The organism is Paenibacillus sp. NPDC055715 (assembly GCF_053617595.1).
Genome location: NZ_JBSHGA010000011.1, coordinates 1 through 57,671, shown reverse-complemented (window position 1 = coordinate 57,671; position 57,671 = coordinate 1). Strand labels below are relative to the sequence as shown.

Here is a 57,671-nt window from a genome sequence, read left to right as displayed (position 1 = left end):
TACCTTAATCCGTTCCGCCACTTCACGGCGTTTGACAGACTTCAAGTTCTCAAGCTCATCTTCGAGCTTTCTAAGGCCTTCCTGTGTTAGAATGACTTCTTTATCGCTCATCTTAACCGATTCTCCTGTCATGGGAAAAGTTTAAAAGTGCATCGGAATGCACGCTTTCAAAACATAATATGCCACTCTGAGGGAATGAGAACATTTCCTGCTGTTGTCTTGAGAGCTGCATACAATTTGTAGCATACATCAAGATTTTATACTGGACGATTATAGGGCAAGTAATTGGAAAAGTCAATCGCATGCAAAGGCAGGAACAGCATCCTTATTGTGCAACGGCGGCAGGAGAAACAGCCCCCGTGGAATGCTCATCATTTTCTACCGTGTGTAGTCCGGATACAAAGCCATCCAAAATACGTACCATATCATCGCGTTTCGTTTCTTCCATAACTACGTCCTTAATGCGTGCAGAGCCTCTAAGTCCTTTGAGGTACCAGGCTAGATGCTTACGCATTTCGCGAACAGCCACAGCTTCGCCCTTCAATGCCACCAGACGGTCCATATGCAGAATGGCAATGCGAATTTTTTCTTCCGGTGAAGGATCAGGCAAAAGCTCACCTGTCTGCAAATACTCAATCGTACGGTACAGCATCCAAGGGTTACCCAGAGCGCCGCGTCCGATCATAACACCGTCACAGTTGGTCAAATCCAGCATCCGGCGGGCATCTTCCGGTGATACCACGTCTCCGTTTCCAATGACAGGAATGGAAACTGCTTCTTTAACTTCTTTTATAATATCCCAGTTGGCATGTCCCGTATACAATTGCTCCCGTGTACGGCCATGTACGCTGACAGCCTGACCTCCGGCACGTTCCACGGCGCGGGCGTTCTCTACGGCATAAATATGCTCGCTGTCCCAACCAATACGCATTTTAACGGTAACAGGCTTGCTAACGGATTCCACTACAGCAGATACCATTTCATAAATTTTATTTGGATCGAGTAACCAACGGGCGCCTGCATCACATTTGGTTACCTTGGGAACCGGGCAGCCCATATTGATGTCAATAATATCTGCGTTCGTCTCCTGATCCACAACCTTGGCCGCTTCTACCAAAGATTCACGGTCTCCCCCGAAAATTTGCAGACTAAGCGGCTTCTCACGCTCATCTACGAACAGCATCTCACGGGTGCGCTTGTTGCCGTGAATGATCGCCTTATCACTAACCATTTCTGCGCATACCAAGCCTGCGCCAAACTCTTTGGCAATCAGGCGGAAAGCAGGGTTGCACACGCCAGCCATCGGAGCCAGCACAACCTGGTTTTTCATTTCAATACCGCCGATTTTCAACATTCTCTGTTCACTCCTTTATTTATACTTGTATATGGTGTAGTTATCGTCATTCCGTCAGTTCCCGGACTTGTATTTCTAGGGTTTGGGCAATAATGTTCAGCATGTCAGGCTCTATTGTTCGGTTGCCCCGTTCCACAGCACCCAGTACGGTCAACGATATGCCGGCTCGCTCAGCCAACTCCTGCTGCGTGAATCCTTTTAGCTTCCGAAAGGCGCGAAGCCGTTGCGCCAGCTGCATTTTTTCCAAAACGGTATGCCGTCCTTTCCATCCAATGATTTCAATGCGGTATGCACGATACTATACAGGCCGGATGGATCTTGGTTCGGAACGATATCAGCCAATGGGACAAGCACAAAAGCACGCTCCAGCATGCGGGGATGAGGAAGCTCCAACTCCGGTGTAGTGAGCTGCACCGCTTCCATCCATAACAAATCCAGATCAATGGTGCGCGGACCGTTAGGAATATGCCTTACTCTACCCAGACGACTCTCTACCTTCAGCATGAAGGCCAGAAGCTCCTCTGAAGCAAGCGTTGTGGATACGGCTGCTGCCATGTTTAGAAAAGAAGGCTGATCCAGATAACCGACAGGCTCTGTTTCGTACAGGCTGGAGCAACGCAGCACCCGTATACCCGGATGTTCGTCCAGCGCCGTGATGGCTTCATACAGGGTATGCTCACGATCCCCCAAATTAGCCCCTAAAGCAATATAAGCCTCTGATGCCTCAGAGGTCGAATGTGCGTTCATGTACCGTTCCTACTTTCTTGCGCGATAAAGCTCAACCGTCACGCCCTCAAAATGAATATCGAACGGCGGATGCGGCTTCGTGACTTTGACAGTCAGTGCATTGACACTAGTATAAGTGTCCAGTAAGGAAGATGCAATACGTTCGCCCAAAGCTTCAATCAATTGGTAAGATTCCTTTTCTACAATATCTTTAACGGTGTAATGCACCTCAGCGTAATTAACCGTTTTGTCCAATGCATCTTGCTCGCCTGCCTCACGCAGATCAAGCTCCAGTTCCAAATCAATGTAGAAACGCTGTCCCAGCTTACGTTCTTCGGGAAAAACGCCATGATATCCATAATACTCCATACGGTGCAAAACCATTTTATCCATCGTGGGTAGTCCCCCTGTTTTTTGATTTCAATTTTTTTCTCTATAAGCCGAACTAAAGATGTACACGAGGTGCCACTACGCAGTCGGATTCTATTCTTTAGTTCATCTTGCATAATAAATTCCTCTAAAAATACGGGGACTTTATGCTGGTAGTAGCGTAATGAAGGATTTGAATCCGAAGAAGCGTAGCGTCTTCTAACCATCATAACTCAGTGCATTTTTAGACCCGTACACCATCGCATCACACATGCGTACCGTGCGCTTGATGTGCGCCACATCGTGTACTCGCACAATCTGGCACCCTTGAGCAATGCCAAAGGCAACCGTAGCCGCTGTACCCTCTACCACATCATCCACAGGCAAATCCAGTGCTGTACGGATAAATCTTTTGCGCGACGTAGCCAACAACAGCGGGTAGCCCAACTGACTTAGCGTATCCAGAGAAGTCATAGCATGAATATTTTCGTCGTAATCTTTGGCAAACCCGATGCCAGGATCTAAAATGATCTGTTCCGCACGTACACCCGCATCCAGCGCCAATCGGATACTTTCTTTTAAATCATCAATCATATCAGGTACCAAATCGCTATAATTACGGTCATGACGATTATGCATTAAAATGACTGGACAATCGAATTGTGAAGCTACGCGTGCCATATCAGGATCTGCCTTAAATCCCCACACATCATTGATGATATGCGCACCCGCTTCAAGGGCCTGCCGGGCTACTTCAGCTTTGTAAGTATCCACGGACAATGGAATGTGCGGAGCAACACGGTGAATAGCCTGTATTACCGGAATGACACGGGCCAGCTCTTCCTCCACGCCTACCGGATCATGCCCCGGTCGGGTAGACTCTCCGCCAATATCAATAATATCGGCTCCATCCTCCACCAGCTTCAAGGCATGTAAAACAGCAATCTCCACACTATTGTGCAATCCGCCATCGGAAAATGAATCCGGGGTCACATTTAGTATACCCATCACCTGTGTGGAATCTCCGAGCGTAAGCTCGGCATCGCCCATCTGATAGCTTCGTCGGTAAATGGTCGGTATATTCAATTCATCCCTGCTTTCTCTCTGTAATCGTGTAACAGCAGAGCTGTTATGGAACCGGCTTGTGTCCAAGCATTGGATAACCGGTGCGTCGTTCCATCTGGCTCCAACAGTAGGTTCACAGGCCTTATTTCCTGTATGGAATTCGTCATAAATATTTCATCAGCCAGTCGCAGCTCGTCCCAACGGTATAGACCCTGCTCACAGTGGATGCCTCTCGCTTGCGCCAGCTCCAGAATAAGTCCACGAGTAATACCTGGCAGGATACCTGTGGACAGGTCTGGGGTGTACAGCCTATCGTTTCGGACAAAAAACAGGTTGCTGACCATTCCTTCTGCCAGAAAACCGTCTGCCGTAAGCATCATCCCTTCGGCCTTATGCTGGATGGCAGCGGCGTACTGCTGAAGCTCTCGCTTGGCGAGAATGTTATTCATATAATGAAGCGACTTTAAACGAATCTCGCCCTCAGGCGTGTTTCTCGGGGTTCGCAACAACTGAAGCGCCGATATAGAAGTCGTTCCCACAGCTTCTATATGCGTAGCGGGTAACGGCTTGGCGAACAAAATATGGTTAGGGCGCGTATAGTCACCAGACGGCAAGCCGAGTATCTCTTCGCCCGCAGACACGGTGTAGCGGATATAGGCTTCGTTCAGACCATTCGCGGCCATCAGACTGTAGATATGCCCGGTAAGCTGGTTCTTGTCCGGTTGAAAAGGAATGCCCAGCATCCGGCAGCCCTCTACCAGTCTGTGCAAATGGCGATCGAGCAGGAACGGAACTCCCTTGTAGGTACGGAAGGTTTCAAAGAGGCCCATTCCGTACAAAAAGCCGTGATCACTTACGTGAATCACGGCATCTGCGGCTTCCGTGAGGACGCCATTGACTCCGATGTATTTCATGAATCAGACGCCTACCTTGCGTTTTAGGAAATTGCGTAATAGTTGATGTCCGTAATCCGTAATGATGGACTCAGGATGGAACTGGACTCCTTCCACAGCAAACTCTTTATGCCGCAAGCCCATAATTTCACCTTCCGCAGTTTCAGCGGTAATTTCCAGACATTCAGGCAGGCTCTCGCGCTCCACCAGCAAAGAATGATACCGGGTCGCTGTGAACGGGGAAGGCAAGCCTTCAAATACCGATGTATTATGGTGGAGAATCGGTGATGTTTTGCCGTGCATGAGTCGTTCAGCCCGGATGACATTACCGCCAAATGCCTGTCCGATGGCCTGGTGACCAAGACAAACGCCGAAGATCGGAATCCGCCCTTTAAAGTGGCTAATCACGTCCAGCGATATTCCCGCCTCATTCGGCGTGCATGGACCTGGCGAAATCAGAATATGCTCTGGCGCCAACTCTTCTATGCCTTTCAGATCAATCTCATCGTTCCGTCTTACGGTTACTTCCTCGCCAAGCTCACCCAAATACTGAACAAGATTGTACGTAAACGAATCATAGTTATCAATCACCAAAATCATACGACTCACCCTCCTGTGATACCGCTTTTGCTCAAAGCGGCTTCTTCTTCACCATATTGTACTGCCTTCATGACGGCTCTTGCCTTATTTCGGCACTCGCGATATTCCCTGTACGGGTCTGAGTCAATGACAATGCCTGCACCTGCCTGTAAATAGGCCGTGCTGCCTCTGACAGCTAGTGTTCTTATTATAATATTTAATTCCATATTTCCGTTATAGTCAATCCATCCCATGGACCCTGTATAAGGACCACGCCGGACAGGCTCTAATTCTTCAATGATTTCCATGGTGCGCACCTTGGGCGCTCCGGTAATAGTTCCCCCCGGAAAGGTAGCAGCGATCACATCTAAAGCGGTACGACCCGCGGCCAGCTTACCCTCTACTTGAGAAACGAGATGCATCACGTGCGAATAATACTCGACAGTCAGCAGCTCCGGCACATGCACCGTTCCGTATTCAGCAATCCGTCCGATATCATTGCGTTCCAGATCGACGAGCATAATATGCTCGGCACGCTCTTTTTCGCTCGATAGCAGCTCGGCGGCCATGACAGCATCCTCTTCCGGTGTCAGTCCTCGCCTTCTCGTACCTGCAATGGGACGCGCGCTGACGCGTCCATCCTCCAGCTTAACCAGCAATTCCGGCGAACCGCTGACGATTCGTAAATCCGGCATGCGGAGCAAGCCCATATAAGGGGAAGGGTTCAGCAGGCGAAGCCACTCATAGATATCCTCAGGTTGGGCTGCCAGCGTACGTTGCTGACGAATCGACAGGTTCACCTGAAACACGTCACCTTGTGCAATGTATTCCTGCACGCGCTTTACGGCGTGTTCAAAGTCCTCTTGGTTGAATGCTGCTTTCCAACCTTCTGCTTCGTGGTGAGCTACGAACGGCTCTTCTTCGGCAAGCCTTGTGCAACGGTGAATATAAGCAGGGTCAGATGCTCCGGCTTGTATGATGTTTTCCCACTGGGTCAGCATACGTTCTGCACGCTGGACAGCTTCTGCGTAATATTCGGAAAGTATGGCTTTCTGCTGATCCAAAGCGACATCATCGACATTGGCGGTGTTACTACTGACGGTATCCAAGTGAGTAGGTGCGGGCGTATGAACAGCGCAATAAATACGGTCTTCCTCATGATCATAGATCCATAGCTCGTTCACTTGCATCCATACATAGTCCGGTATGCCTGTATCGTCTGCTGCCTGTATCGATAAGCGCTCCAGTGAGCGAGCTACATCGTAGCCAAAATAACCGGCAAAGCCTCCAGTGAAAAAAGAAATACCCGGTACGCGCGGCGCACGGTAGGGAGCGATCCAGTCATTCATGGCGCTCAGCGGCTGACCGTGTATGAGATCACGCTTACCGCTTTTTAGATCGGTCCAAATTGCCTGCTCTCCCTTACCTTCCAATATAGCAACCGGATTTAAGCCCAGATAGGTATATCTCCCGCCTTTAGCACTCTCCAGTAAAATGGCATAGGGTGACGAATCCTCCCATGCCTTCTGCCATGATAACGGTAAACCGTCCGCAGGTAATTGATACTCAGCAATATATGGGAGTATACTCCATCCTTCCTTTTGCCAGGCCTGCCACTGTGCCTCCGTTACTCTAGCTGTCGATTTCATGCGTGTGTGCTTCCCCTTCCCTTACTTTGCGCAAATTCTATATGCTACTTTTTTAAAAAGAATCCCCCACCCCCTGGCAACAGGGAAATGAGGGACTCTCCTTACATATAGTATACACAATTACGACGTAATTACAGCTCGAAATTATACAGTGGCGTACTCAGATAACGTTCACCATTACTTGGAACGATGACAACAATACGCTTGCCTTTGCCCAATTGCTTAGCCAGCTTCAAAGCCGCATGAACAGCCGCACCGGAGGAAATACCCGACAAGATGCCTTCTTCCTTGGCTACTGTACGCGCTACTTCGAAAGCTTCATCATTTTCTACATGGATAATTTCGTCATAGATATCACGGTTCAAAATTTCAGGAATAAAGTTGGCACCCAGTCCCTGAATTTTGTGAGGCCCTGGCTTACCACCAGCTAATAGTGGAGAAGAAGCCGGCTCTACAGCGACAATTTTAATTTCAGGGAATTCCTTCTTAAGCACTTCCCCTGCACCAGAAATAGTACCGCCTGTACCAATCCCGGCTACAAAACCGTCCAGGCTACCACCAATGGAGCGAATGGCTTCCACGATCTCGGGACCTGTCGTTTCACGATGAATCTTGACGTTGGCTTTGTTATTGAACTGCTCGGCAGCAAAATACTCCGGATTCTCACTCAGCAGCTCTTCCATTTTCTTAACAGATCCGTTCATGCCTTCCGATCCGGGTGTTAGCACAAGATCTGCTCCGTAAGCGCGCAGCAAGTTGCGACGCTCCAAGCTCATTGTTTCTGGCATAACGATTACTGCCTTGTAGCCCTTCGCAGCTGCAACCATAGCCAAGCCGATTCCTGTATTACCGCTGGTAGCTTCAATAATCGTACCGCCTGGTTTGAGCAGTCCTTCACGTTCGGCCTCTTCCACCATACTAATCGCGATGCGGTCTTTTACACTGGACCCCGGGTTCTGGTATTCCAGTTTCAAATAAATTTCTGCGCTATCTTCCGGTACGATCCGGTTAAGACGGACAAGAGGGGTCTCCCCGATAAGTTCGGTAACGTTATTGACGACTTTAGCCATGATAAGTTCCTCCCTGACATTGAATGTTATATTAAATTTTTGCCAAATCATATTGTTACTCAATCTCGGTTTTAATTCCCGATAAAAAAGGTTGGTTTTTAACGATAATCATAACAATCTTCAAATCCATTGTCAATACGACCCCTAAAAAACACGGCACCTCCAGCTCTGATTTTCAGCATCGCGCTTCCTTCAAACCAAAAACCGCTCACTCTGTTTATGGAGAAATGGAGGGCATATCTTTTCCAGAGGGGCAGCTTAAGCGAGTGCAAGCGAGCGGCGAATTTGCTGTCGAACCTGTTGTTCTTTATTAGCCCGCGAAGCATGATAAAACCACCCAAGGCGGCGACACTGACGGTCAGGATAATGACAGCAGTCCATAATCCTTTCTCCCGTGTAGTCATCGCTCGCACCGCCCATCCGGTTAGGCTTTGGCTTGATCTAACAGATTTTGCAATTCGTCTTTATTAAACTGATAAGCCTCATTACAGAAGTGGCACACGACCTCAGCCTGTCCCTCTTCCTCAATCAACTGCTCCAATTCGCTTTCTCCCATGCTGATTAATGTTTTTTCCACACGCTCTCCCGAGCATTCACATTGAAAATGAATATCCATTTCGTCGAGAATACGAACGTCTGGCAGCATCCAGCGCAGCATTTCATCAAGCTCTAAACCCTGATCCAACAGAGCTGTAACTGGCGGAATGGAGCCGACTGCATTTTCGATGGCCGTAATCTCATCATCATTCAAGCCCGGAAGCAATTGAATAATAAACCCGCCTGCTACGATAACTGAACCATCGGTATCCACCAGCACGCCCAAGCCCACCGCCGAAGGCGTCTGCTCCGATTTGGCAAAATAGTAAGTAAAATCTTCACCCAGCTCGCCAGAAATAATCGGGGTACTTCCCCGATATGGCTCTTTTAAACCCAAATCCTTGATGATATGAATAAAGCCCTCTGTTCCGACAGCACCTGCTACATCCAGTTTGCCCATACTGTTGCTCGGCAAATGTACATGCGGCTCGGACACATAGCCCCGCACCTCACCTACAGCGTTGGCATCAACGACGATCTGTCCGATTGGACCGTCACCTTTAACTTGAATGGTCAGTCGCTCTTTACCTTTTAGCATAGAACCCATAATGGCACCCGCTGTAAGCGTTCGTCCCAAAGCAGCGGTGGCGGTAGGATACGTATCATGTCTTCTCCGTAGTTCCTCCACCAGTTCAGTTGTCCGCACCGCAAAGGCTCTGACCCTTCCATCCAGAGCTGTACCACGAATAAGTCGATCCTGTTTCTTTTCCATATTAAGTTCCTCCCCTATTCTCAGAGCAGCTATATGCTGTGATTTTCGTTAGTGTATGTTTCCGCATAACTAAAGCATGATTTCCTGCTATATAAACAACCTGCATCGACAGATCACGCGAATCCTTCAAAAACGTAACATATTTCAGTATAGACGAAAAACGCCGCCAATCCAAACCGGTTTCATCTCCGGCTGGCCTCGGCGGCAGTTTATATCCATATTTTATTCAGCGTTACGTTGGTAAATGATACGTAATCCTTCCAGCGTTAACATCGGCAACACTTTCTGAATGCTCCGTGTCTCCGAGGCAATTAACTCGGCAAGACCCCCGGTAGCAATAACCGTGGGCTCTGCCTGCATCTCCTCCTTGATGCGCTCCACAATACCGTCCACTTGCCCTGCATAACCGAAAATGATCCCCGCCTGCATTGCATGAACCGTATTGCGACCGATGACCTTCTTGGGTTTCTCCAGCTCAATGCGAGGCAGCTTAGAAGCCCGTTGATACAGCGCCTCCGTCGATATCCCGATACCCGGCACAATGACTCCACCCAAGTAGTTTCCCTTGCCATCAATACAATCAAACGTCGTCGCCGTTCCGAAATCCACCACAACCAGAGGACCGCCATACCGCTCGACAGCAGCAACGGCGTTCACGATCCGGTCAGCCCCTACTTCACGCGGATTTTCATAACGCAGATTAAGACCGGTCTTAATTCCCGGTCCGACGATTAGGGGCGTTCTACCTATGTATTTGTTGCACATTTCCTCCAACACATGAACCAGCGGCGGAACGACTGAGGAGATAATGACCCCTTTTATATCATCCTTAAATACACCGCCCATACTAAAAAGATTATGTATGAGCACGCCGTATTCATCTGCGGTTGACTGTCTGGAGGTGCTGATCCGGTAATGATGCAGCAACTCGCGCCCCTGATACATCCCTAGCACAATATTGGTATTGCCCACATCCACTACAAGAATCAATCGGTGTCACCCATCTTTCTTTGCGTTAAGGTCAAGGCTGATATCCAGGTTATGAAAAGAGTACGTCAGCCTGCCTACAGAAATCACATCTACGCCGCTCTCAGCCATCGCACGCACCGTATCCAGCGATACATTGCCTGAAGCTTCCGTTTTGACATGTGGAGCTTGCTCCCGAATGAAACGAACGGCTTCCTTCATATCCTGAGCGGACATGTTATCCAGCATAATAATATCCGCTCCGGCATTCAGCGCTTCCTGAACCTGTTCCATGTTTTCCGTCTCTACTTCAATCGTCATCGTGTGCGGAATATGGGTACGTGCCCGGGTCACTGCCTGCATGATCCCACCCGCACCCTTGATATGATTATCCTTAATCATAACGGCATCGTACAAGCCAAACCGATGATTAGAACCGCCGCCCACACGAACAGCGTATTTTTCAAGCAACCGATGTCCCGGTGTTGTTTTTCGTGTATCCACCAAGCGGGTCGAAAGTCCATGAAGCTGGTCGACAAAAGATTTGGTTCGCGTCGCAATGCCGGACATCCGCTGAATCAAGTTTAGAGCCAAACGTTCTCCCGTCAGAATCGCATGGGTACTCCCTGTCACTTCTGCCAGAACGGTCCCCTGCTCAATCCATTGCCCATCGGTCACCAGTGAAGTGAAGGACAGTGAGGGGTCTACGACCCGAAACACGAGTTCTGCCACGGGCAAGCCCGCAACAACACCAGACTCCTTGGCATGGATTACCGCCTTGGATTGGTGATTCGACTCGATGGTCCAGCGTGTGGTCACATCGCCCGATCCTGTATCTTCTCGCAGCCAGCTGCGAATTTGTGCTGTCAGTTCTTCCTGATACCCGCTAAATTCTCCATAATGCTCGCTGTTAGATGTCATAAACGTACTCCTCTGTTATCCCTTGCTCACGTAGCTGCTGGACATGCTTGCGCCATACACCATCGTCTGCTATAGGGAAATCGTCACGGTAATGTGCTCCCCTGCTTTCCTCACGCATCAATGCCCCATCCGCGACCAGCAAACCACAGGTGAGCAAATTAGCAAACTCAATCTCTTCCTGGCTGGTCAGGACAACGCTGAAAACGGACATCTGCCTACGTAGCTGATCCAGTGCTGCTTGCAGCCCCTCCCCATTCCGACGCACTCCGACATAATGAACCATTGTTTCTTGCAGCTCAAGCTGCTGCTCTATGATAGACGAAGCCAGAGAGTCCACGCGGTTATCATTATAGGATATCAGCGTATGACCGGTCAGCGGCGGTAAAGAATGTAACCGCTCGACAATCCTGCTGCCGAATACGACCGCCTCAGATAAAGAATTACTCGCCAAACGATTAGCCCCGTGTACACCAGTGGAAGACACCTCACCACAAGCGAACAGACGTGCAAGGGTACTTTCTCCATGTAAATTGGTCTGGACACCGCCCATCATATAATGCGCAGCGGGCGCTATAGGGATCCAGTCCGCCGTTATATTAAGACCAAAGGACAGACATGTCCGATAAATGGTTGGAAACCGTTGCTTGATCCGTTCAGACGGTTCATGTGTAATATCAAGGTATACAAACGCAGCCTGCGTACGTTCCATTTCATGAACGATGGCACGAGCTACAATATCCCTTGGTGCGAGTTCCTGTCGGGAATCATACTGCTCCATGAAACGCTCTCCATGAATATTGCGCAGCACAGCCCCTTCACCCCGCACGGCTTCGGAAATCAGAAATCTTGGAGCACCCGGATGGCACAACGCTGTCGGATGAAACTGTATAAATTCCATATCCTGCACAGCTGCCCCGGCGCGATATGCCATAGCAACCCCGTCCCCGGTCGCGATATCAGGATTGGTCGTATATCGAAATAATTGTCCGCCGCCCCCGGAGCATAAAATCGTTGCATTCGCAGTGACATATAATCGTTCGCCATTCGGCTTTTGAACCAGAGCGCCGATGCACTCGCCATGCTCGGTCAGCAGGTCGATCACCATATGCTCGTTCCACACCTCGATAGCGGGATGATTAGCGACCTTCTCTGACAATGCACGAACAATTTCATAGCCCGTGGCATCCCCATTTGCATGCAAGATGCGCCGATGGCTATGTGCGCCTTCCTGTGTTAGCGCAAGCTCGCCATTCTCCCGGTCAAAGGCCGTCCCTAAACGTATTAATTCCTGTACACCGCCTGGACCCTCATGAACAAGAGCCTTGACCGCTTCCAGTTCACACAGACCTGCACCTGCAATCAGGGTATCTTGAATATGATAATCTGGTGCATCTTCATCCGAAGTGACAGCGGCGATGCCGCCTTGCGCATACCGGGTGTTGCTTTCCAACAATGCCTTCTTAGTAATTAGCAACACCCGCCGATTCTGCGCAGCCTTAATGGCCGTATATAAGCCCGCAATGCCGGAGCCGATAATCATCACGTCGGCTTCGAATGTGGACAATTCCGCTACGTCAAAATCAACTAGATATCTTGGAATCATGCCTTCACCTGTTTCACAGAGAATAGCGCACACCATAGGTTGTACAGTATGCGTTCACGGTATATGTTCAAATGAATTGAAAGTCGATTACAGCGTCGGCCCACTTTTATAGTCAAGCACACAAACAGCCGTTTATTTATCAATAAATGTACACAACGTTCCTCCGTCTGTCAAATCACCTTAGCTATATCTCCAGTATTTTAAAAAGCTCCGGAAAACCAATAGTTACTGGTTCCCCGGAGCTTTCATATACGCTTATTCAACGGTCAACTTGATAATCAAGTTGTTGTCGGTGGAGTGCCACCAGAGTTGCCCGAATTATTACCGTCCTCTGGCTTTTGCAGATTAGGAATATCATTCGGTTGATCCGTTGTATTCTTTGGCTCGTCATCCTTGCCTTGAATACGTACACGAACGTCTCCGATATTGTCGATCACAGGCTCACCATGTTCCGGTGTTCCTTCTCCCTCATTCGTGCTGCCGTCCAAAGAACCTGTCTCGATCAAACGTTTAATTTGCTCAAGCTCCAGGGTTTCTTCTACCAGCAAGGTTTGGGCAATCAAATGAACCTCTTTGGAATACTTGGTCAGGAGTTCTCTGGCACGCTCATAAGATTCGGTGATGAAACGGTTCATCTCCTGGTCAATCTGATAAGCGATCTGATCACTGTAGTTCTGCTCATGACCGATATCCCGTCCAAGGAATACCTGGCCTTGCGAAGTGCCGAACTGCATTGGACCGAGTCTCTCACTCATACCATATTCCACGATCATGCTGCGTGCAATGCTTGTTGCTTGTTGGAAGTCACTGTAGGCACCTGTTCCGATTTCACCAATAAACAGTTCCTCAGATACGCGTCCACCCAGCAAACCAGTAATTTTGTCCAGCAGTTCCTGCTTGGTCGTCAGCATGCGATCTTCCTTCGGAAGCATGATGACATATCCGCCTGCGCGTCCACGTGGAATAATCGTTACCTTGTGAACCATGTCGGCATTTTCCAAGAAGAAGCCTATAATCGTATGGCCTGCTTCGTGATAAGCTACAATCCGTTTCTCGCGGTCACTGATTACGCGGCTGCGTTTTTCTGTACCTACGATAACACGGTCGATCGCTTCATCCACTTCTTGCATCGAAATATCTTTACGGTTACGACGGGCTGCCAACAGCGCAGCTTCGTTCAACAGGTTTTCCAGATCAGCGCCTGTAAAGCCTGTTGTACGCTTCGCGATAACATCCATTTTAACATCTTTAGTTAATGGCTTGTTGCGTGCATGTACAAACAATACAGCTTCGCGGCCTTTAACGTCTGGGCGATCAACTGTAATTTGACGGTCAAAACGTCCCGGACGAAGCAATGCCGGATCCAGAATATCCGGACGGTTCGTTGCGGCCACGATGATAATACCTTCGTTCGCTCCGAATCCATCCATCTCAACGAGCAACTGGTTGAGCGTCTGCTCACGTTCATCATGTCCGCCACCCAATCCAGCGCCACGTTGACGTCCGACGGCATCAATTTCATCAATAAAAATGATGCATGGTGCGTTCTTTTTCGCGTTTTCGAACAAATCCCGCACACGGGAAGCGCCGACACCGACGAACATTTCTACAAAATCAGAACCTGAAATGCTGAAGAACGGTACTCCAGCTTCGCCTGCAACAGCTCTCGCCAAGAGTGTTTTACCAGTACCCGGAGGGCCCACTAACAGGACACCTTTTGGAATACGGGCGCCCACAGCTGCGAACTTACGCGGGTCCTTCAAGAATTCTACGACTTCAACAAGCTCTTGCTTCTCTTCGTCGGCTCCTGCCACGTCTTCGAAGGTAACTTTCTTCTTCTCTTCGTTATAAAGACGGGCTTTGCTCTTGCCGAAGTTCATAACTTTGCCGCCACCGCCCTGCGCCTGATTGAACAGGAAGAAGAACAACAGGAACATGATCACCAAAGGAACAATAGAAGTCAAGAACGTCAGCCAAATGCTTTCGCCTTCCATTTTCTTCTGTACGTATTCAAATCCGTTCGTTTCACTAGCATTAACCAATTCGGTTAAAGCAGAGTCCGTTGGCGGAACATACACAGAAAAATTGGTGGATTTGGCTGTAGACGGCTGCTTCTTATATGCACCGGTTACAAGATAGGCGTAACCGTCAAATTGGACCGTTACTTTAGAGATATTATTAGCTTTAATCTCTTGCCGTAATTGGTCATATCTAGGGAGATCGGAGGCTTCGCTACTATTGTTGACAAACTGAACGATACCCACCACAACTAAAAAAAGAATCAAATAAAAACCAGAATTCCGGATGAACCGATTCATCCCCTACCTCCTCTCGAAACACTTAAGTTATTTTACCATAGCCTACAAGCCCTTCTCAACAAAGGACCCCGTCCTAGGACTGGAGGCTGAGATTAGCTGGTGTAGATTTCCGGCTTCAAAATCCCTATGTATGGGAGGTTCCGGTAGTGCTCGGCATAATCCAGACCATAACCGACGACAAACGCATCCGGAAGAGTAAAGCCGGTATAATCAGCTTCAAGATTAACCGTCCGGCGGGCAGGTTTGTCAAACAAGGTCACGACACATACCGAATTGGCATTACGGTTCTTAAGCAGTTCAATCAAATGAGTCAACGTCAGGCCACTGTCGATAATATCTTCGACGATCAGAACGTCGCGTCCTTCAACCGAAGCGTCCAAATCCTTAATAATTTTAACGACGCCCGATGATTTGGTGGACACACCGTAACTGGATACAGCCATGAAATCAAGCTCCAGTGGTACTGTAATAGCTTTAACCAAATCCGCCATAAAGATAAACGCACCCTTCAGCACGCAGATCACCAACGGATTCTTTCCTTCGTATTGAACGCTGAGTTGTGCACCCAATTCCTTGATTTTACTCTGAATTTCTTCTACGCTGATCAATACTTCTTGAATATCATTCTGCAACGGTGTAAACCTCCTAAGTTTATACTATGAAAGCCGTTCCTGCGCAATTACCGATGCCCTGGACTCTCCTGTCTTTGCCATGACATATATATAACCGAAGACGTGTGCTTTTGCACCGCGGCATGTACAGAACGTCGCACGCCCGGAATCCAGAGAATAGCTCCGGAACGGTCGCAGACGACGGGAATAACGGGACGCAGCGAAGAAGGTATTTTTTCATCAATGAAAATTTCTTTAACCTTTTTCCTACCGTTTAATCCCATTACATACATGATATCTCCAGGTAATCGCGAGCGTATTGTCAATGGCAGGGCCAATTCATCCGCGTCGAAGCACGCTTCCTCCTCATTCAGCGGATTTGGCCCAGCTGAATAGGAAGTTCTTCGCCACCGAAGTATACCACCCGCCTCAGGCAATTCAAGCTCACCGGAAATAGGCAATACGTCCAGTCCATAGCACCATTCGCCCATAACACCTTGCGTACGATCAAACAAAACCGCTTGGTCATACTCGCGGACTCCAACCGCACCGCCGCCCAAGTCCAGACTCCACGTGGACGGCCGTTCCCGGAGAAGCCTCAGTCGAACGGTCTCAATTTTACGAAAATCTAAATTTTCACTGTCCGAAGGCAGATAATTCAATATTAGTTTAATCAACCTCCGTTGTAAAGCAACGGATAACTTGCGATAGGAAGCAATGGAGAACATATGCCTGCCATTAACCAAGTGTACTAATTCCTCGTATACCGCCAGCGTGGATGCCTCCATAAAATCATTTTCCTCAGCCATCGTTTCGGCCAGTCGGTTCAGGGACGGCGTCAATTGTTCATTATATTGCCCCAAAAAAGGAAGCACATCCATACGGATGGCGTTACGGCGGTATTTCGATAATAAATTGGTGCTATCTGTTACATAGGAAAGGTCATGAAACTTGCAGAACTCGATCAGGTCAGCCTTGTACATACGAAGCAACGGGCGAATGAGTTGCACATTTTTTTCCTTGCGTGTCAGCCGCATACCCGCCAGACCCGCCGGGCCGCTACCGCGCAGCAAGTGCAGAAGAACGGTTTCGGCCTGATCGTCCCCATGATGAGCCATCGCAATATGCTGTGCGGCCCACTTTGCAGCCATATCATGCAAAAAGGCATAGCGCAGCTCGCGAGCCGCTTCCTGCGGGCCCTTGCCGCTCTCCTTCATATAAGCGGGCACATCAACCCGAATCATTTCAAACGGAACCCCAAGTTTCTGGGCCATGTGGCGTACTTCCTCAGCCTCCGCATCCGATTCCTCCGGCCTGAAGCCATGATGGACGTGAGCACAGATGAGCTGCAAGGGCATATGTACGATGGATATCTCATGTAAAATGTGCAAAAGGGCCACCGAATCCGGCCCTCCGGATACAGCAACCACGATGCGGTTTCCGGGGCTCCACAGGGAATGATCACGCGCGAGGGCGAGCACTTCCTGTACAACACCGGTCGGTTTTGTTGTTCTCATTCACGACCCTCTTTTCTGCCGACCGTAAAAATCATGATCATCTGTTATGTTATGTAAGTCCTGCCGCTACCTTAGCGCAAACCAGAGCGCTCCAGCAAGCAGCAAAAGCGAGAGAGTGAAAGCATATCCTAGCCAGCGCGGATTTCCTCTTTTTACAGACGATTGCCTGACATACGCAGAAGCCAGACGCGACCAGGAACGAGCGGCCACACGAGTATCGGGATATTCTCCACGCACTGCACCCACCAGCCATTCGGCATAGGGTCGTAATACACGGCTACGACGAATGATGATGGTCAATTCCGCCGTATTACGCAGCTGTGGTAGCCTGTCTGCCGCTAATTTTAACGATTTGCCCTCCAATATATGAATAGTTAGGAGGGCAAAGGCAAACAGATCATACTGGGAATCGGCATTTCGACTGCCCGCATTCCAGAATCCCCTGTCATACCATTCTGTAAATTGCTTGACGCTCCGTCCTGCAAGGGACACCCCGCCATAATCAATCAACTCGGCTTCTCCATAGGCGTTGAGCAAAATATTCTGAGGCTTCAAATCGCCAAATACCCATCCTGCCTGATGCAAATCAGCCAAACGATTCAATATGCCGGTTCCAGCCACACCATACCATTCCGCTCCCTTGAGCGCCACAAAACGATGGAGCGGATCCCCCTTGACGTATCGCATGACATAAAAGGGTATTTCCCCACCGCTACGCAAGGATACATCGTCCACTTCGAATAAAAAGGGTGGATGTCCGTTTTGCTGGAGAGCGGATTGGGTTCCCTGCGACTGCAATGTGGTCAGCACGTTAATCTCCGATTGCAGATCAAGCGTGTTCTTCCCCATTTTCAGAGCAAATTGTCGATCTGCCTGTGCTTCTTTTACCAAATATACAGTTCCGTTCGCCCCCCGGCCCAGCAGACGCTGAATGACATAGCTGCTCCGCTTCCACTTGCCCTTGATGACCGTTCCGGGTGCAAGAACGGGATCAGACGACGTAGTCACCGAGCATCCCTTCTCCTTTGCCATAGGATTCTTCCATATCTTTCTGCTCCCCTAGTGTAACATATCGGTAATAATCAATCACTTGTAAAATGGCTGGACCCGTTGGCGTCGCTCCCTTCATCCGCAAACGGCCGAATATCGACTTGACCTGGCTAAGTTCAGAGGTCCAACCGATATCCATTACCGCATCTTCACCCATTCGTCCCCCAGGAAAATGAAAGACAGAAATACGACTAGGCCCGCTTCTGGACTGTAAACTGAGCAGCAAATCCCGAATGCTGTCTTCTACAGCAGGCAGCTTGGGCTTCATGCTCGCACTGGCATCAATGAGCAAAGCAATTTCCAAAGCGCTTGTTTCTGTCAGTTCATCCATCACCTCAACCACCTGTGCCCGTTTTGCCGGCGGCAGTTCACCGATATGTCGGGCGCCCCCCTCACCCAAAATATGCGTTAACTCTCTATTAACCGCCTGCTGAATCGTTTGAACCACCGTTTTGCGCGTCATCATCTGCATGGTCTGCGCCAACTGCTTCGTGCCTACGATTTGACTAAAACCTCCCCCCGCTCTAGCGATTTCCTGAATCTCCGTACTTCCAAGCTCGCCAATCGTCCCGTAATCTATGACTCCGGCTACGTTCACCGTAATGCCTTCCTGTAAAGCCTGAGCCGCCGCCATGACTGGACTGACACCCACATTAGAGCACCCGTCTGTAATGATCAAAATCTGCTTCATCGCTTTTTGACCTCCCGCTTCCTCGTAATCTATTCCGATAGATTCTATCTTTGCCGAATCTGGAACGATTCAAACGAAGAACGCGGATTTTTAAAAAGGAAGCCGAATTTCCCGGGCAATGTCTATTCAGCTAACCGTACGCGGGCGTTCCATCCAGCTCATACCCGGTATATGAAGCGTAGCCCATTCTGGGCGGAAATGATCTATTTTGCTAACAACTACCGTCATGTCATCATAGATTTGATTTTGCTGGTAACGAATAACTCGTTCCAATAGGCAATCGGCCAACTGCTGCGGGTCATCGCTTTCAATTTCCTGAATCATGCGCTTCATCCATATTTCCTTGTTTACTGCATAACCCGGCGAGTCGTATATGCCATCTGTGATCATGATCAAAATATCACCCGGCTGTAATTGAAGCGATACCAGATCAATTTCAATATCCTGTATAATGCCAATCGGCAAATTACTAGCAGATACGGGAATGACATCTTCCCCTCTTTTAATAAAGCTCGGCGTTGACCCAATCTTCATGAATGTCGTCCGCGCCGTATACTGATCAATCAGCGCCATATCGACCGTAGCATACATCTCCTCGGGTGATCTCAGCATCAGGACAGAGTTGACCGACTTGATCGCCAGTTTCTCATCCATGCCGGATTGCAGTAATTCCTCCAAAATATTAAGCGCCGCGCTGCTCTCTTGCTGCGCCCGCTCTCCATTGCCCATACCATCGCTCAAAGAGACCGCAAAGGTTCCGTTCCCCAGCTCCATCATGCTGTAGCTGTCTCCGGAGAAGAAATCCCCTCCTTTGGCAGCGCTCGCTACTCCCGTGGCAATTTCATATGTTTTGGCGGAGCCAAACATGACCGTAGCCAATCCCTGGCGGCGATCTGCCGCCGTTTCGCGCATCACAGCAATATGCTCGTCCAATATGTCCGACAGCAGTGGAGCAATGATTTTCCTGCATTCGTCAAATCCCCTTGTATAAGCATGGACAATCTCAATTTCTACTTGGCCCGCATCCAGATTAATAATCTCAATAGATTGTATGGATAAGCCCAGCCGATCAAGCGCCTCTCGTATTTGTTCTTCCTGCCGATGCATGGTTTGTCCTTCCCGCTGAATTTCCCGCGCCAAGTCCTCCATAATCTGCGATACGCCAGATAGCTGATCAGCAACAAGCTGACGACTGTCGTATACTTGGCGTTTCCACTGCATATTATGCTGATAGAGGCTATACTGCTGCTTCATCACTTGCAGTACCGCGCCCGTCTTGGTGCACGCCTTGCTCCACTGCGGCGGCATCTGCTCTGGCTCCAAATCCGGATTCCCCTCAATAGCGCTCATCATTTCCGTCATATACTGATGGGTTTGCATAAACTTGCCGTCCCAGCACTGCTCGCACTTGAAGCAGGAGGCACACGTCCCCTCCGCGACAGCGTTCATAAAATGCTCGATTTCATCATCTGACTTCGCACTCTCACTCGCAGATATCTGGTGAAAGCTGCGGGATAGCTGACTGAATACGCGGGAAAATTTCGTCACCCGCTCGGCAGTGAGATCACGGACTCTTTTGGCATACTCATGCTGGGATTTGGCATGGTCCTGCGTACCAGGGACAAAGGTAGAAACCGCCTTAAAGAAGCTTTTGGGGGTCATTAAGAATAATAGAATCGCCGCGCAGCTCTCCCAGGTTGATGTCAGCACGTCCCCGGTCCCGTCCAAATAGATCGTCAGAATGGAGGAACCTAGCAACATCCCTAGCGCCACTGCCCCTTTTCGCCCTTCACGCAGCATCCCTGCCAGCAAACCGGCAAATGCGAGCAAACTCATCTGCACAATCGCAGACATATTGGCCAAGCTTAAAATTAAACCGGTAATCACACCGACTGAAGCACCCAGCGAAGCGCCCCCCACCAAAGCGAACACCAAGACCAAATAGCGAGATAGCACATGATCGACAGACAGTGAGTAAATCGTCCACCCTACCGCTCCCGTCATCACAGAGGCCAGTAAAATGATCAGACACAAAATTTCCTCATTTTTGAGCTGGCTTGTCTTTTTGCGATACGTAAACAATGGAATGGCCTGCGTAAAAACGAGTGTTAGCATAAAGCTGAGAACCGCATCCGTCCCCACGATGACAAGGTCATACCATGTGAAGGACGGGGCCATCACGGCGTAAAATAAATTGACCATAAACACAGACAGGAAAACCATAAGCGGGGCATAAGATAATTCCAGCCGATCAAAGGTCCGTAGCCCGCGATACAGGAGATAGAATACAAGCAGCTCGCCACCAATCATGAACGACGATGGATAAGGGGCAAGCAGACTGCCCAACACGACCGATACAGCTACAGGCAGCATCAGATCACGCCGCAGGAACATGATGACTGCAAAATAAGCGAGGGCAAAAGGGGATAGCTCGTCCAAAATGGTGGCGCGTCCCAGTAAAAATCCCATAGCAGACAATAGCAGCATCCATCTTTGCGCCGTTACCCATTGCACTGCTTTATGTGAACCCAGCCGCTTCTTGAGTCTGAAAGACCAACCTTCCGTACGTTCTTTAGATTTGCACTTTCTGGATTTCAACCCTGGAAAATGTACCACGTTCCATTTCTCCATCATGCGTCAGGCACCCCATTCATCAATTTGATGTTCCCATCTTAAACCGGAACGATTGAGAAAGTTTGTCAGAACCTCACGTCTTATTCCAAGAAATTTCCGACAAAAAAACGTTCTGCGCGAAAGCACAGAGCATCGCCCCCAATGCCAAGCTACGCCCGCTTGGAAGCGTATGGAAATTGCGAGTGCCCTCTCCTTACAAGTTCTCTTCCTGTCGCCCACACTTTCGCTTAGACTAGCGATTAGTCCAGAAGATAGACGGAAAACCGTTGGAGTTTGTCGGACGATTATGTCCACACGACAAAAAAAACGTCCACTTTTTAGCTTGATCGCTTTGCTTTTTCTTCAACAAATCATGAATATCATAAAACGCATGCAAGATTACCGCCCGATTGATCTCCCACGCTCCCATAGCCCTACACGTATTTCAACTATTGTCGGCAGAACGCAAAAAAACCGTAGCAGTCTTTCGACTGTACGGTTTTCCGTGTATGGTTGATACGATTGTCAAAGTGAATTAAACACGCTTCGCGCCGCGTCCTCCGCGTTTACCTTCGGTGTTCTTTTTCAGCGACGAAATGCGTTCCTCACTATCTTTCAGGAAGCGTGACATTTTATCCTCAAATGAAGGTTTACCCGGTGCAGGCTTGAACGAACGGCCTCCACGATCGCGGTTGAAACCACCGCCTCCGCTACCACCACGTCCTTGACTTGGACCTGAACCTCCACCGCCGAAACGGTCGCCTCCGCCTGGTCCTCCTGTGCGCTCCGGTCTTGGAGCTCTTGGCGGACGGGCTTCACTTGCCGGCTTGTCAATCGTTTGCTTAATGGAAAGTCCGATTTTGCCGTCTTTGTCAACATTAATGACTTTCACCATCACGACATCATTAATCTTCAGGTGATCGTTAACATCCTTAACGTAGTTATCGGCGATTTCCGAGATGTGAACGAGACCCGTGACACCTCCAGACAAATCCACAAATGCTCCAAAATGCGTGATGCCTGTCACTTTGCCTTCTAACTTGGTGCCCACTTCAATTGCCATAGAATAAAATGATCCTCCCTTAAAATATACAACCGATTTTTTTGCAAAAAAATCCCGCTGTGGTGATTTGATTATACAAAATGGCGGAACCAAGGTCAACTAAGCATTGGCCCGATGACGCGCCTATTTCTACTCTCCAATGATTGGCGTCTCTTCCGGTTTGTAAAGACCGTACTTGCTTCTGGCAATTTCTCCGATATACTCGGGGTCCTTGAGACGACTCACTTCCGTTTGGAGCTGTTGTTCCGTTTGTGTAGCAGCTTGCTTCTGTTTCTCCTTCTGGGTGAGCTGTTCACTTCGATCGGCCATAATCATACCTTGAGAAAAAAAGGTAAAGATAACCCAACTACCAAAGGCGGCAAGCGATAGCAACCAAATCATGATTCGCCTGCGCCCGCCCGCGTTGGACTTGGACGTAGGAGATGAATGGCGATCTACAGACGAATTACGCATGATACTACCTCCTTCCAAACCATCTTTTTACTGTGTTTTTCAGTCTGATGCCGAGCTTCACAAGCAATTCTGGAGTCCTCCAGCGCGCTTTAAGCGGACCGATCAGCCAAACGAGCGGCTTCCAAACCGGCATCAGGATGTATATCAGCATCCTTCCCAGGAACACAATAAGTGCCCATGTCCATCCGACCAGCTTGCGTACCAGCCGATACAGCGCCAACACCGGATGAACAATCAGGATGCGCAGTATGCTGTTCACGATCAACGTCAGTCTGCGGACTATCTTTAATAACATTACCACAAAAAGTTGGGTTGTAACACTAAAGGCCCAAAAATAGAGCCAAACCCCCAAAAGTAGTCCTAAAAAGACATAAAACCGCAGCTCACCGCGATTACTCGCGTACAGCACACGGAAAATAAACAGGGCCGAGGCCACCCAATACAGCACGTCCAACATATGAATGCTCCAACGGGCAAAATGAAAGCGGATGGACAGCACCCGGTAGCTGTCGAACACCACTCCCATGGCTATGCCCGACAGCAGCATCCACGTCAGCGTTAGCCATTGTGTGTGAGGGTTCATTTGAAGAGCTTGCCGAATAGGCTTTTTCTATTTTTGCCCGGGGCCCCGGGCTCCAGGTAGACGAGGGAATGAATCAGACCTTCAATGGACAACAGCCCCTCTTCCAGACTGAGGTTTTTGATATGTAAATGTTGTCCGCGAATGGTGAGATGGCCCAGCTCGGTCTGAAGCAGAAACTCTTCACTGTCAAAGCTCTCCACATTGCTGACGCCTGAAATATCGAGCTGCTTGCGGCTTTGCATGCGCAAATCATGGTGCTTGGGCTTCCCTTGTTCAATCATGGCATGTACCCCTCCTTCTGTTCTTAGCTTATGAAGGGGACAACAGGATTTAGAACTGCACGAATGAAACTGCATAAGAAAAAGCATCCCTTCGTGAGAATATGAAGGGATGCTTTAATGTACAGCATATTAGAAGTTAGATTCCAGTTACCAGTTCAAACCATTGTCTCTGGCAATGGGCTCTTCCTTCACTAGAGTATACATACTTGCAGCCTCGTCCTTGCGTGTAGTGTCGGCGAGCCGTTCCACTCGCACAGTCACCAACTTCTGACCAAACTGGACGGTGATTTCATCGCCCACTTTGACCGCACTGCTCGGCTTGGCTTCGCGTCCGTTCACCACGACTCTCCCCTGTTCGGAGACGTCCTTGGCTACCGTACGCCGCTTAATCAGCCGCGAGACTTTCAAGAATTTATCAAGACGCATTAGTTAACGGCTTCTTTAAGCTTATTACCGGCTTTAAAAGCAGGAACGGTCGATTCTGGAATTTCAATCGTGTTGCCGGTTTGCGGATTGCGGCCTGTACGGCTGGAACGCTTGCGCGTTTCGAAAGTACCAAAGCCGATCAGTTGCACTTTGTCGCCGCTGGCGAGTGCATCTGTAATTTCACCAAGAACACCATTCAATACAGCTTCAACGTCACGTTTGCTCAAACCGCTTTTGCTGGAAATATTGTTGATCAGATCAGTCTTGTTCATAAGTTAAAGCCTCCCAAATGTCAAAAAATAATTATCACGCTGTATGTCCATGAAATGGGACAGACGTGAGGTCAAACTGCGGCCGAAACCACTCTGAATACAGCTGGAATACGGTTGCCCGTAGACTACAGTTGTTTTGATAATTACTACAATTTATTCTGGCTTGGCCTGAAAAAATCCTGCAATGGCAGTCGTTTTTTAATTCGACCCCCAGTTAAGCCAACATCCTACTACAAAAGCCTCCCCATTAGCAAGTCTTCTCAAACCGACACGCTCCACACGGGCATTCTTCGCTTTTAGGACCTAAGGTCTGCCAAGAGCCTCTTTCGCTTCCTGCCAGTACATCTCCATCTCATCTACGCTACTGTCCTCGGGGCGTCGTCCCTGCTCGCGTAATCTTTCCTCAATATACTGGAATCGTTCGATAAATTTGCGGTTGGTGGCAGACAGCGCCTCTTCCGGATCAACCCCCATAAAACGGGCTGCGTTCACGGCAACGAATAGCACGTCGCCCAACTCCAGCAACTGCGCGCCCACGGAATGTCCCTCGCGAACCGCTTCCTTCAACTCAACCACTTCTTCGTCCAATTTGTCGAATACGCCTTCAATGTCATCCCAGTTAAAGCCTACTTTTGCCGCCTTTTTCTGGAGCTTGTACGACTTCATGAGAGCAGGCAAATCACGCGGGACACCATCCAGTACAGATGGCTGTGCTGACGCTGTGCCTTTCATCCGTTTTTCCTCAGCTTTCATCTGTTCCCAGTTTTGCAGCGCCTCTTCCGCATCATTCGCCTGATGGTCTCCAAACACGTGCGGATGACGGAATATCAGCTTCTCATTCAGCCCTTGAATCACATCATACACATTGAATGTTCCAACTTCTTCCTCCATCTGGGCATGCAGCAAAATTTGCAGCAGCAGATCGCCCAGCTCTTCCTTCATGTGATCAGGGTCGTCCTCATCTATCGTTTCGATGACTTCATAGGTTTCCTCGATCAGATTTTTGCGGATCGACTGATGCGTCTGTTCCCGGTCCCATGGACAACCTTCCGGACTGCGTAAAATATCAACAATTTCATGCAGACGGTCAAAAGAACGCCGTTTCAGCGCATCATCCTCACTGCGCGGTATGTACACCAGAGACAGGTTTCCGTAGCCCTCCACCCGATCCAACTCGTACAGTGGCACTTTATGCACCGCTTCCTCGCCCTCCACGCCAAGCGCATGACCTACATAGACCTCATAGTCGTCAGGATAGCGCTCCATTAAACACAGCTTCACATCCGAAGCCGTAAACGTGTCATATACCTGTCCGATCAGCGTGTGCAACTGAGGTTGAAGCCAGCTCGCATCCAGCTTACCTGCGTCCAACAACTGGAAACCTTCAATCGGGTCAAAACCGAGACGTACAAAAGCTTCATCCAGAAAACTTTCGCCGCCAAGGATATTCAGTTTAATGTCCTGCGCAGGGCAACGCTCTTTGAGCAACTGTACTGCCGCTTCCGCTACCATTGGGTGACCCGGAACCGCATAGACGATTTCGCTTCCGTCCACTGCTTTAGCTGCGGCTGCTATCAACTGACTGGTAATTTCCTCGTATACCTCTGGAAAAGATTCCTTTGTCTCATACACGGTATCAAACGACTCGAAGGCCACTTCAAACTCATCCAGCACTTGAACCGCCGGATGCTCCTTCGTCCGCAGGTACAGCGCCGAGGCGCCCCGCATTTTGTTCAATATCCCTATCGTAAGCTGATCCGGGTCTCCCGAGCCTAACCCTACGACTGTTAGTATTGCGCTCATGTCCAATCCTCCGTTCCGCAGAAGCACGGCACACGCTCCATAAATGCACGCGTTGCCTGCTTCCGCTTCCTTTGCTTTGGCACTACTATACCACAAAGTATATACAGGCTCATAAAATGGCTGTGACTGCCCCACCGCGCAACCGCAAGTGGCATAGCCACAAGGCTTACGCCAGCACGCGCAGTCTGCGCAGCGCGGCGGCCAGCGGGCGTCCGAGCTTGGGCACCGCCGCAAGCTCCGCCTCCGTGATCAGCCTCAAGCGTGCGAGGCCGATCACGAACACCATGGCACCTGCGGCTACGCCCAGCAGGCTTTCCGCCGCCGCCGTGGCACGGCCTCCGGCGGCCCACCCCAAGGCACCCAGCGCGGCGCTGGTGCCCCACATCGCCGTCGCGGCTGCGCAAGCCAAGGCGGCAAGCAGTGCCGCCGGCTTGAGCACGCTGGCGGACCAACTCCAGCGCAGCCCCGCCAGGCGGGCGAGCATCGCGATGTTGATCGCCGCCGCCAGCAGATAGGCGGCGGCTCCCGCGATGGCTGCGCCAGCCGTGCCCAACTGCGGCACGAGCAGCCAGTTCAGCAGCGCTTTAGCGGCGGCGGCGGCGAGCATTGCCAAGGCTGGAGCGCGAACTGCGCCCAGCCCTTGTAGCAGCGCCGCCGAGATGATGCTGAGCGTGCCGCCTACGGCGGTCAGCGCCATCCAGCGCATGACTCCGCTGCCGGTGTCATCCGCGTACAGCATCACATTGACGGGCACCGCCAGTACAATTAAGCCTGTCGCGGCGGCTAGTCCCAACAGCCAGAACCAACGCAGCGATTGCTCACACTGGCGGCGCGCCAGCTCCGTGCCGCCCGTTACGCGTGCTTCCGCCAGCGACGGAATGAACAATGCCGACAGCGTAGTGGCAAACATCATCACCAGCTGTACAAGCGGCAGACCGCGGTTATAGACACCGAAGGCCACCATAACCCCTGTGTCGTCCAAACCCTCCTGCTTTAACAAGCGAGGCACAGTAAACGTGTCCACCAAACTAATCAGCGGGATCGCCAGCGCTCCCAAGCAAACAGGCAGGGCATAACGAAGCAATGCCTTTAGCAAAGCACCGTAGCTCTCCGCCCGGTGGGCTTCCCCAGCCTGTCCCTGCACTGTCCCGGCTACACTCTCTAGCACACCCGATACAACAGCACGACTGCCGCTCACCAAATCATTCGACGTTCCCTCTATGACGCCAGAACATCCGGACGCAGTCTCCTGTATGCCCATCTGCTCTGTCTTCCCGACAGGTAGCGAAGCCTGCTCAGATAGCCTCTCTTGCCTTCTGAGCTTCTTCCTGTGGTTACGCCAGAACAGCAGCATGACGACCAGACCCGCTGCCCCACCAGTTGCAGAACCCAAAACAGCACCGGCAGCAATCATATCGGGTCCGGCTCCTTGCGACAGCATGAGCAGCAACAGCATGATCATCACACCCACCCGTACCGTCTGCTCCGTCACTTGGGAAACAGCGGTCGGGATCATATTTTGCAAGCCCTGAAAATATCCCCTTAGCCCTGCCATAATCGGCACGAACAAAAAGGCAAAAGCCGCCGCCCTCACCGAGGGAATGACATGAGCATTGTCGATCCACTGACCGATCAGCGGCGCGCACGTATACATCAGCACGCCCAGAATCACACCAAACATGCCCAACACAAGCGAGGACAACCGGGCTACACGTTGCCCTGCGGCCCGGTTTCCCACCGCCTCATACTCAGCTACAAATTTTGATATCGCTGCCGGAAATCCAGCAGCCGCAATGGTAATCAGCAGCGTATAAAAAGGATAAACCGTATTATAAATACCGAACACGCCGTCACCACCGATATTTTGCAGCGGGATTTTTTGCAATGTGCCGATCAGCTTGCTCGCTACCGCCGCCAGTGTCAAAATGACAGCACCCCGTAGCAGCCGCGAAGCGGCGCGATTTTCGTGCATCGTTCGTTCCCCACTCCTACCTGAAGTATGCAACTTTCACGAGTCCTATTATACCGCCTCTTTCTCTAGAAAGAAAAAAAGCCCTGCAAGACGACAGACGGCTTTCGCCATTCAGTACGTCTTACAGGGCCGGAACGGGGGATTACTATTCCATTTGTTTGCCGAGGAAACCAGCGGCTGTTTCAGCCATTTTAATCTCCATTTCGGACATCTTCACGTTTTCATCCTTGTTCAGCAACACAACGGAACCAATAGGATCACCACCCGAAACAATAGGAGCCGCCACAAAGGACGAGAGTGTCTCTTCGTGGTCTCGGGTCAGCTCATAGGAGCCGCTGGCTGTTTCCAGTATCGTTTTACGATTATCCATACTACCTTCGATAATGCTGCCGACCGGCTTGTCCAGAAGCTCTTTTTTAGAGCCGCCAGCCACCGTAATAATGGTATCGCGGTCGGTGATCATCGTAATATGGCCTGTGCTTTCAAACAGGGACTCAGCGTATTCTTTGGCAAAATCACCAAGTTCACCGATAGGTGAATACTTTTTCAAAATGACTTCTCCGTCACGATCCACAAAAATTTCAAGCGGATCTCCTTCACGAATTCTCAAGGTGCGGCGTATTTCCTTAGGAATAACTACCCTCCCCAGATCATCAATACGGCGAACTATCCCAGTAGCTTTCATTTCACATGTTGCCCCACTTTCCCAAGAAGAATTTAGTTAACTACTGACGATATCGAAAGACGCTTCCGCTCCCCCGGAAGCGGTCACGAAGAACGTCACGGTCATGGTGTTTATGGTGATATCTGACCATAGTATTCATCTGTTCCCAATTCATTATGCATGTTCGGTTATTTACCTTCGGTTGTAGCTCCATCCTTGGTTGTTCCTGCTTTGGTATCACTGGTGCCACTTGTTGTACCTCCAGGCGCAGTTGTGTTGCCAGTGCCCGATGTGGTGCCACTTTTCTCTTGCGTAGCAGGTACTTTCGGCAGGTTGATTTTCAAATCAAGCTTCGCCAAATCCTTTTCGGTAAAGTTTTGAATACTTTCTCCGGCTAGCTTGTTTTTCAGAGCAGTCTTTTCGCTGTCCTTCAATTTATCAAACGTAGGCTCATTGCGGGATTCCACCTTGATGATGTGGTATCCGTATTCTGTTTCTACCGGATCACCGATTTTATTGATCGGCTGCTTCTCTGCTGCTTCTTTGAAAGCAGGTACCCATTGGGCTACGGATGCATTCTCATACAAACCTCCATTGGAAGCCGAACCCGGATCTTCTGAGTATTTCTTGGCAATCGTTGCAAAATCAGCCCCACCATCCAGCTTCGCCTTCACTTCTTTGGCCAGCTTGAGGGCATCTTCTTTCTTGCGTTGTTTCTTCGTTTTTGGATCTTCAAAATTAATCAGTACATGACGTACCGTTGCTGTTGTGAACTGATCTTTGTTTTTATCAAATTCCTGTTTCAGCTGATCGTCCGTCACTTTGTTCGTCTCACTGTTGATCACCGTCATCACACGGGTAAAGTAATCCTTCACGCCCTGCTCAGTCAGCTTTTGATCACTTAAAAATGTCTTGAATTTAGCATCTCCGACCGACTTTTTATACTGCTCCAGTTGCTCGGTCCCTTCTTTGGCACCCTGTTCCTTGGCCTTATCGTCCGCTTTGTCGGCCAGAAGCTTGTACACCACTTCCTGCTTGGCAATTTGCTCCCGCACCTGATCCGAAGCAAGCATCGCTCCATATTCCGGATAGAGGAATTTCATCATACTGATTTCTTGGTTGAACTCATTTTCAGTAATAGTCCCGCCCTTATAGGTTACAACAATCTTGCTGTTGTCCTTCGGCTCGTCCTTGACCTTACTCTCCTCGGCTTGCTTCGTACATGCCGCCAGCACCGATAAAGCCAGTAGTGCTGCAATTGCCAAGGATAGCATTCTCCAAGGTTTTTTATTTGGTTGTGACATTTTGCAATTCCTCCTTCGATGTGAATGCTTCTTTCAATGCACTCAAAAATTGCTCCAGCAGCTCTAACATCTGTGGATCATCCAGACCTTTACCCTTGATGCGTGCGCTCATAGGAGTACCCTGTTCAAATTGTACACGTCTTTCAAAGCGATTGCCAATCTCGCCAAGTTTGGCGGTCTGTACCGCTTGCTGACGCCCTTCATGGAACTTCAACACTACATTGTCATCCCGCTGGACAATCGATTCAATACCATACATGCGTCCGTATACCTTGAGACGGGCCACAGCCAGCAAATGACGCACAGCGTCCGGCAAGTCGCCAAAGCGGTCAACCAGTTCATCTTCCAGCTCAGCAGCTTCGTCGAACGTGCTGACTGCCGCAACCTTTTTATAAATCTCAATCTTCTGAATACTGTCGTAAATATAATCTCCTGGCAGGTAAGCATCCACGCCTAATTCAATGGACGTACTCCAATTTCGATTCGACAAATCCTCTTCTCCAAGTACGCTAACCTTACGTTTATTAATTTCCTCAGCCAGCATTTGCGAGTAAAGGTCAAAACCGACGGATGCAATGAATCCGTGCTGCTCTGCACCAAGCAAATTCCCCGCTCCGCGAATAGACAAATCGCGCATCGCGATCTTGAACCCGGAGCCCAGCTCCGTAAACTCCTTGATCGACTGAAGGCGCTTCTCTGCCACTTCCGTCAGCACCTTATCCCGCTGGTACGTAAAATACGCATAGGCAATCCGGTTGGAACGACCTACACGTCCACGCAGCTGATAAAGCTGGGACAGCCCCATTTTATCGGCATCGTGCACGATGAGCGTATTCACATTCGGAATATCTACCCCGGTCTCAATAATGCTGGTGCTGACCAGTACATCATATTCACCGTCCAGGAAGTCCAAAATGGTCTTCTCCAGCTCGGATTCGGACATCTGACCGTGACCCACGCCCACCTTGGCATCCGGCACAAGCGCATGGATCTCGGCAGCCATTTCCTGAATACCCTGTACGCGATTATACAGATAGTACACCTGTCCTCCACGTGCCATCTCGCGTTCAATCGCCTCACGCACCAACGTTTGGCTGTGCTCAACAACATAAGTCTGCACCGGAAAACGGTTTTCCGGCGGTGTCTCAATGACCGACAAATCGCGAACCCCAAGCATAGACATATGCAGCGTACGCGGAATAGGCGTAGCCGTTAACGTCAACACGTCCACATTCGTTTTCAGCTTTTTCAGCTTTTCCTTGTGTGTCACGCCAAACCGTTGTTCCTCATCGACAATGAGCATGCCCAGATCCTTAAACACCAGATCCTGCGACAGCAAGCGATGGGTGCCAATGACAATATCGACCGTCCCCTGACGAACCCCTTTAGTCGTCTCATTCTGCTCTTTGCGCGAACGGAAACGGCTCAACACCTGAATGTTGAACGGATACCCGGAAAAGCGCTCACGGAACGTCTCATAATGCTGCTGTGCCAAAATCGTCGTCGGTACTAACACTGCCACCTGCTTGCCCTCAATGGCCGACTTAAACGCAGCACGAATGGCAACCTCTGTTTTGCCGTAGCCCACATCACCACATAGCAAACGATCCATCGGACGGCTCTGCTCCATGTCTTTCTTGATCTCTTCAATCGCCCGAATCTGGTCACGGGTCTCTTCATATGGGAACATATCCTCAAATTCCTGCTGCTCCGGTGAATCCTTTTCAAAAGCAAAACCCGGCGCTGACTGCCGTTCTGCATACAACTTAATCAAGTCGTCAGCAATGTCCTCAACCGAGCTGCGAACCTTGCTCTTCACGCGTGTCCATTCATTACCGCCCAGCTTGTAAATCTTAGGTTCCTTGTCCTCTGAGCCAACGTACTTCTGGATCAGGTCAATCTGCTCAATCGGTACAGACAGCTTATCGCCGCCCGCATAGAGAATGTGCATGTAATCCTTATGGATACCGCCAACTTCCAGCGTACCGATTCCCATGTACTTTCCGATCCCGTGATTCTGGTGTACGACATAGTCGCCCACCTTCAGCTCGCTATAGCTCTTAATCCGTTCTGCGTTGTCCACATGGCGGCCCTGCTTGCGCGCTTTGCGCTGCTTTTGCGAGAACATTTCGCCCTCGGTAATCACCGCCAAATGAATAGATGGCATCTCAAAACCGCTTTGCAAATTGCCGATAGCCATCGTTGGCTCATCAATACCGTAATCCTGAAGCACTCGGCGCATCCGATCCAGCCGTTCGTCTCCACTCGCCAGCATCATAACCTGCGTGCCCGCCTTGCGCCAGCGATCCATTTCCGCCTTGAGCACATTCATTTGACCGTGAAAATCCTGCATGCCCCGGCAGATGAAATTCAAAATATTTTGCGGCTGCGTATGCGGAACCTGACGGAGAAAGATCGACAGGAACAACGTCTGGAATCTCCGGTTATACAGCAGATTGTCCGAGTTATCCGACAGCTCTAGCTGTGATAACGTTTTACCGTTTTGAAGCAAATGCAGATTCCATTCGGACTCATCCCGTTCGAGCTGCTTGGCTGTTTCCAGCATTCGCGTCGGTTCGTCAATGATCAGAATGGTATCTTCCGGCATGTAATCGGCCAAGGTTTTGCGTTCGGGGTACAACAGCGAGATATATTTATAGATTTCGTCAAAATACACATGCTCCCGCAGCAGCTCAATCTCGCGGTGAATCTCTTCTTTCAGGTGCAGCTTGGCCTGACGGTCTGTCATTTTGCCGAGCTGCTCCTCCAACAGAATCGCAGCGGCATCTGCCGCCTGATCCATACGAGCGCTATCCGCGATGACTTCCTTACACGGCGTTACGATAACTTCCTGCACCTTTTCCACAGAACGCTGATCTTGCGGATCGAACATACGAATGGAGTCAATCTCGTCATCAAATAGCTCCACGCGGTAGCCCCAACGGGTTGTCATTGGATAAAAATCGATAATCCCGCCACGGACACTCATCTCTCCACGTGATTCTACACGCTCCACCCGCTGGTACCCCATCTCGACCATATGCAGCAAAAATGGCTCCAACTGGATCGTTTCGCCTTCTTTCAGCTCGATTCGGGCTTCACGCCACGTCTCCGGAAGCGGCAGCAAACGCCTTACACCAGAAAACGGCACGACAACAATCCCACGAAAACCCTGGGCGCATCGTATCAATACCTCAATTCGTTGGGATAGCGTCTCCGGGCTGGATATGGCCGCTTCAGCAGCCACCAACTCATTCGAGGGGTACAACAAAACCCGTTCAGGAGGAAGCGCTTCCTGCAAATCATCTGCTATTTTTTGAGCGGCAAACATGTTGTGCGTCATGACCATGATCGGTCGTCCACTATCTTCGGTAAGCGCGGCCATTAGTACCTGTCGGGAAGAGCCGGACAGACCAGATATGAGCTGTTCCTTCATGCCTGATGATATACCTGCTGCAATGGATGCATAATCAGCATCCTTGGTAAAAGCCTGAATAAGTGCTTGTAACAAAAAAAGGCACCCCTTTATGCTTATAAATAGTTGCATGGAAATTTATTTACAATAACGGCATGGAACTGAACAACAACAGGTATTCCACGCTTAATTTGGAGAAAGCAGCAAACCGAAAAAGAAGCCTCAGCATGCTGCCAAGGCTCCATAAGCGGGATTACCGCCTCACCTCTCAAGCTGGTACATGAGACCAGTTGAATACCTGTTACTGAAGCGGATTTACGAGCAGGCTCAGCTCCGGATTATTTTCCAGCGCCTGGCTGCAATGCTCGCAAATGACTTTGACGATCACTTCACCGCCCGAATTATACGCTATTATATCTCTACGTTCGGCAGGGGTCAAGGATTGGAAGCCCAACCTTTCTTCGGTTATTGCTGCAGAATCAATCCGTCCCAAGAAAGTTCGACAATGTCTGCATACATAATTCACAATCATGTAATGTATATGCCTCCTGAAAGTTTTCTATACCTTCCAGTATGTCCAACAAACTTCCATTTAAGCCCATCCTGCCTGTTCCAGATCTTACTTATTGAATTCAGCCATGGTCCGTTCAAAAGGATGGTCCAAGCTGTATTCCAAAGCATCACACGTGTCCTCTATCATTCCAGCCAGCAATTCCTTCTCCTTCTTAGGAAAGGTTCCCAGAACATAGTCCACAATGGCGTATCCAGGCTCAGGGCGGGAAATGCCCATACGAACCCGATTAAAGGATTGTGTGCCCGTATGCTGGATCATTGACTTGATCCCGTTATGACCGCCTGCACTGCCTTGATACCGGAGTCTTATTTTTCCGACCTCTGTATCCAGATCATCATAAACTACGACCAAATCATCTATATCCGCTTTGTAATAGTCCATATAAGCACGCAGAGACTCGCCCGAGAGATTCATATAGGTCATTGGCTTGATCAGCACGGTTTTTACTCCGCCAATATGTCCTTCTCCAATCAATGCCTTACATTTGCTTTGGTTAATCTGGATGTTATGACGGGCGGCCAGAGCATCCAGCGCCATAAATCCAACATTATGTCTCGTTTTTTCGTATTGGGGACCGGGGTTGCCCAATCCAACAATCCACTTCATAAACCGTGACACCCTCTTTCGAAGTCTAGATTTTTTGGTAAAATAGTTATACTGAACAGGAAGGTGCGTGCTGGTATGCTCAATCAGGGTGATATCCTCTTATATGACAGCCATTTTCTATATCATTTAAAACATTCAGTTCCTGTCCAAGTCTATGACGGGAATGTACATATCCAGATTGGCATTATTGCGCGTTTTAACGAGCATTTTGTCGAAATGGAAGACACGCTATACAATCGTCAGCGCTTCACATTTATATCCAGAACGGGCTTTTAGCCTGACATGCTGATAGGGGTTACCTTTTCCAGTTGGAAGAGGCAACCCCTTTTTTTAATGAGCCAGCGCTTATTCGATTTCAAACAGTTTGCTGATTGACAATTCCTCATGCACACGGATAATGGCTTCTCCCATTAATGGGGCCACAGACAGTACCTTCAACTTGCTTGTCGGATTGGGGTGAATGATCGGAATGGTATCCGTCACGACCACCTCTTTTAACGGTGAATTCTCCAGTCTTTCCATAGCAGGCCCGGAGAGCACGGCATGCGTACAACAAGCATACACCTCCGTTACGCCGCCTTCCTTGAGCGCATTCGCGCCCAGCACGATGGTTCCCGCCGTATCAATAATATCATCAATCAGAATAGCGGTTTTACCCTCAATATTCCCGATGATGTTCATGACTTCACTAACGTTCGGCTCAGGACGACGTTTGTCGATTATAGCCAGCGGAGCATTCAGAAAATCCGCTAACTTCCGCGCACGCACAACACCGCCGTGGTCAGGGGAAACGATAACCGGATTTTCAATCTGCTTCGAACGAAAATACTGAGCCAGAATTGGCGCGCCGAACATGTGATCCACCGGAATATCAAAGAATCCCTGAATTTGCATGGCATGCAAATCCATACTGATTACGCGGTGAGCACCTGCTTTTTCAATCAGGTTAGCGACAAGCTTCGCCGTGATCGGATCACGCGAACGTGCTTTCCGATCCTGACGGGCATAGCCGTAATATGGCATAACGACATTAATGCTTTTGGCGGAAGCCCGCTTGAGTGCATCAATCATAACCAGTAACTCCATCAAGTTGTCGTTAACTGGCAGACAAGTCGACTGCACAATATATACGTGGCAACCGCGAACACTTTCAGACAGCTTGATTTGGATTTCACCGTCACTAAAAGATGTGGTATGGGATTCCCCCATTGGAATTCCGATATAGTCCGCAATCTGGTGGGCCAACTTCGGATTGGAGTTACAAGTAAATATTTTGAGTTTGGAATCGCAATAAGTCATTTATAGAAACCCTCCGTGCTGATTCATTCATTACAGATCCAAAAGCTTGCTGATTAAGGCTATTCCGATCTTTTCTTCTTCGCTTTGGCACGCGCGCGAATTTTATCCGCATATCCGGCTTTGTTCTCTTGACGCGGTCTGGCAATGGCCAGATCGTTATCAGGGACAGCATGTGTTACGGTGGAGCCTGCTACGACATAAGCACCTTTTCCGATCCTAATTGGGGCGATCAGGTTCACATTGCTGCCAATAAAGGCATCGTCTTCAATTTCTGTAATAGATTTATTATATCCATCATAATTAATCGTTATTGCCCCGCAACCGATATTAACGTTTGTCCCCACCTTGGCATCACCGACATAGCTCAAATGAGACACCTTGGAATGATCACCAATGGTCGCATTTTTCACCTCAACAAAATCACCAATCTTCACATGCTCGCCCAGCTTCGCACCCGGACGCAGATAGGCAAACGGGCCCACAGATGTGCTGCTGCCCACTTCAGCTTCGTTCAACACCGAATGTTTCACCGTAACGCCCGAATGGATAATGGTGTCCTGAATTTCAGTCTGCGGACCAATCGCACAATCTTCGCCGATTTGCGTTTGACCGCGCAGCCACGTGTTCGGGTACAACACTGTATCGGAACCAATGACAACCTCACTCTCGATGTAGGTAGAGGATGGATCAATGACGGTCACACCGTTCAGCATATGCTTGCGCACAATGCGTTCTCGCATGTATCCCTCAGCCACTGATAAAGCGACCTTGTCGTTCACACCGATGGATTCCGACACATCATCTGTTAAATATGCCTCAACCTTCTCGCCTTCGCCATGCAAAATACCAATGACATCTGTCAGGTAGTATTCCTGCTGTGCATTGGTGTTGGTTACTTTGTCCAACGCTGCGAACAGCTTGGCATTATCAAAGCAGTACGTTCCCGTGTTGATTTCCCGAACAGCATCTTCCTCAGGTGAGCAATCCTTCTGTTCCACGATCTTGAGCACTGCTCCCGCAGTATCACGGATGACCCGGCCGTATCCCTTAGGGTCGTCCAGCTCAGCGGTCAGAATCGTTGCGGCCGCTCCCCGACCCTCATGTAGCTGCACCAAGCCCTCCAGCGTTTCCGCTGTAATCAAGGGGGTGTCTCCACAAATGACGATGGTCGTACCTTTCTCCTGACCGAGCAAGTCTTTGGCCTGCTTGACAGCATGCCCCGTTCCCAACTGCTCTGCTTGAAGCGCATATTCTCCCGACGGTCCCAAATAGGACTGTACCGCTTCCGCACCGTGACCCACGATCACCACACTGCGGGACACCCCGATTTCTCGAACCGTGTCGAGTACATGACCGACCATCGGTTTCCCGCATACCGGATGCAGAACTTTATATAATTTGGATTTCATACGTTTTCCCTGCCCTGCGGCAAGAATGACTGCCAACCTTTCCAACAAGTCCAACCTCCTATCCTGAAAATAACAATCTCCCTTTGGCTAAAACGTTAATTTCCAGATCAGATTTTTGCTTAACTTTTCACAATCCTCCTGAAAAATAACGGCGAACCTTTAGTTAATGGCTATTTTTTCAGGCCAGCTTGTGCTGGACATCCATCCCCGGGATGCATTACTGCTTAATCCCTGTCTTATGAAAAAGTCGCTTCGGCAGCCCGGATGGCTCCAAGTTGCCTTAAAACTGACTGTTAACTCATTAAAGAATATATCTCATTCCAGGCAAAAAGAAAAGAGAGCCACAGTTTGTGGCCCTCTTTTTCTTTTGAACCCTAATCTTGCTTTAGGCGAATTAAGCGCCTTCTTCGATAGCTACTTCTTCATCCACCGCCGCGCGTTCATACTCAGTCAGTACAGCAGCCTGAATCTTCTCCCGGGTTCCTGAAGATATCGGATGAGCGATATCGCGAAACTCTCCGTCCGGGGTGCGTTTGCTAGGCATAGCCACAAACATCCCGTTATTACCGTCGATAACCCGAATGTCATGAACAACGAACTCGTTATCAATTGTAATGGATGCAATCGCCTTCATTCTTCCTTCTGAGTTCACTCGGCGGAGTCTAACATCCGTAATCTGCATGTGTGTTTCACCACCTTTTTCCAAATAGGACTTGGTGTATACATTCCACACAGCATTTCGAATTCCTTCTTTTTTTGGACAAATGGTATCCTAAATTCAGGTAATTTTTTTGAAAAGATTTCTTTTCGACATATTTAGGGATATTTTGATGAATTGTGACATTTCACTGACTTGTAGACTCATCAAAATAATTCCCCAGCTTGACTGTAATTTGCTTGCTTCGGGAATCGACCGCGGTCAGATTCGCCAGTGAAATATAATCGTGCAGCAAGCGCTCTTCGTTCTCCACCTCGCCCGATTCCACCAGCACACCTACTCCGGCTACCTCAGCATCAAATTCAGCCAGCAAGTCGACCATCCCCTGAATCGTACCACCTGCCTTCATAAAATCATCCACGATGAGTACACGCGATTTCTCGCGCATCGCACGTCTGGACAATGACATCGTATGCAGGCTCTTTTGTGATCCTGAAACGTAATTAATACTCACTGCCGAGCCCTCCGTCACCTGATGATCACGCCGTACGAGGACAACTGGCAAGTTTAGCTGTGCTCCCGTTGCATAGGCAAGCGGAATCCCTTTGGTTTCCACCGTCATGACTACATCGATCTGTCTGTTGGCAAATGCAGTAGCGAATATTTTACCAGCCTCATTCATCATCGCCGGTTGACCCAGCAGATCCGACAGATACAGATATCCTCCGGGTAAGATGCGATCCGGCTGCTCCAACTGTGCACACAGGTCATTCGCAAATGTGAGGGCATGCTGCTTGGACAGTCTTGGGATCAGCTTGACGCCTCCTGCCGCTCCCGCCAACGTCAGAAGCTCACCAATGCCTTCATCCTCAAATACTTCCTTGATGATGGCCAGGTCTTCGCTTATAGACGATTTAGCCGCTCCATAACGATCCGCAAAATGCGTAAGAGGCACCAACGTATGCGGCCGTGACAGCAAAAATTGTGTCATTTCCACCAATCGTGAGCTTCTTTTAAGTTTTTTCACAACAATTCCTCGCGATCTATTCTTCTCCTGCCGCCCGCTTCGTACAGTAAAAGCACCGTCGGACTGGCCGGCTGCTGGCGGAATGTAAGTGATATAGTAAAATCCGAATATTTAATAGTAAATATATCATATTCGTACGTATTTGTACAACAAATACCACTAAAATTAGAAATAAATAACCAAAAATCAAGTCAGAAGCCGTACTGCGTACACATCCTTGCAGAATCCTCTAAGTCCGTTATAAATGCGCGGTACTTTGGCTTCCTTCGACACCAGCCCGAACACCGTAGGACCACTGCCTGACATCAGTACGCCATCCGCTCCCAGTCGGATCATGGAGTTTTTAAGATGCTCGACCTCCGGGTACAGCTTGAGTGTGACATCCTCCAGTACATTCCCGAGCGCATTACATACATCGGTAAAAGAAGCGTTACGGATCGCTTGCTCCATCTGCCGGGCAGACGGATGATGCGTGATCTGATCCGCTTTGACGCGCCCATACACTTCAGCCGTCGATACATTAATCGGCGGCTTCGCGAGAATGATCCAGCATTGGGGCGGATTCGGAAGTGACTTGAGCAATTCCCCGCGTCCGCTCGCTAAAGCTGTACCGCCTGTAATGCAGAAAGGCACGTCAGAGCCAAGCTCTGCGCCCAGTACTCTTAATTCAGCATCCGAGATGCCAAGCTTCCACAGCTTGTTCAGCCCACGCAGCGCTGCCGCCGCATCACTGCTGCCGCCTGCTAACCCTGCGGCTACCGGAATATGCTTGTCCAAATGGATATGCACGCCCGTAGAGACATCATAACGTTCCTTAATCAGACGCGCGGCCTGAAAAGCCAAATTCTTCTCATCTAGCGGTATGTACCCGGCTTGGCTTGAAATAATAATGGTATCACGCGGTAGCTCAGACATCGTCAAACGATCGGACAGATCGACCATGGTCATAATCATTTCGACCTCGTGATATCCGTCATCTCGCTTGCGTAATACATCAAGCATTAAATTGATTTTCGCCGGTGCTTTTTCGTATATTTTCAAGGCGTTCACCCACCTTCAACTTTTCCCTCAAGACAGCTTAACACATTATATCAGACTCGGCCTGTCAAGTCATGAGGTTCAAAAAAAGCGGAGATCACCCGGTATGAACCGAATATCCCCGCTTTTTCGTCAACACCGTCGATGGCTACGACTTGCGGGAAGCTGCCTGCTCTGCAAGCTGAATGGCCCGCTTGACCATATTGCCCGCATCCTTGGCTTTAATGCCTCCCCAGCCTTCTTCTTTGACCGTATCGTAAAATCCAAGATCCTTAGCCAGCTCATACTTAAGCTCTTCAGACATGACACTTCGCCTTCTCCGACTCATACATACGCCTCCTTCGGCAGTGGAATAAGGAAGATCATTCCCTCCTTAGTATGCGCAGAGACACGATGCTTCATCCTGTCCCATATATACAAAACGGCCTCGTCATTTGAAATGACGAAGCCGAAGTTAAACCTGCAAAGCCGGTATACATTACATAAAATCAATTAAGGTGTGTCAAAATATTCGACACTTGTATGGGAATCGGGATCATATACGGTAACTTCCACCGACTCGGTAAGAATGTCAGCATAGCTGTAGGAGACACGTTTGAACGTTTGTTGCTCCTGATCCAGCTTGACGATAAAAACAGAAGGGTACGTTTCTTCCAAGACACCAGTTCGTTCGACGGTCTTACGGCGTCCGCCGTTAGCCCGCAGCAAAATTTTTTGCCCTACATGTGCGTCGAGACTGCGTTTGATTTCCAACAGCGTATTTTTAGCCATTGCCTAACGACCACCTCTTTCCTTGTCCATTATAACGAATTTTAGAGGCGATGTCAAATCAAACCAAATATTATATCAACACGAAAAATAAGTTGTCAATTTAATTTTTTGAAAACAGGAATAATGTGTGTAAAATTCAAAAAAGCCCCTGTAACCAGAGGCCTTTTATCCAGACAAATCCTATTCAATAGGTTCAAACCCTAGATTGCAGAAGGCGTTACTTTAAGAGTTGACAAATTTTCTAGCTTTGGCAAACCGATACGATAGCTTCCCCGGGTTTCGATACCGCCCACTCCACGGCTGCCACTAATCGTCTGATGAAACAAGTCGCCCATGTTGACTGTATCACGGATCGACGTAAAAGCAGCCTTGGCAGCCACATATACCGGGTCAAGCGCGTGAATCAGGATACGCCCTGGTGAACTGGCAAAGTTCGCTCCTGCACGCAGCAGCGCTTCAAAATGGGACTGACATGCTCCCGCCACAATCGTCAGTGAATCCAAATGACGTTCATATTGTCTCGCTACCTGGATCGCCGCCACAAAATTCTGCGAATTTTTATAGCTTTTCAGGCTATATAAATCATAAGGCTGCGGCTGCTTCAATACACCGTCATGTCCAGTAATGACTACGATATCCGGGCGAATACGGGGAAGCAGCCGATACAACGTGTCAGCCATAGCCGATTCATGCACATGATGTCCCTCTGCGGGAACGCGGAGCTGCTCATATAAGCTGAGACATTTTTTCAAATATCCGGGGTCCCCATCCAAGTGAAGTACCTTGCCGGGCATTTCAAAATACGTCGACTCCACCGGATCACTCCACTCCCCGATCAAAGCCGCCTGACTGCGGGCTGCTTGCTTCTGTCGTGCCTGCTGCAACAGACTGAGAGACTCACCCGCCTTAATATGGGCCTGCCGTGTCTTCCCGCTAATCTGGTCTGCAGGCACCTTGACCAGATCGTTCACGGGGGAATCGGCAAGCAACCGAAATTCCGTCCCCTTAATGATCGCTTTATCCCGCTGGATGCCCTCAACGCGAAACGTGACGTCTCCGCCGTACGATTTCCGAACGACCAAGTCTCCTAAAATCATCACACTGTATCACCCCTCCCATATCGTATGGGTGAATGCACAGTTTGGTTCCTTATCCTTCTCAGGAGCTTATGCATCCCAGCCACAACCGTGCAGAGCGTAACCAGAGGCCCCCTGACTACTGCTAAGCGGTAGCTCGTGCGTCAGCTCAGGAAATCCCGGCTTCCAGCAACACAGCGCTCAGACGCGCAAATTCCTCGATACTCAGCGTCTCTCCCCGACGGGAAGGGTCTATGCCTGCCTGAAGCAACAGCGGCTCTAGCGTGTCCCTGTTCTCTTTGGTAAAGAAGCGGCTTTTCAGGTTATTCGAAATGGTCTTGCGGCGTTGAGCAAAGGAAGCATGAACGACTTCGAAGAAATGCTGCTCGTCCACCACCTCTACCGGAGGCACTTCCCGCACACGCAGACGAATGACCGCCGATTCTACATTCGGCTGGGGAATAAACACCGTATTCGGCACGATGCAGACCAATTCAGGTTCGCTGTAATATTGCACTGCAATACTCAAACTGCCGTAATCCTTCGTCCCAGGAGACGCAGCCATACGCTCAGCCACTTCCTTTTGGATCATGACGACGATATTCTCCAGAGGGAGCTTGTCCTCCAGCAGCCTCATCAGAATCGGTGTAGTGACGTAGTACGGCAGATTAGCGACGACGCTCACTTTACTGACCCCGGCAAAATCGGAAGCGAATACCTCTCGCAAATCCAGCTTCAGCACATCCCCATGGCGTACCTTCACATGCTCATAAGGGGCCAGCACTTCTTCGAGAATAGGCAGAAGCCGCTGGTCAATCTCGACAGCAGTAACTACCTTGGCCGATTGCGCCAGCTTCTCGGTCAAAGCGCCAATCCCCGGACCGATCTCAAGTGCGCCCTTCGTATCGTCCAATCCCGCAGCATTCACGATCTTGTTCAGAATATTTTGATCAATCAGAAAATTTTGTCCCAAACTCTTTTTGAACGAAAACCCGTGCCGCTGAATAATTTCCTTCGTGCGCCTTGGTGTTGCTATATCTTGAATCCCTGTCATACGGATATCACAATCCTTCACTTTCAATTTGTGCCAGCGCACCGGCAAATTCCTCACGGCTAATCTGGAACACAGCGAGCCGTTTATGTAGCTGCTTACCGTTACAGTAACCAATACCCAGCACATTACCCAAAGCCATACGTCGTGCAGCAGCATTCGGGTGGGTGATAAGTCCGGCGTCAATCAGATCCGCCCAATCGATTAGAGGATCGGCCCCTTCCACCGTCGTATGCACCCGTGCGAGAGCATGTCTGATCGCTTCAGGCGAGGCATTCTCCACGCCAATATCCCCTTTGCGCGTCGCTTCCTCCTCTGGTATAAAGGCCTGCTTGCAGCCGGGCACCTTGGAGGCGATAATTTTGCGGATGCGCTCCCCTGCATGATCGGGATCGGTCAAAATAATGACACCCCGCCGCTCCTGCGCTAGTGCAATTTTGCGCAGCGTCATTTTATTAATGGCAGAGCCGCCCGTTTCTATTGTATCCGCTTCGACAGCACGGCGAATAGCCACCGTATCATCCCGACCCTCTACCACGATCACTTCCTTGATCATTTGCGTTTCCCTCCACTGCTACACAGTAAGCTATATTCATCTTTCCCTGCTTTTGAAAACAAAATAAGAAGAGGGTATCCTCTTCTTAGCATGGCATAACTATGATGTTAATACTATCGCATTGCCCTAAACATATACAACACGTTTTTAGTTGATTTCAGGCTTCACGGGTCCAATCACATATACAGTTTTACCGTGCTTCCGACCAAACTGATTGGCCTGACCCAAACTCTCATAATACACATCGATTTTGTAGCCTTTAATTGCGCCACCGGTATCCTCCGCACGGCGGAAGCCCACCCCTTCGATATACACCCACCAGCCGATTGGAATCACACTCGGATCGACAGCGATGGTGCGTCCTTCCGTGACACGCGAACCGGATGCGGTACGTGTACCGATACCTGATTCCTGTGAGGAGTACGCCGTCATGGAGACGTTTTGTAATACTTTGCTGTATTTAAAATTCACACCTGCTTTACGGACAGCATTGCCCGAACTAACTCGTGTTGCCTTAACGGCATCTTTGGGACCAACGGAAGCAGCAAGAACAACCGGTTTTTTCTTCGTTCCTACCGCAATTACCTTATCCACACGATTCCGCGCGACTTCCTTGTTTACCAGCTGCTTGGATACCAATTTTCCGTCATGGTATACCTTTTGAACATGCTGGACCACAATACCCGTTTTACCGCTTTGGATGACCCGATTATCCCCTTTATAGAGACTCGGATCGGACGTTTTGATGACCTGATAAGGTACCTGTTGCTTCTGTTCGACCTGCTGTTTCTTCACACGGACGATTTTTATGTCCATGTTAGACGAAACAGAGGCATCCAGATCAGGGTAAACTTTATCATTTGACGATAATTTATAGCCCGAGGCGCGAATGGCACCCTCTACTGTATTTTCTGTTGTGTACAGCTTCTTCGTCTCATTGCCTGAGGATACTTTGACCTGATTGGCACGTTTGATGACTACGCGATCCCCATCCTTTACTGCTCCGTTCAGCGGCATCGAAACCGTATCATGCGGCTGAAGTGAAATAGAATGCTCTTTGAGCAAATCTTGGAGCTTGAATTCCCGGGTTTCTACCGCAGATGCCTTACCGTCGATGACAAAAAAGACCTGTTTTTTAGATTGAGTGTACACCAGAATTGAAATCATAATCGTTAGTGCGATTAGAAAAATAGCAACCAAAGCAGCCTGGCGCACATTTTCTTGCTTCCAACGCAATACGTAAGACATGCTGGATGAGCGTGACTCATGGGACTCCTCTTTTTGGAAAATGCCCATTTCCTCCGTCCTCCTTACATAGCCCGCCGTCTGGAGTAAGACATAGTCGAGATTGACGTGACTATAACAGATTTTCTACAAGACAAGCCCGTACTGCGACTGTCCTGCACCATGTACCCGTCTTCGCGGCATGCTGTCCTCCCCTGTTTAATCACAGTATGATGACAGATTTTCTTTTATTCACAACAAAAAAGCCAAAAAAAGAGACTAGAGAGCTCTTTCGTGGCTTCCGGCATGTGCGAATATGCGGAAAAATCATGCACGAGATGGCTTCTCTCTTGTTACGCTTACGGGGTTAGCTGTCGGGTTCGGACGTAGAGAGACGCCCTAGCTTGGGTCAACCGCTCATGGCGGTCGCCTTCACATTCACCCCGAAGACCCAAAAAGAAATCGAAATACGGCCCCTCCACCTGTTCAATCCCATCCGGGAAAAGAATTTCGGTCGAGCCGGCTGGCGGAAGAGACGTTCCCTTCTTGCCCATACGCCGGACGTACTGTTAGCCATATCGGTTCCCCCGTTCCCTGTAAAAGGGACTCAGCGAGACTGGTTCATGAAATGAGCTGTTGATGTTTACACTCAAACAACAATTCACTGAAAAGATGATATCCTGTTTCTATTCATGTTGTAAAGCAGGTTTCAAGTACATTTTTAAAAATATTCGGTTAAAATATTGTAATATTCTTGAGTTTCCTGCAATAAACTCATGATTATCTTCGCCTATCTCTTTATTTTAATCGATTTCTTCACTTTTCCACTAAATATCAAATATTCCCAGTGCATTTTGGGTCGTAATTGACACTAATTCCTCCACCGTAATTCCCTTGATTTGGGCAGCCGCCTCTGCGACCAATCCCACGTGCGCGGACTCATTTCGCTTTCCGCGGAACGGATGCGGCGTCAGGTAGGGAGCGTCCGTTTCAATAAGCAGACGGTCCAGCGGCATCTGTGCGAGAACCTCCTTTGGCTGCTTGGCATTTTTGAATGTTATTGGCCCTCCAAAAGAGAGGTGAAAGCCCATATCCAGCACCATTTTAGCCGTCTCCCAGCTCCCGGAAAAGGAATGCATGACTCCGCCAACCTCACCCGCTTTTTCTTCACGCAAAATTTTAACAATATCTTCATGTGCATCCCGGTTATGGATAACAATGGGCATGCTCAGCTCACGAGCCAGTCCAATCTGGTTGCGAAGCACCCGATGCTGTACATCCTTTGGTGATGTGTCCCAATAATAATCCAGACCAATCTCCCCGATCGCCACGACTTTCTTATGACTGCATAACGATGCAATCCATTCCAGATCGCCCTCCTGCATCGTAATCGCATCCTGTGGATGCCATCCAATCGCCGCATAAATAAAATCATATGTTTCGACCAATTTCATGGTAGACGGAATGGTCTCACGGTTAAATCCGATATTAATCATACGGGTCACTCCCGATTCGAAAGCGCGTGCTATAACTTCTTCGCGGTCTTCGTCAAATTGCGGCGCATCCAAATGAGTATGAGTGTCGAATAAATTCAAAATTTTCGTCTCCTTTATTACTTTATTTGTCATATAATTGTCTATTGTTTGACAAAATAATTCCTTATTTCGTCAGGAAGCTTGTCCTTTACCCCATCCAATTTGTTTTGGGGATAGTACATATGATATTTACCCCGATGAATACCGCTAATGGAGCGCACAATTTCCGATACTTCGGAAATTTCTCTCACTTCTCCTTTGCGTCCCAGCAGTAAAATCTGGTTGTCCGTCGAGCCACCCTGCCGAAACACATCATAAGGAAGATCCGTCGGAAAATCAATTTCCAGATCATATTCCGGGTGCAAACCAACCTGCTCCAGCGCTGTCCGAATGTCGTCAATGGTATCTGTATCCATATTTTCGATCTCTACATATTTATACAGCTTGCGATCCATAAAACGGGCACTCAAATCACTTAGAATCTCGTCCTTTTCCCGTTTCCACTGACTGAACACTGTCTGAATCAAAGACTCGTCGAGCATCAAATATTGTTCCACCGTAAGCTCTCCCCGAAAGAGGTCCGGCAACGGCTCCAGCAGAAAACTAAACTCATATCCATTTCTAAACAGCTCCTTCGCCCGCTTGAAAATTTTACGCAATAAAATTTCCGAGCTGCGCGTCACAGGGTGAAAATAAACTTGCCAATACATCTGGTAACGCGACATCAGATAATCCTCTACCGCATGCATGCCTGACTCCTTCACAACAATCCTTCCATTATGTGGACGTAGCAGCCGTAAAATACGATCCAGATCAATAGTGCCATAATTGACGCCTGTCGAGTGCGCATCCCGAAGCAAATAATCCATGCGGTCTGCATCCAGTGGGCTTGTAACCAGGTTTACGGCAATCGGCTTGTCGTACGTTTTGGCAATCACCGCAGCCACCTTCGTCGGAAGCTCCTCATCGACTTGCCGTAACACAGCGTTAATCTCCGTATTCCCCAATACAATCCGGCATGTCCAATCCTCGTGGTTCATATGAAAGGCCTCTTCTATAGAATGGGAAAACGGGCCATGCCCCACATCGTGCAACAAAGCTGCACACAGCGCGACTAAACTTTCTTCCTTCGGCCAATCGGAAAATTCATCGCGTTCAAATTGGGAAATAATACGCCGTGTAATTTCGTATACACCCAGCGAATGCGAAAAACGACTATGTTCCGCTCCATGAAACGTAAGATAAGATGTACCCAACTGCCGAATTCGGCGCAAGCGTTGGAACTCTGAAGTATTGATCAAACGCCATATCACTGTATCCTGAACATGGATATAGTTATGTACCGGGTCCTTAAAAACTTTTTCTTCACTGAGTGGCTGGTGCAAGATATCAGCTCCTTTAATATTCTGAATAATGGATTAAGATACAAAGAAATCCTAAACAATCCCCTTCATTCGACATTGTTTGTCGTAATATGTCGAATTATAACTTTTCGGCATTTCCAAATCGACAAATGGCTTAAATCATCAATAAAATAAGGCAGTGCACACGCATTATGACCTTTATTCTAAATACTTTTGCATAATTAACCTGTTAGCATATTTTTAAGGTTGACTGTTTTGGGAATCGTTGGTATAGTAAGTATCAGAAAAGAGAAAAATTTGTCGAATCATGACACTTATATTATTTTAAACGGCGAGAGGAGCCTGATTTATTATGATGAAATCCACTGGTATTGTAAGAAAAGTTGACGAGCTCGGACGTGTTGTTATTCCAATCGAATTGCGCCGCACATTGGGTATTGGCGAAAAAGACGCTTTGGAAATTTACGTTGATGGCGAACGCATTATGCTCAAAAAATATGAGCCTGCTTGTATCTTCTGCGGCAACGCCGAGAACGTAATTTACTTCAAAGGAAAAATTGTTTGCCAAGATTGCATCTCGGAAATTCCAGCACCTGTGACAAACTAAGATTTTTAGTATATAATAGACTTATAAGAGATTGTTAATTCTAACCTTTTTCATATATACTCCTTGTTGCCTTCCACGGTTTGAACTCAACCGCTGGAAGGCCCTTTTTTTGTTCAAGGAAGTTTTCATAAAAGCGCGTTATATACATCCCTTTTGGAAATGGAGCGGTCGGTAGCTGTACGCTTCATAGCGTCCTTGCGTGTCAGCCCTTCTGTCTCATAATGCGCAACGTGGGCCTCCAAAGATAAGGATCGCCACCATGCCTGTCGCTCCTCTTCCTCTTCTGCTTCGTTTTTCCCTTCAACTACCAGGCAATATTCACCGAGCGGTGGATGCACCTCCAGTCTGTCAAGGCATTGCTCCGATGTTCCTCGTATCCATTCCTCATGCAGCTTGGTCAACTCGCGTGCAAGCACCACTCTGCGTTCCCCCAGTGTTTCCTTCAATACCGTCAACGTCCGCACAATACGATGAGGAGATTCATAAAACAGGATCGTGCCGTGAGATACCTGAAATGATTGTAGCAGCTTCTCCAAATCCTTTTTCTCCCGTGGAGGAAATCCGGCAAATGTAAATCTTTCCGTATCCAGTCCGGAGGCAATCAAAGCTGACAATGCCGCGTTCGCCCCGGGAATGGGAATAACGCTAATTTCCGCTTCCAGCGCCAGCTTGACCAGATCCGAACCCGGGTCCGAAATGGCCGGTAGACCTGCATCGCTGACCAGTGCCAAATTTTTTCCTTCTACTATATAACGTATCAGCTCAGGCCCACTGGCAGCTTTATTATGTTCATGATAGCTGAATAGCATTTCCGGCGTGATATCAAAATGTGTGAGCAGTTTGCGCGTCTGCCGCGTGTCCTCCGCCGCTATAATACTGCACGATTTTAAGGTATTAATCGCCCTAAAGGTCATATCGTCCAGATTACCAATCGGTGTCGCAACGAGATACAGCTTGCCCCGTTCTTCTCCGCTGGTTATAAAACTTTTTTGCACCGCTGCCTTCACAGTAAATCCCCCTTGCTTACTTCTCCATAGATATCCCTTATTTCCTGAGTATAATTCCCACTCTCCTGATATACAATGAGCGGAGGCAACAGACGAACCTCCGGCTTACCATCACATAGCGCCTCGATGAGCACCATATTCGCCTCCATATGGGCCCGTGGGTGGACAAACCGAATCCGTTTCGGCTCCAGTCTGTTGGCGCGCATCAGTGTTATAATCTCACCCAGCCGCTGCGGACGATGAACCATGGAGACCTTTCCACCATTACGGACAAGCCGTGTACACGCCTGAATGACCTCTTCCAGCGTACAATGCACCTCGTGACGTGCAATCGCCTGATGAGGGTTTAGCTTGATATCACTGCCGTTTAGCGGCATATAGGGGGGATTTACCGTAATTGCATCATATACACCATGCCCCGTGATTTGAACCAGCTCACGCAGATCCCCTTCCCGAATCTGAATCGCTGCCTCCAGTCCATTCAGGCTGACGCTGCGTCTAGCCATATCAGCCAAGCGCGGTTGAATCTCAATTCCTTCGATAGCCGCTTTAGTTCGTGTCGTTAGCAGCAGGGGGACGACCCCGTTGCCTGTACACAGATCCAAAATCTTTCCACGCTGCGGAATACCGGCAAACCGCGCCAGCAAAACCGCATCCATGGAAAAGCTGAACACCTCATCACTTTGGATAATACGCAAATTATGTGACAATAGATCGTCAATTCGTTCAGACTTCTGTTCATTTTCGTACATAGCGCTCTCCCATCTTTTTACCCCAAATCGTTCTGAACCCATACTTCCTTACAAAAAAGCCGTAGGCACCCTGCTCCTACGGCTTGTTTTTATTTATTCAAAAATGACAGACAGAAAAGGCAATCGCCTTCCGTTCGCAAATGTCCGTAATACACGTTGCATATATGAAATCCTTCATGATACAGCCTTGCCAGATTGTCGTGGCCTTCGCCCACAACCTCGCCCGTTTCCTCTTCATCCTTAATGACGATCGGAGGAGAAAGCTTCGGCCTTTTTGCCGTCTTTTCTTCTCTGGAGGTTTCACGTTTGAGCATCTTGCGCACCTGTTCGTTTTCAATCGTTAGTCGTTGATTTTCCTCCAGCAGCTCTTTTACTGCCAGTTTCAATTCACCCAGATCGCTATGCAACTGTCCCATTTGGGTTTCCATTTCGTGAATACGCGCAAAAACATTTAATTTATCCAAGTTTCCACCCCGAAGCAACCTAATGGTTTACTTGACGACTACATCGTCCATTGGAAGTTCCTTGACCTTGCTAATCTCAAACAGTTGAACATGTACTGTACGATGGTCAGCATTTACGCCTACGACTTTGCCTTCTCCAAGAGAAGTGACGACCATCTTGCCAACCTGCGGCAATTCTTCCTTCATGCTCTCGTAGTTATCATGTTCGAACTTGAGACAGCACATCAATCTTCCACACAACCCGGAAATCTTCGTCGGATTCAGCGACAAGCTCTGATCCTTCGCCATCTTAATGGATACCGGTTCAAAATCTCCCAGCCACGAAGAGCAACACAGGATACGTCCGCAAGGACCGATCCCTCCCAGCATTTTAGCCTCATCTCGTACTCCGATCTGCCGCAGCTCAATCCGTGTACGAAAAATACTGGCTAAATCCTTTACAAGCTCCCGAAAATCCACGCGACCCTCTGCCGTAAAATAAAAAATAATCTTATTGCGGTCAAATGTAAATTCCACGTCTACCAGCTTCATTTTAAGGCCATGGTCTTTGATTTTATTTAAACACGTACCGAATGCGTCCTTGGCCGCCAGTTTATTCTCTTCTACAACAAGAGCGTCATCATCTCCGGCAATACGGATGACTTTCTTTAAGGGCAGGACAACGTCCGAATCATTTACTTCTTTTTTGCCCACCACAACCTTGCCATACTCAATACCGCGTGCAGTTTCTACAATAACGCAGTTTTCTTTCTCCACCGGAAGGTCCAGCGGATCAAAATAATAAGTCTTGCCCGCCTTCTTGAAACGGACACCCACTACACTATACAAAAATTAACCCCCTTGTATGCCACTAAACCTCATTTGAAGCCGACATGTACGAATGGCCGCAATTGAAGTCTCACTGTCGCACAAACCGGGAACCTGGCGTCGCGGATTGTGCAGAGTGGAACAAGCGCGCCTTCCTGTTAGTCGGTGATGGAACCGCTTGTATCGGACAACCCAATCAAAAGCTGCTCTACGCACAATTGACCATTGACGTGAAAACGGAGCTTCTTCCTGCAATTCGCGGCCAAATCCATATAAGAGACCCATTGTTCCGTACTGCGGGTGATTGCCAATTTGGAGACGGACTCCAAATGATCTATGAAAACAATGCTTTCGTGCCTTCCGTAACGGAAATGAAGCATATCCTTGAACCATAAATGAAACAAATGAAACAGAATATCCAGGTGTTCAGAAAGTCCAGTTTTAAAAATCTTCTGTTGAGCGAGAATAATGGACGAGCTTCCCCGGCTCATGGACTCCTTCACTAATTGTAACACTACATTTCTAATTTCTGCAAACCAATTCTGCTGGAGAATTTCTATACATGATTCCAGTCCCGAGGCAATGTGAACCGCCGACCGGACAAGTCCTGCGGTATAGCCTTCCCCGATTAAGACCTGCATCATCACTTCAGGCTGTAAAGCATAAAAAGGAACCTGTTGCGTCCGGGATTGGATTGTGGGCAACAATGCCTGTCCATTTTCTGAAATGAGTATGCCCACCACAGGCATCTGAGGCTCCTCCAGAAATTTGAGCAGACTGTTTGCAGCTTGCACTGTCATGGTATCCGCCTGCTGGATAATATATACCTTCGGATTGGAGCCTTCTGATTTGTAAGAGAATATGCGCTGAAGCCCGCGAATCTGGTCAATCTTGATCGTAGCTCCATCCGGCTCTACGATAAACAGATCCGGGTGATTGCCGTGCTCTACCTTACGGCAGGACAGACATTCGCCACATGCATTATCCGTCATTCGCTCACAAAATAATGCTTTGGCAAAGGTTTGTGCCATCTTCATCTGTTCGCTTCCCGGCGGCCCGCTAAATACATAGGCATGGTTGACCGCCCCATTCCGAAGTGCGCTTTGCAGCATTTTTTTAGCTATATCCTGCCCCATTATATTTTGGAAAGACATATTTCCTCACCTTCTCTCCTGAAAACAACTGTTATTTATCAGCAAATAGCTGTTTTCAGGGCAGCTTTGCTGCTATATTCATATTCGCCACCTACGTTGCCTACATGAATATAGTCAAAAATAATCTGCCAGCATCATCAGCAAGCAGATTATTCCTTCGTGGCGACAGCCCGTTTGTATTCGTTTATGGAAGAAGTTTATATTTTAAAACGAGAGATTAATCAGCAGCCCTCTAATTTCACCAACTCCTTGCAAAAGCTCAATCTTGCCTTGCTCGGTTTCGAGCAGATCATCTGCCATCTTGAGCAACAACTCATCGACTTCATCAATCAGCTTATACCGCTTGCTACGTCCCCGGCGATCCCAGCCCTTTGTGTCCTTCATAGACACGCCGCGCCGAACCGTATCCTCCAGGAACCGTTTAACCAGCATCTTATAAGCCTTCAGCTCACGAATCGTCATCGAGCGTGCCAGACGGTCTCCCTGCATCTGAATTTCCTTGAAACGACGGTTTAATTCCTCCTGCGAAGCCTGCTGCCCATTTTGCTGCATAACATCGGAAAAGCTCTTGGACTGAATCGGCTTCGCATTCATTTCATTTGTAGACAATGTACTCTGTAAAGGGCGATAGCCCGGATTTATTTTCATATAGACCTGCTTTCTCCCCGAATACTTCCGCTTTTCCCCTTCATGAACAGTTGAACATAGAGCTGAGGGAATCCAGCGGCCTTCCAGGGACTGCGCCTCGGCGCTACCGTTATAGTGGATCTGTTCCCCATTCCCATGATGCGGGCAAGAAACAGGCAATTCCCCTATCATATCGGCAGAATAGGTCCTTTTGTGTAGATTCAGAAGTGCTCAAATCGGTCTACAGGCATCACGAACACCGTCGCTCCACCCACCTGCACTTCAACAGGCAAAGGCAAATAGGAGTCCGTCGTCCCGCTCATAGGGGTAACGGGTGTGACCAGCTGTTCACGTACCTTGCAACTGCTGCGAATGACATTCATCAACGAGTCCACCTGATTGTCATCGACACCGATCATAAACGTCGTATTCCCTGCTCGCAAAAAGCCGCCTGTACTCGCCAACTTAGTAGCACGGAAATTAGCTTTCACCAGTCCGCTGGATAATCTATAACTATCCTTATCCTGCACAATCGCAATAATCAGCTTCATCCTGTATTCCTCCTTCAAGCCCATATTAGGAACAAGCTAGTCCTCAGCCCAATTTTACCGTATATCCTCTGTCAATTACATGCTAAAATTTTGAATAAACCGCTTTTTCAGCAAATCCTTCAAAACTTGCTCTACCCGCTCCGGTGCGGGAGATGCATCCACAATCGTAATTCGCTCTGGAAATTTGTGGGCCAGCTCCAGATACGCCTCACGTACCTTGTGGTGAAAGGATATACTTTCCATATCGAGGCGATCCATTTCCTCTCCCCGGGACGCATTAATTCTGGCCAATCCCAACTCAGGTTCGATATCCAGATAAAATGTTGCATCAGGCTCCCAATCATCCACCGCAAAACGATTAATCGAAGCCACTTCCTCAATCCCAATTCCTCTCGCAAACCCTTGATAGACCAAGCTGCTATCCACAAAACGATCACACAATACGATAGCTCCCTTTTCAATAGCCGGCTTTACCTTCTCCACCAGATGCTGACGTCGGGCTGCCGCATATAGAAGCGCCTCTGTCCTGGCATCCATACTTGTATGGGCAGGGTCCAAAATGATAGAGCGAATCTTTTCCGAAATTTCGATACCACCCGGTTCTCTCGTCGTAATAACTGGATAGCCTTCTTCCTCCATAAACTTGGCCAGCCGTTGGATCATGGTTGTTTTACCGGAGCCGTCTCCCCCCTCCAGCGTAATAAAAATCCCTTTGCGATTCATGCCATTCCCTGCTTTCCAGCCTGAAAAATAAGAGTCATCTACAGGCTCGTATGCTTCTTTTATTCAGTCTTCTTTATTGGTTGAATTTCTAACATCTAATCTTTATTTTAAACGGAATACCCGAATTGTAAGCAACCTTTCATCTGCTGCCCCTTGCCATTTGGCTCCCAACTCACGAAGGCGTCTCATTCGTTGAGCAATTGATACCGTGATCAGTTCTCCTGCGAATAACAGTGGAATACCTGGAGGATACGGGATAATCATTTCCGCAGCCACCCTGCCAGCGGAGTCCTCCACAGCTACTACTTCCATCTGATCCGGTTTAACCGGTTGAAGCCCAAACTGCACCGGACTAGAGTAAACCGTCATACTATCATTGTTCCACGTGGAAAAATCTAAATCTGGCCCACGTTGTTCCTTCTGCATGGAACCCGGCCCACCAGCCGTCTCCTTAAACCGTATATCATTATTTATATGCACAAGAGCCTGCAACAGGTAATTAGCATCTTTAAGCGTCGAGCCTAACGTAAACAATAAAACAACATGTTTTTCGTCACTCATCTCCGGAATACAGCCATACGCTTCCAAACCACGCTTTAAGCCAAACCCATCCAGTACACCAAATGTATCGTACAGCACCATTTTAAAAGGGTCATGGGTCGAATATCCGCCCGCTTTCTCTCCATCCCCCTCCAAGCGCTCAGAAATGTCCTCTTGGGTCTCATTCCTCTGAGGCGCTTGCTGAATTGGCTCTACGAGACGAAAGCGTGGAAGCTGCCTCAGACCCTTTCTAAAAGCATCTGCTGCCGCCAAACCTTCCGTAAAGGCATTCGCCCCATGAACCGCAATATGCTGCCTTGCCAAATCAAGCGAAGCCATTAGCGGGTACGAAGGGCTGGAGCTTTGCACCATAGCCAACCGCTGACGAAGCAGCTCCCGATTGATCCGTCCTCCCTGCACGTGCAGCATGGCTCCCATAGTCATGGCTGGAAGCATCTTATGTGTCGATTGGACGACCACATCAGCCCCACAGGACAAGGCAGAAGCCGGCAAACGGGGATGCAGCCCGTAATGGGCACCATGCGCCTCATCCACCAACAAGGGCACATGGCGCGCATGACAGGCTTTAGCCGTCGCCGTCAGACCATGACCCATCCCGTAGTAGTTAGGTAGCGTAATCAGTACTCCTTTGGCGGAAGGATAGGCTTTTAATGCAGTCTGTATCGTATCCACCGATGGAGCAACCGCAAGCCCGCTGGTCGTATCTATCTCCGGCTCCAAGAACACCGCAGCAGCCCCGGACAGCATAAGACCATTTAGAACTGACTTATGTACATTTCTCTGTACCAGCAGCAAATCCCCCGGTTCCGTACACACAGTCAAAATCATTGCCAAATTACCGACCGTACTTCCTCCGATCAGCCAAAAGCTTTCCTCCGCACCAAAGCACATCGCCGCCAGTTCCTGACCCTCACGGATCACATCCTCTGGATGATGCAAATCGTCCAGTCCGGTAATTTCGGTTGCATCAATAGACATTACTTCTCTCAAGAGAGATGCCATATCTTCATTTTCATATACTTGTCCATTTTTGTGGCCAGGCACATGATAAGAAGCATTGCCTTCAGCCCGGTAACGTAATAGAGCTTCCATTAATGGTGCGTGTGAAGCCTTTTTCCCCATCATTCTGCAATCCTTCCGAAACAAAGCTTTATATCTACCCTATTTTATCGTAAAATCAAGCGGAATCCTACTTTTACTCACAGAAAAAAAAGCCCGTACCGACAGGCCCTGGAATACTAACCCTTTAAAGACTAGCTGACAAAGGATATTATGCATTTTTCTGTACCCAAATTTGCTTTAGTTGATCAATAAAAAAATGATATTTGGCGTCTGTCGCATCCGTGCGTACCATTTCAGCTTCACACGCATCACAGATAAACTCGGAAACGATAAAGATGCCTTCATGCTTGTGTTGTCCGCATATAATGCAGCGGTGGCCGCCTTGATCATGCATATCCATCCCACCCTTGTTTCTTTTACTATTAGTATGGGGCACTTTCTACTATTTTAAACCTTTTCATAGCCCAGATCGACGATATACACTATATATATTCCATGTGAGCCCTTATGGTGTTTGTACCCCACATGTCTAAAAAATCAGCCGCTTATGCCGATATAATAAGAAAAGCTCCTACATATGGATACCCTTTCATTGGAGCCGTTGTACACTTCATTCATGATAGCTTTCCCCTGTAATTATAGAATAGGTTGGCTAACACTAGAAGCCGATCATTCTATAGCCTTACCCAAGCAATTTAATGCTTGTCAGAGCCGCATGAGCGCAGTACCGTCCCTTTTTCCAGCTGTGTGCTGTCGAAAAATCACTTGTGACGCAGTAGATTAATGAAAGGACTGTTTGCATGACAGAGGAAACCGGAACCAAAGCTACCTACTATCACTACAAGCTCATTAAAAAAATCAGTATTCTGCGTCAGCTGATATGGAGTCACATCTCGTTGCCTGTTATTATGCTTCTTTTCCTGCTTCTTGCCTTTTCATGGACCAGCCTGTTTTTGTTTGCTTTAGCTTTGTTCCTGACCTTATGGGTACACTTCGTGATCTCCCGATCTGTACTGTTCATAAGCAAAACATCCTTCCGCAAGCGTTGGGCATTTCACCGCAAGCTGCCTTGGCTGGGCTATATGACAGACCAGTACATAAGCTACGGCCTCTTTCGCCGTGTACATATACATACGCTATGGATCGGCATCTGCTTGTCCGCTGTATTCATTCTCTGGTCTCCGCCAGCCTTTACTGTATCCTTGCTCTTTTGGCATCTGTGGCTTATTGCACCGCGTCTATACATCCTGAGCCGCCTTTCAGGCGAAAAGAAAGACGGCATGCTGAAGTTCACCGATGAAGATGTCTCATATTATCAGCAGTAGACTAGCCATTCATCTATCCATATAAATAGATGCTTATACCTAATCTGGCGTATCTCCAATGAGCTAGAACCGCATATTAAAAAAGGAGCAATCCCATAAGGTTGTTCCTTTTTATTGCCCTCACCATTCCACACTATCCTTTAACACTCTCGTTGGATTGTATGACCCTCATTCCTTTCCTTATCCTAACCTCATCCACAGAGCTAACTAGGGCGTGTATTCAAACCTAAGCAAGCCAGATCATAATCGAGGCCAACGTCAAAAAAGCCTTGAAGGTGCATGTCAATTTATCAAAGCGAGTCG

General features: G+C 48.8%; 60 protein-coding genes and 1 riboswitch (1 of these 61 running past the window's edge). Of the genes, 3 read left to right on the top strand and 57 right to left on the bottom strand.

The window, feature by feature from the left end; all coding sequences use genetic code 11:
* The 34 genes from greA to pth form a co-directional block, all read right to left on the bottom strand.
* Positions 1-111, bottom strand: partial view of a transcription elongation factor GreA gene (gene greA, locus ACWGOO_RS17785; RefSeq protein WP_452485563.1) — the 5' portion only. 366 nt of this gene lie to the left of the window's left edge; the window shows 111 of its 477 coding nt (coding positions 1-111); it begins with the start codon at positions 109-111; its stop codon lies off the left edge, out of view.
* A 214-nt stretch (positions 112-325) separates the two neighbouring features.
* Positions 326-1,354: a tRNA dihydrouridine synthase DusB gene (gene dusB, locus ACWGOO_RS17780; RefSeq protein WP_452485561.1), complete on the bottom strand. Its 1,029-nt coding sequence runs from the start codon at positions 1,352-1,354 to the stop codon at positions 326-328.
* 46 nt (positions 1,355-1,400) lie between these two features.
* Positions 1,401-1,601, bottom strand: a complete 201-nt coding sequence (locus ACWGOO_RS17775) for a helix-turn-helix domain-containing protein (RefSeq protein ID WP_452485560.1) — start codon at positions 1,599-1,601, stop codon at positions 1,401-1,403.
* A complete protein-coding gene (folK, locus tag ACWGOO_RS17770; RefSeq protein ID WP_452485558.1) occupies positions 1,553-2,101 on the bottom strand; it encodes a 2-amino-4-hydroxy-6-hydroxymethyldihydropteridine diphosphokinase in 549 nt (182 codons plus the stop codon). The genes ACWGOO_RS17775 and folK overlap by 49 nt, the downstream gene beginning before the upstream one ends.
* Positions 2,102-2,110: 9 nt before the next feature.
* Complete coding sequence (folB, locus tag ACWGOO_RS17765; RefSeq protein ID WP_007428051.1) at positions 2,111-2,473, bottom strand: dihydroneopterin aldolase; 363 nt, start codon at positions 2,471-2,473, stop codon at positions 2,111-2,113.
* 195 nt (positions 2,474-2,668) lie between these two features.
* Positions 2,669-3,535 (bottom strand): dihydropteroate synthase, encoded by an 867-nt coding sequence (folP, locus tag ACWGOO_RS17760; RefSeq protein ID WP_452485556.1) that lies wholly within the window; start codon positions 3,533-3,535, stop codon positions 2,669-2,671.
* The gene (locus ACWGOO_RS17755; protein ID WP_452485555.1) at positions 3,532-4,428 is read right to left on the bottom strand and encodes an aminotransferase class IV; all 897 of its coding nucleotides are present in this window, start codon (positions 4,426-4,428) and stop codon (positions 3,532-3,534) included. Before ACWGOO_RS17755 ends, folP begins: the two co-directional genes overlap by 4 nt.
* Positions 4,429-4,431: 3 nt before the next feature.
* A complete protein-coding gene (gene pabA / locus ACWGOO_RS17750) occupies positions 4,432-5,007 on the bottom strand; it encodes an aminodeoxychorismate/anthranilate synthase component II (protein ID WP_452485553.1) in 576 nt (191 codons plus the stop codon).
* Between the two features lie 5 nt (positions 5,008-5,012).
* Positions 5,013-6,635: an anthranilate synthase component I family protein gene (locus ACWGOO_RS17745; protein ID WP_452485551.1), complete on the bottom strand. Its 1,623-nt coding sequence runs from the start codon at positions 6,633-6,635 to the stop codon at positions 5,013-5,015.
* Between the two features lie 131 nt (positions 6,636-6,766).
* Positions 6,767-7,705, bottom strand: a complete 939-nt coding sequence (gene cysK, locus ACWGOO_RS17740) for a cysteine synthase A (RefSeq protein ID WP_452485549.1) — start codon at positions 7,703-7,705, stop codon at positions 6,767-6,769.
* A gap of 98 nt (positions 7,706-7,803) precedes the next feature.
* Positions 7,804-8,109, bottom strand: coding sequence for a hypothetical protein (locus ACWGOO_RS17735; protein WP_452485547.1), 306 nt, complete (start codon positions 8,107-8,109; stop codon positions 7,804-7,806).
* Positions 8,110-8,129: 20 nt separating this feature from the next.
* On the bottom strand, positions 8,130-9,014 hold the full coding sequence (gene hslO, locus ACWGOO_RS17730; protein ID WP_452485545.1) for an Hsp33 family molecular chaperone HslO: 885 nt from the start codon (positions 9,012-9,014) through the stop codon (positions 8,130-8,132).
* A 222-nt stretch (positions 9,015-9,236) separates the two neighbouring features.
* Positions 9,237-10,004 carry a type III pantothenate kinase gene (locus ACWGOO_RS17725; protein ID WP_452485543.1) on the bottom strand — a complete coding sequence of 256 codons (768 nt, stop codon included), beginning with the start codon at positions 10,002-10,004 and terminating at the stop codon, positions 9,237-9,239.
* A 6-nt stretch (positions 10,005-10,010) separates the two neighbouring features.
* Entirely contained in the window at positions 10,011-10,901 is an 891-nt protein-coding gene (nadC, locus tag ACWGOO_RS17720; protein ID WP_452485541.1) for a carboxylating nicotinate-nucleotide diphosphorylase, read from the bottom strand.
* Positions 10,891-12,504: an L-aspartate oxidase gene (nadB, locus tag ACWGOO_RS17715; RefSeq protein WP_452485539.1), complete on the bottom strand. Its 1,614-nt coding sequence runs from the start codon at positions 12,502-12,504 to the stop codon at positions 10,891-10,893. Before nadB ends, nadC begins: the two co-directional genes overlap by 11 nt.
* Positions 12,505-12,782: 278 nt before the next feature.
* Positions 12,783-14,822 (bottom strand): ATP-dependent zinc metalloprotease FtsH, encoded by a 2,040-nt coding sequence (ftsH, locus tag ACWGOO_RS17710; protein WP_452485537.1) that lies wholly within the window; start codon positions 14,820-14,822, stop codon positions 12,783-12,785.
* Between the two features lie 92 nt (positions 14,823-14,914).
* Positions 14,915-15,454 carry a hypoxanthine phosphoribosyltransferase gene (hpt, locus tag ACWGOO_RS17705; RefSeq protein ID WP_452485535.1) on the bottom strand — a complete coding sequence of 180 codons (540 nt, stop codon included), beginning with the start codon at positions 15,452-15,454 and terminating at the stop codon, positions 14,915-14,917.
* 47 nt (positions 15,455-15,501) lie between these two features.
* On the bottom strand, positions 15,502-16,950 hold the full coding sequence (gene tilS / locus ACWGOO_RS17700; protein ID WP_452485533.1) for a tRNA lysidine(34) synthetase TilS: 1,449 nt from the start codon (positions 16,948-16,950) through the stop codon (positions 15,502-15,504).
* 66 nt (positions 16,951-17,016) lie between these two features.
* Entirely contained in the window at positions 17,017-17,958 is a 942-nt protein-coding gene (locus ACWGOO_RS17695; RefSeq protein WP_452485587.1) for a protein kinase domain-containing protein, read from the bottom strand.
* Positions 17,942-18,691 (bottom strand): hypothetical protein, encoded by a 750-nt coding sequence (locus tag ACWGOO_RS17690; RefSeq protein ID WP_452485532.1) that lies wholly within the window; start codon positions 18,689-18,691, stop codon positions 17,942-17,944. Before ACWGOO_RS17690 ends, ACWGOO_RS17695 begins: the two co-directional genes overlap by 17 nt.
* 126 nt (positions 18,692-18,817) lie before the next feature.
* Positions 18,818-21,325 (bottom strand): stage II sporulation protein E, encoded by a 2,508-nt coding sequence (spoIIE, locus tag ACWGOO_RS17685; RefSeq protein ID WP_452485530.1) that lies wholly within the window; start codon positions 21,323-21,325, stop codon positions 18,818-18,820.
* Positions 21,326-21,839: 514 nt separating this feature from the next.
* On the bottom strand, positions 21,840-22,367 hold the full coding sequence (locus tag ACWGOO_RS17680; protein ID WP_452485529.1) for a S1 domain-containing RNA-binding protein: 528 nt from the start codon (positions 22,365-22,367) through the stop codon (positions 21,840-21,842).
* A 129-nt stretch (positions 22,368-22,496) separates the two neighbouring features.
* A complete protein-coding gene (locus tag ACWGOO_RS17675; RefSeq protein WP_452485527.1) occupies positions 22,497-22,820 on the bottom strand; it encodes an FtsB family cell division protein in 324 nt (107 codons plus the stop codon).
* A gap of 4 nt (positions 22,821-22,824) precedes the next feature.
* Positions 22,825-23,403 carry a spore cortex biosynthesis protein YabQ gene (gene yabQ, locus ACWGOO_RS17670; RefSeq protein ID WP_452485525.1) on the bottom strand — a complete coding sequence of 193 codons (579 nt, stop codon included), beginning with the start codon at positions 23,401-23,403 and terminating at the stop codon, positions 22,825-22,827.
* On the bottom strand, positions 23,400-23,684 hold the full coding sequence (gene yabP / locus ACWGOO_RS17665; protein WP_452485523.1) for a sporulation protein YabP: 285 nt from the start codon (positions 23,682-23,684) through the stop codon (positions 23,400-23,402). The genes yabQ and yabP overlap by 4 nt, the downstream gene beginning before the upstream one ends.
* 147 nt (positions 23,685-23,831) lie before the next feature.
* Positions 23,832-24,110, bottom strand: coding sequence for an RNA-binding S4 domain-containing protein (locus tag ACWGOO_RS17660; protein ID WP_014599342.1), 279 nt, complete (start codon positions 24,108-24,110; stop codon positions 23,832-23,834).
* Entirely contained in the window at positions 24,110-24,382 is a 273-nt protein-coding gene (locus ACWGOO_RS17655; protein WP_007428028.1) for an HU family DNA-binding protein, read from the bottom strand. Before ACWGOO_RS17655 ends, ACWGOO_RS17660 begins: the two co-directional genes overlap by 1 nt.
* Positions 24,383-24,685: 303 nt before the next feature.
* Positions 24,686-26,185 (bottom strand): bifunctional methyltransferase/pyrophosphohydrolase YabN, encoded by a 1,500-nt coding sequence (gene yabN / locus ACWGOO_RS17650; protein ID WP_452485520.1) that lies wholly within the window; start codon positions 26,183-26,185, stop codon positions 24,686-24,688.
* A gap of 166 nt (positions 26,186-26,351) precedes the next feature.
* The gene (locus ACWGOO_RS17645; RefSeq protein ID WP_452485518.1) at positions 26,352-28,157 is read right to left on the bottom strand and encodes a putative polysaccharide biosynthesis protein; all 1,806 of its coding nucleotides are present in this window, start codon (positions 28,155-28,157) and stop codon (positions 26,352-26,354) included.
* A gap of 145 nt (positions 28,158-28,302) precedes the next feature.
* On the bottom strand, positions 28,303-28,842 hold the full coding sequence (spoVT, locus tag ACWGOO_RS17640; RefSeq protein WP_452485516.1) for a stage V sporulation protein T: 540 nt from the start codon (positions 28,840-28,842) through the stop codon (positions 28,303-28,305).
* A 167-nt stretch (positions 28,843-29,009) separates the two neighbouring features.
* A complete protein-coding gene (locus ACWGOO_RS17635) occupies positions 29,010-30,125 on the bottom strand; it encodes a foldase protein PrsA (protein WP_452485515.1) in 1,116 nt (371 codons plus the stop codon).
* Positions 30,109-33,636 carry a transcription-repair coupling factor gene (gene mfd / locus ACWGOO_RS17630; RefSeq protein WP_452485513.1) on the bottom strand — a complete coding sequence of 1,176 codons (3,528 nt, stop codon included), beginning with the start codon at positions 33,634-33,636 and terminating at the stop codon, positions 30,109-30,111. The genes ACWGOO_RS17635 and mfd overlap by 17 nt, the downstream gene beginning before the upstream one ends.
* Before the next feature lie 205 nt (positions 33,637-33,841).
* Positions 33,842-34,072, bottom strand: a complete 231-nt coding sequence (locus ACWGOO_RS17625) for an anti-sigma-F factor Fin (RefSeq protein ID WP_452485511.1) — start codon at positions 34,070-34,072, stop codon at positions 33,842-33,844.
* A gap of 87 nt (positions 34,073-34,159) precedes the next feature.
* On the bottom strand, positions 34,160-34,720 hold the full coding sequence (pth, locus tag ACWGOO_RS17620) for an aminoacyl-tRNA hydrolase (protein WP_452485509.1): 561 nt from the start codon (positions 34,718-34,720) through the stop codon (positions 34,160-34,162).
* A gap of 75 nt (positions 34,721-34,795) precedes the next feature.
* Here pth and ACWGOO_RS17615 point away from each other — a divergent pair, with 75 nt between their 5' ends.
* Entirely contained in the window at positions 34,796-34,996 is a 201-nt protein-coding gene (locus tag ACWGOO_RS17615; RefSeq protein ID WP_452485507.1) for a hypothetical protein, read from the top strand.
* Between the two features lie 69 nt (positions 34,997-35,065).
* Here the strand turns inward: ACWGOO_RS17615 and ACWGOO_RS17610 are convergent, their stop codons facing one another.
* The 13 genes from ACWGOO_RS17610 to ACWGOO_RS17550 form a co-directional block, all read right to left on the bottom strand.
* On the bottom strand, positions 35,066-36,019 hold the full coding sequence (locus ACWGOO_RS17610; protein ID WP_452485505.1) for a ribose-phosphate diphosphokinase: 954 nt from the start codon (positions 36,017-36,019) through the stop codon (positions 35,066-35,068).
* 59 nt (positions 36,020-36,078) lie between these two features.
* Positions 36,079-37,476, bottom strand: a complete 1,398-nt coding sequence (gene glmU, locus ACWGOO_RS17605) for a bifunctional UDP-N-acetylglucosamine diphosphorylase/glucosamine-1-phosphate N-acetyltransferase GlmU (RefSeq protein ID WP_452485503.1) — start codon at positions 37,474-37,476, stop codon at positions 36,079-36,081.
* A gap of 346 nt (positions 37,477-37,822) precedes the next feature.
* The gene (gene spoVG / locus ACWGOO_RS17600) at positions 37,823-38,110 is read right to left on the bottom strand and encodes a septation regulator SpoVG (protein WP_007428016.1); all 288 of its coding nucleotides are present in this window, start codon (positions 38,108-38,110) and stop codon (positions 37,823-37,825) included.
* A gap of 163 nt (positions 38,111-38,273) precedes the next feature.
* Positions 38,274-39,113: a pur operon repressor gene (gene purR / locus ACWGOO_RS17595; protein ID WP_452485501.1), complete on the bottom strand. Its 840-nt coding sequence runs from the start codon at positions 39,111-39,113 to the stop codon at positions 38,274-38,276.
* 186 nt (positions 39,114-39,299) lie between these two features.
* A complete protein-coding gene (ispE, locus tag ACWGOO_RS17590; protein WP_452485499.1) occupies positions 39,300-40,154 on the bottom strand; it encodes a 4-(cytidine 5'-diphospho)-2-C-methyl-D-erythritol kinase in 855 nt (284 codons plus the stop codon).
* 145 nt (positions 40,155-40,299) lie between these two features.
* Positions 40,300-40,479 carry a small, acid-soluble spore protein, alpha/beta type gene (locus tag ACWGOO_RS17585; RefSeq protein ID WP_007428013.1) on the bottom strand — a complete coding sequence of 60 codons (180 nt, stop codon included), beginning with the start codon at positions 40,477-40,479 and terminating at the stop codon, positions 40,300-40,302.
* A 164-nt stretch (positions 40,480-40,643) separates the two neighbouring features.
* Positions 40,644-40,922 (bottom strand): biofilm formation stimulator Veg, encoded by a 279-nt coding sequence (veg, locus tag ACWGOO_RS17580; RefSeq protein WP_014279033.1) that lies wholly within the window; start codon positions 40,920-40,922, stop codon positions 40,644-40,646.
* 200 nt (positions 40,923-41,122) lie between these two features.
* Positions 41,123-42,019: a sporulation peptidase YabG gene (gene yabG, locus ACWGOO_RS17575; protein ID WP_452485585.1), complete on the bottom strand. Its 897-nt coding sequence runs from the start codon at positions 42,017-42,019 to the stop codon at positions 41,123-41,125.
* A gap of 148 nt (positions 42,020-42,167) precedes the next feature.
* Positions 42,168-43,052 carry a 16S rRNA (adenine(1518)-N(6)/adenine(1519)-N(6))-dimethyltransferase RsmA gene (gene rsmA / locus ACWGOO_RS17570; protein ID WP_452485584.1) on the bottom strand — a complete coding sequence of 295 codons (885 nt, stop codon included), beginning with the start codon at positions 43,050-43,052 and terminating at the stop codon, positions 42,168-42,170.
* A 7-nt stretch (positions 43,053-43,059) separates the two neighbouring features.
* The gene (rnmV, locus tag ACWGOO_RS17565) at positions 43,060-43,605 is read right to left on the bottom strand and encodes a ribonuclease M5 (protein WP_452485497.1); all 546 of its coding nucleotides are present in this window, start codon (positions 43,603-43,605) and stop codon (positions 43,060-43,062) included.
* Between the two features lie 147 nt (positions 43,606-43,752).
* Entirely contained in the window at positions 43,753-44,901 is a 1,149-nt protein-coding gene (locus ACWGOO_RS17560; RefSeq protein WP_452485495.1) for a G5 domain-containing protein, read from the bottom strand.
* A 268-nt stretch (positions 44,902-45,169) separates the two neighbouring features.
* Positions 45,170-45,452: riboswitch (cyclic di-AMP (ydaO/yuaA leader) on the bottom strand.
* 204 nt (positions 45,453-45,656) lie between these two features.
* On the bottom strand, positions 45,657-46,424 hold the full coding sequence (locus tag ACWGOO_RS17555; protein WP_452485493.1) for a TatD family hydrolase: 768 nt from the start codon (positions 46,422-46,424) through the stop codon (positions 45,657-45,659).
* A 41-nt stretch (positions 46,425-46,465) separates the two neighbouring features.
* Positions 46,466-47,749 carry an HD domain-containing protein gene (locus ACWGOO_RS17550; protein ID WP_452485491.1) on the bottom strand — a complete coding sequence of 428 codons (1,284 nt, stop codon included), beginning with the start codon at positions 47,747-47,749 and terminating at the stop codon, positions 46,466-46,468.
* A 331-nt stretch (positions 47,750-48,080) separates the two neighbouring features.
* On the opposite strand from ACWGOO_RS17550, the gene ACWGOO_RS17545 reads away from it, so the two are divergent.
* Positions 48,081-48,335, top strand: coding sequence for an AbrB/MazE/SpoVT family DNA-binding domain-containing protein (locus ACWGOO_RS17545; protein ID WP_354454340.1), 255 nt, complete (start codon positions 48,081-48,083; stop codon positions 48,333-48,335).
* A gap of 125 nt (positions 48,336-48,460) precedes the next feature.
* Here the strand turns inward: ACWGOO_RS17545 and rsmI are convergent, their stop codons facing one another.
* From rsmI to ACWGOO_RS17495, 10 genes are all read right to left on the bottom strand, one after another.
* Positions 48,461-49,342, bottom strand: a complete 882-nt coding sequence (gene rsmI / locus ACWGOO_RS17540) for a 16S rRNA (cytidine(1402)-2'-O)-methyltransferase (RefSeq protein WP_452485489.1) — start codon at positions 49,340-49,342, stop codon at positions 48,461-48,463.
* A complete protein-coding gene (locus ACWGOO_RS17535) occupies positions 49,339-50,094 on the bottom strand; it encodes a tRNA1(Val) (adenine(37)-N6)-methyltransferase (protein WP_452485487.1) in 756 nt (251 codons plus the stop codon). Before ACWGOO_RS17535 ends, rsmI begins: the two co-directional genes overlap by 4 nt.
* Before the next feature lie 89 nt (positions 50,095-50,183).
* Positions 50,184-50,558, bottom strand: a complete 375-nt coding sequence (gene yabA / locus ACWGOO_RS17530; RefSeq protein WP_014279024.1) for a DNA replication initiation control protein YabA — start codon at positions 50,556-50,558, stop codon at positions 50,184-50,186.
* Between the two features lie 27 nt (positions 50,559-50,585).
* On the bottom strand, positions 50,586-51,386 hold the full coding sequence (locus ACWGOO_RS17525) for a PSP1 domain-containing protein (RefSeq protein ID WP_452485484.1): 801 nt from the start codon (positions 51,384-51,386) through the stop codon (positions 50,586-50,588).
* Positions 51,387-51,523: 137 nt separating this feature from the next.
* A complete protein-coding gene (gene holB / locus ACWGOO_RS17520; RefSeq protein WP_452485482.1) occupies positions 51,524-52,519 on the bottom strand; it encodes a DNA polymerase III subunit delta' in 996 nt (331 codons plus the stop codon).
* Between the two features lie 204 nt (positions 52,520-52,723).
* Positions 52,724-53,167, bottom strand: coding sequence for a YaaR family protein (locus ACWGOO_RS17515; protein ID WP_044646021.1), 444 nt, complete (start codon positions 53,165-53,167; stop codon positions 52,724-52,726).
* A gap of 200 nt (positions 53,168-53,367) precedes the next feature.
* A complete protein-coding gene (locus tag ACWGOO_RS17510) occupies positions 53,368-53,697 on the bottom strand; it encodes a cyclic-di-AMP receptor (protein WP_452485480.1) in 330 nt (109 codons plus the stop codon).
* A 75-nt stretch (positions 53,698-53,772) separates the two neighbouring features.
* Positions 53,773-54,420, bottom strand: coding sequence for a dTMP kinase (gene tmk / locus ACWGOO_RS17505; RefSeq protein ID WP_452485479.1), 648 nt, complete (start codon positions 54,418-54,420; stop codon positions 53,773-53,775).
* A gap of 102 nt (positions 54,421-54,522) precedes the next feature.
* Complete coding sequence (locus ACWGOO_RS17500) at positions 54,523-56,106, bottom strand: aminotransferase class I/II-fold pyridoxal phosphate-dependent enzyme (RefSeq protein ID WP_452485477.1); 1,584 nt, start codon at positions 56,104-56,106, stop codon at positions 54,523-54,525.
* A gap of 145 nt (positions 56,107-56,251) precedes the next feature.
* A complete protein-coding gene (locus ACWGOO_RS17495) occupies positions 56,252-56,437 on the bottom strand; it encodes a sigma factor G inhibitor Gin (RefSeq protein WP_025682457.1) in 186 nt (61 codons plus the stop codon).
* Between the two features lie 406 nt (positions 56,438-56,843).
* Between ACWGOO_RS17495 and ACWGOO_RS17490 the strand changes: the two genes are divergently transcribed.
* A complete protein-coding gene (locus ACWGOO_RS17490) occupies positions 56,844-57,368 on the top strand; it encodes a hypothetical protein (RefSeq protein ID WP_452485475.1) in 525 nt (174 codons plus the stop codon).
* The last annotated feature ends 303 nt before the right edge of the window (positions 57,369-57,671 follow it).

Bases quoted from the DNA above. Each gene is read 5' to 3' on its own strand.
- hslO (WP_452485545.1), bottom strand. From the start codon at position 9,014: ATGGAAAAGAAACAGGATCGACTTATTCGTGGTACAGCTCTGGATGGA.
- cysK (WP_452485549.1), bottom strand. From the start codon at position 7,705: ATGGCTAAAGTCGTCAATAACGTTACCGAACTTATCGGGGAGACCCCT.
- pabA (WP_452485553.1), bottom strand. From the start codon at position 5,007: ATGATTTTGGTGATTGATAACTATGATTCGTTTACGTACAATCTTGTT.
- spoVT (WP_452485516.1), bottom strand. From the start codon at position 28,842: ATGAAAGCTACTGGGATAGTTCGCCGTATTGATGATCTGGGGAGGGTA.
- ACWGOO_RS17515 (WP_044646021.1), bottom strand. From the start codon at position 53,167: ATGAAAATAAATCCGGGCTATCGCCCTTTACAGAGTACATTGTCTACA.
- veg (WP_014279033.1), bottom strand. From the start codon at position 40,922: ATGGCTAAAAATACGCTGTTGGAAATCAAACGCAGTCTCGACGCACAT.
- ACWGOO_RS17610 (WP_452485505.1), bottom strand. From the start codon at position 36,019: ATGACTTATTGCGATTCCAAACTCAAAATATTTACTTGTAACTCCAAT.
- ACWGOO_RS17585 (WP_007428013.1), bottom strand. From the start codon at position 40,479: ATGAGTCGGAGAAGGCGAAGTGTCATGTCTGAAGAGCTTAAGTATGAG.
- nadB (WP_452485539.1), bottom strand. From the start codon at position 12,504: ATGATTCCAAGATATCTAGTTGATTTTGACGTAGCGGAATTGTCCACA.
- ACWGOO_RS17635 (WP_452485515.1), bottom strand. From the start codon at position 30,125: ATGTCACAACCAAATAAAAAACCTTGGAGAATGCTATCCTTGGCAATT.
- ACWGOO_RS17655 (WP_007428028.1), bottom strand. From the start codon at position 24,382: ATGAACAAGACTGATCTGATCAACAATATTTCCAGCAAAAGCGGTTTG.
- spoVG (WP_007428016.1), bottom strand. From the start codon at position 38,110: ATGCAGATTACGGATGTTAGACTCCGCCGAGTGAACTCAGAAGGAAGA.
- tilS (WP_452485533.1), bottom strand. From the start codon at position 16,950: ATGAGAACAACAAAACCGACCGGTGTTGTACAGGAAGTGCTCGCCCTC.
- ACWGOO_RS17660 (WP_014599342.1), bottom strand. From the start codon at position 24,110: ATGCGTCTTGATAAATTCTTGAAAGTCTCGCGGCTGATTAAGCGGCGT.
- ACWGOO_RS17500 (WP_452485477.1), bottom strand. From the start codon at position 56,106: ATGATGGGGAAAAAGGCTTCACACGCACCATTAATGGAAGCTCTATTA.
- yabQ (WP_452485525.1), bottom strand. From the start codon at position 23,403: ATGAACCCTCACACACAATGGCTAACGCTGACGTGGATGCTGCTGTCG.
- ACWGOO_RS17615 (WP_452485507.1), top strand. From the start codon at position 34,796: ATGCTCAATCAGGGTGATATCCTCTTATATGACAGCCATTTTCTATAT.
- ACWGOO_RS17510 (WP_452485480.1), bottom strand. From the start codon at position 53,697: ATGAAGCTGATTATTGCGATTGTGCAGGATAAGGATAGTTATAGATTA.
- ACWGOO_RS17735 (WP_452485547.1), bottom strand. From the start codon at position 8,109: ATGACTACACGGGAGAAAGGATTATGGACTGCTGTCATTATCCTGACC.
- nadC (WP_452485541.1), bottom strand. From the start codon at position 10,901: ATGACATCTAACAGCGAGCATTATGGAGAATTTAGCGGGTATCAGGAA.
- holB (WP_452485482.1), bottom strand. From the start codon at position 52,519: ATGTCTTTCCAAAATATAATGGGGCAGGATATAGCTAAAAAAATGCTG.
- ACWGOO_RS17535 (WP_452485487.1), bottom strand. From the start codon at position 50,094: ATGTACGAAAATGAACAGAAGTCTGAACGAATTGACGATCTATTGTCA.
- ACWGOO_RS17690 (WP_452485532.1), bottom strand. From the start codon at position 18,691: ATGAAGCAGATTTTGATCATTACAGACGGGTGCTCTAATGTGGGTGTC.
- ACWGOO_RS17490 (WP_452485475.1), top strand. From the start codon at position 56,844: ATGACAGAGGAAACCGGAACCAAAGCTACCTACTATCACTACAAGCTC.
- tmk (WP_452485479.1), bottom strand. From the start codon at position 54,420: ATGAATCGCAAAGGGATTTTTATTACGCTGGAGGGGGGAGACGGCTCC.
- folB (WP_007428051.1), bottom strand. From the start codon at position 2,473: ATGGATAAAATGGTTTTGCACCGTATGGAGTATTATGGATATCATGGC.
- pth (WP_452485509.1), bottom strand. From the start codon at position 34,720: ATGAAGTGGATTGTTGGATTGGGCAACCCCGGTCCCCAATACGAAAAA.
- ACWGOO_RS17675 (WP_452485527.1), bottom strand. From the start codon at position 22,820: ATGCGTAATTCGTCTGTAGATCGCCATTCATCTCCTACGTCCAAGTCC.
- ACWGOO_RS17680 (WP_452485529.1), bottom strand. From the start codon at position 22,367: ATGGCAATTGAAGTGGGCACCAAGTTAGAAGGCAAAGTGACAGGCATC.
- ftsH (WP_452485537.1), bottom strand. From the start codon at position 14,822: ATGAATCGGTTCATCCGGAATTCTGGTTTTTATTTGATTCTTTTTTTA.
- yabG (WP_452485585.1), bottom strand. From the start codon at position 42,019: ATGATTTTAGGAGACTTGGTCGTTCGGAAATCGTACGGCGGAGACGTC.
- ACWGOO_RS17645 (WP_452485518.1), bottom strand. From the start codon at position 28,157: ATGCACGAAAATCGCGCCGCTTCGCGGCTGCTACGGGGTGCTGTCATT.
- dusB (WP_452485561.1), bottom strand. From the start codon at position 1,354: ATGTTGAAAATCGGCGGTATTGAAATGAAAAACCAGGTTGTGCTGGCT.
- ACWGOO_RS17545 (WP_354454340.1), top strand. From the start codon at position 48,081: ATGATGAAATCCACTGGTATTGTAAGAAAAGTTGACGAGCTCGGACGT.
- rnmV (WP_452485497.1), bottom strand. From the start codon at position 43,605: ATGATCAAGGAAGTGATCGTGGTAGAGGGTCGGGATGATACGGTGGCT.
- ACWGOO_RS17560 (WP_452485495.1), bottom strand. From the start codon at position 44,901: ATGGGCATTTTCCAAAAAGAGGAGTCCCATGAGTCACGCTCATCCAGC.
- ACWGOO_RS17755 (WP_452485555.1), bottom strand. From the start codon at position 4,428: ATGAAATACATCGGAGTCAATGGCGTCCTCACGGAAGCCGCAGATGCC.
- folK (WP_452485558.1), bottom strand. From the start codon at position 2,101: ATGAACGCACATTCGACCTCTGAGGCATCAGAGGCTTATATTGCTTTA.
- ACWGOO_RS17625 (WP_452485511.1), bottom strand. From the start codon at position 34,072: ATGATTGTGAATTATGTATGCAGACATTGTCGAACTTTCTTGGGACGG.
- ACWGOO_RS17745 (WP_452485551.1), bottom strand. From the start codon at position 6,635: ATGAAATCGACAGCTAGAGTAACGGAGGCACAGTGGCAGGCCTGGCAA.
- yabP (WP_452485523.1), bottom strand. From the start codon at position 23,684: ATGATTGAACAAGGGAAGCCCAAGCACCATGATTTGCGCATGCAAAGC.
- yabN (WP_452485520.1), bottom strand. From the start codon at position 26,185: ATGAGCGCAATACTAACAGTCGTAGGGTTAGGCTCGGGAGACCCGGAT.
- rsmA (WP_452485584.1), bottom strand. From the start codon at position 43,052: ATGACAGGGATTCAAGATATAGCAACACCAAGGCGCACGAAGGAAATT.
- ACWGOO_RS17495 (WP_025682457.1), bottom strand. From the start codon at position 56,437: ATGCATGATCAAGGCGGCCACCGCTGCATTATATGCGGACAACACAAG.
- spoIIE (WP_452485530.1), bottom strand. From the start codon at position 21,325: ATGATGGAGAAATGGAACGTGGTACATTTTCCAGGGTTGAAATCCAGA.